At 74.7% G+C, this 56,450-nt stretch carries 51 protein-coding genes (1 of these 51 running past the window's edge); 37 read left to right on the top strand and 14 right to left on the bottom strand.

Annotation, left to right across the window (positions count from 1 at the left end; translation table 11 throughout):
- The 8 genes in view from glmS to ACERUJ_RS05245 are tightly spaced (at most 22 nt apart) and all read left to right on the top strand, a layout consistent with a single transcriptional unit that may run on beyond the window.
- Nucleotides 1–232 carry the final stretch of a glutamine--fructose-6-phosphate transaminase (isomerizing) gene (gene glmS / locus ACERUJ_RS05280; protein WP_370247412.1) on the top strand. Its footprint begins 1,616 nt before the window's first position, so the window shows 232 of its 1,848 coding nt (coding positions 1,617–1,848); its start codon lies beyond the left edge, outside the window; the stop codon is at nt 230–232.
- Nucleotides 233–254: 22 nt separating this feature from the next.
- The gene (locus ACERUJ_RS05275; protein ID WP_370247411.1) at nt 255–608 is read left to right on the top strand and encodes a holo-ACP synthase; all 354 of its coding nucleotides are present in this window, start codon (nt 255–257) and stop codon (nt 606–608) included.
- On the top strand, nt 605–2,077 hold the full coding sequence (locus tag ACERUJ_RS05270) for a bifunctional ADP-dependent NAD(P)H-hydrate dehydratase/NAD(P)H-hydrate epimerase (protein ID WP_370247410.1): 1,473 nt from the start codon (nt 605–607) through the stop codon (nt 2,075–2,077). Before ACERUJ_RS05275 ends, ACERUJ_RS05270 begins: the two co-directional genes overlap by 4 nt.
- The gene (gene alr / locus ACERUJ_RS05265) at nt 2,074–3,267 is read left to right on the top strand and encodes an alanine racemase (protein ID WP_370247409.1); all 1,194 of its coding nucleotides are present in this window, start codon (nt 2,074–2,076) and stop codon (nt 3,265–3,267) included. Before ACERUJ_RS05270 ends, alr begins: the two co-directional genes overlap by 4 nt.
- Nucleotides 3,264–4,418, top strand: coding sequence for an alpha/beta fold hydrolase (locus ACERUJ_RS05260; protein ID WP_370247408.1), 1,155 nt, complete (start codon nt 3,264–3,266; stop codon nt 4,416–4,418). Before alr ends, ACERUJ_RS05260 begins: the two co-directional genes overlap by 4 nt.
- On the top strand, nt 4,415–5,425 hold the full coding sequence (tsaE, locus tag ACERUJ_RS05255; protein ID WP_370247407.1) for a tRNA (adenosine(37)-N6)-threonylcarbamoyltransferase complex ATPase subunit type 1 TsaE: 1,011 nt from the start codon (nt 4,415–4,417) through the stop codon (nt 5,423–5,425). The genes ACERUJ_RS05260 and tsaE overlap by 4 nt, the downstream gene beginning before the upstream one ends.
- 11 nt (nt 5,426–5,436) lie before the next feature.
- A complete protein-coding gene (gene tsaB, locus ACERUJ_RS05250) occupies nt 5,437–6,075 on the top strand; it encodes a tRNA (adenosine(37)-N6)-threonylcarbamoyltransferase complex dimerization subunit type 1 TsaB (protein WP_370247406.1) in 639 nt (212 codons plus the stop codon).
- Entirely contained in the window at nt 6,072–6,566 is a 495-nt protein-coding gene (locus tag ACERUJ_RS05245; protein WP_370247405.1) for a GNAT family N-acetyltransferase, read from the top strand. Before tsaB ends, ACERUJ_RS05245 begins: the two co-directional genes overlap by 4 nt.
- Before the next feature lie 3 nt (nt 6,567–6,569).
- On the opposite strand, the gene ACERUJ_RS05240 is transcribed toward ACERUJ_RS05245, so the two are convergent.
- Together ACERUJ_RS05240 and ACERUJ_RS05235 are read right to left on the bottom strand one after the other, a co-directional pair.
- Complete coding sequence (locus tag ACERUJ_RS05240) at nt 6,570–7,904, bottom strand: hypothetical protein (protein WP_370247404.1); 1,335 nt, start codon at nt 7,902–7,904, stop codon at nt 6,570–6,572.
- Nucleotides 7,904–8,359 carry a hypothetical protein gene (locus ACERUJ_RS05235; RefSeq protein WP_370247403.1) on the bottom strand — a complete coding sequence of 152 codons (456 nt, stop codon included), beginning with the start codon at nt 8,357–8,359 and terminating at the stop codon, nt 7,904–7,906. Before ACERUJ_RS05235 ends, ACERUJ_RS05240 begins: the two co-directional genes overlap by 1 nt.
- Before the next feature lie 117 nt (nt 8,360–8,476).
- Here ACERUJ_RS05235 and ACERUJ_RS05230 point away from each other — a divergent pair, with 117 nt between their 5' ends.
- A complete protein-coding gene (locus ACERUJ_RS05230) occupies nt 8,477–9,193 on the top strand; it encodes a hypothetical protein (protein ID WP_370247402.1) in 717 nt (238 codons plus the stop codon).
- Between the two features lie 22 nt (nt 9,194–9,215).
- On the opposite strand, the gene ACERUJ_RS05225 is transcribed toward ACERUJ_RS05230, so the two are convergent.
- From ACERUJ_RS05225 to ACERUJ_RS05215, 3 genes are all read right to left on the bottom strand, one after another.
- Nucleotides 9,216–10,430: a hypothetical protein gene (locus ACERUJ_RS05225; protein ID WP_370247401.1), complete on the bottom strand. Its 1,215-nt coding sequence runs from the start codon at nt 10,428–10,430 to the stop codon at nt 9,216–9,218.
- Nucleotides 10,427–11,008: a SigE family RNA polymerase sigma factor gene (locus ACERUJ_RS05220; protein WP_370247400.1), complete on the bottom strand. Its 582-nt coding sequence runs from the start codon at nt 11,006–11,008 to the stop codon at nt 10,427–10,429. Before ACERUJ_RS05220 ends, ACERUJ_RS05225 begins: the two co-directional genes overlap by 4 nt.
- A 337-nt stretch (nt 11,009–11,345) precedes the next feature.
- Nucleotides 11,346–12,227, bottom strand: coding sequence for a hypothetical protein (locus ACERUJ_RS05215; protein ID WP_370247399.1), 882 nt, complete (start codon nt 12,225–12,227; stop codon nt 11,346–11,348).
- A 145-nt stretch (nt 12,228–12,372) separates the two neighbouring features.
- Here ACERUJ_RS05215 and ACERUJ_RS05210 point away from each other — a divergent pair, with 145 nt between their 5' ends.
- The 3 genes from ACERUJ_RS05210 to ACERUJ_RS05200 all read left to right on the top strand — a co-directional run bounded on the left by ACERUJ_RS05210 (nt 12,373) and on the right by ACERUJ_RS05200 (nt 15,106).
- The gene (locus ACERUJ_RS05210; protein WP_370247398.1) at nt 12,373–13,473 is read left to right on the top strand and encodes an S-(hydroxymethyl)mycothiol dehydrogenase; all 1,101 of its coding nucleotides are present in this window, start codon (nt 12,373–12,375) and stop codon (nt 13,471–13,473) included.
- A 20-nt stretch (nt 13,474–13,493) separates the two neighbouring features.
- Nucleotides 13,494–14,096 carry an MBL fold metallo-hydrolase gene (locus tag ACERUJ_RS05205; RefSeq protein WP_370247397.1) on the top strand — a complete coding sequence of 201 codons (603 nt, stop codon included), beginning with the start codon at nt 13,494–13,496 and terminating at the stop codon, nt 14,094–14,096.
- Nucleotides 14,097–14,161: 65 nt separating this feature from the next.
- A complete protein-coding gene (locus ACERUJ_RS05200; protein WP_370247396.1) occupies nt 14,162–15,106 on the top strand; it encodes an SMP-30/gluconolactonase/LRE family protein in 945 nt (314 codons plus the stop codon).
- Nucleotides 15,107–15,122: 16 nt separating this feature from the next.
- Here ACERUJ_RS05200 and ACERUJ_RS05195 read toward each other — a convergent pair whose 3' ends face one another.
- The gene (locus tag ACERUJ_RS05195; protein ID WP_370247395.1) at nt 15,123–16,283 is read right to left on the bottom strand and encodes an intradiol ring-cleavage dioxygenase; all 1,161 of its coding nucleotides are present in this window, start codon (nt 16,281–16,283) and stop codon (nt 15,123–15,125) included.
- A gap of 86 nt (nt 16,284–16,369) precedes the next feature.
- Nucleotides 16,370–17,551 (bottom strand): methyltransferase domain-containing protein, encoded by a 1,182-nt coding sequence (locus ACERUJ_RS05190; RefSeq protein WP_370247394.1) that lies wholly within the window; start codon nt 17,549–17,551, stop codon nt 16,370–16,372.
- 61 nt (nt 17,552–17,612) lie between these two features.
- On the opposite strand from ACERUJ_RS05190, the gene ACERUJ_RS05185 reads away from it, so the two are divergent.
- The 8 genes from ACERUJ_RS05185 to guaB all read left to right on the top strand — a co-directional run bounded on the left by ACERUJ_RS05185 (nt 17,613) and on the right by guaB (nt 26,124).
- Complete coding sequence (locus ACERUJ_RS05185; protein ID WP_372715302.1) at nt 17,613–18,731, top strand: hypothetical protein; 1,119 nt, start codon at nt 17,613–17,615, stop codon at nt 18,729–18,731.
- Complete coding sequence (locus ACERUJ_RS05180) at nt 18,728–19,798, top strand: hypothetical protein (protein ID WP_370247391.1); 1,071 nt, start codon at nt 18,728–18,730, stop codon at nt 19,796–19,798. Before ACERUJ_RS05185 ends, ACERUJ_RS05180 begins: the two co-directional genes overlap by 4 nt.
- A gap of 187 nt (nt 19,799–19,985) precedes the next feature.
- Nucleotides 19,986–20,279: a co-chaperone GroES gene (gene groES, locus ACERUJ_RS05175; RefSeq protein WP_370247431.1), complete on the top strand. Its 294-nt coding sequence runs from the start codon at nt 19,986–19,988 to the stop codon at nt 20,277–20,279.
- Nucleotides 20,280–20,590: 311 nt separating this feature from the next.
- Entirely contained in the window at nt 20,591–22,210 is a 1,620-nt protein-coding gene (gene groL, locus ACERUJ_RS05170; RefSeq protein WP_370247390.1) for a chaperonin GroEL, read from the top strand.
- A gap of 212 nt (nt 22,211–22,422) precedes the next feature.
- Nucleotides 22,423–22,962: a hypothetical protein gene (locus ACERUJ_RS05165; RefSeq protein WP_370247389.1), complete on the top strand. Its 540-nt coding sequence runs from the start codon at nt 22,423–22,425 to the stop codon at nt 22,960–22,962.
- Nucleotides 22,962–23,570: a hypothetical protein gene (locus ACERUJ_RS05160; RefSeq protein ID WP_370247388.1), complete on the top strand. Its 609-nt coding sequence runs from the start codon at nt 22,962–22,964 to the stop codon at nt 23,568–23,570. Before ACERUJ_RS05165 ends, ACERUJ_RS05160 begins: the two co-directional genes overlap by 1 nt.
- A 90-nt stretch (nt 23,571–23,660) precedes the next feature.
- Entirely contained in the window at nt 23,661–24,542 is an 882-nt protein-coding gene (locus ACERUJ_RS05155; RefSeq protein WP_370247387.1) for a GNAT family N-acetyltransferase, read from the top strand.
- 79 nt (nt 24,543–24,621) lie between these two features.
- Complete coding sequence (gene guaB, locus ACERUJ_RS05150) at nt 24,622–26,124, top strand: IMP dehydrogenase (RefSeq protein ID WP_370247386.1); 1,503 nt, start codon at nt 24,622–24,624, stop codon at nt 26,122–26,124.
- Here the strand turns inward: guaB and ACERUJ_RS05145 are convergent.
- Nucleotides 26,109–27,458, bottom strand: coding sequence for a hypothetical protein (locus ACERUJ_RS05145; protein WP_370247385.1), 1,350 nt, complete (start codon nt 27,456–27,458; stop codon nt 26,109–26,111). The two genes, guaB and ACERUJ_RS05145, sit on opposite strands and share 16 nt — an antisense overlap.
- Complete coding sequence (locus ACERUJ_RS05140; RefSeq protein WP_370247384.1) at nt 27,455–28,093, bottom strand: SigE family RNA polymerase sigma factor; 639 nt, start codon at nt 28,091–28,093, stop codon at nt 27,455–27,457. The genes ACERUJ_RS05145 and ACERUJ_RS05140 overlap by 4 nt, the downstream gene beginning before the upstream one ends.
- 88 nt (nt 28,094–28,181) lie before the next feature.
- On the opposite strand from ACERUJ_RS05140, the gene ACERUJ_RS05135 reads away from it, so the two are divergent.
- Together ACERUJ_RS05135 and ACERUJ_RS05130 are read left to right on the top strand one after the other, a co-directional pair.
- On the top strand, nt 28,182–29,291 hold the full coding sequence (locus ACERUJ_RS05135; protein ID WP_370247383.1) for a GuaB3 family IMP dehydrogenase-related protein: 1,110 nt from the start codon (nt 28,182–28,184) through the stop codon (nt 29,289–29,291).
- On the top strand, nt 29,285–30,259 hold the full coding sequence (locus tag ACERUJ_RS05130; RefSeq protein WP_370247381.1) for a DMT family transporter: 975 nt from the start codon (nt 29,285–29,287) through the stop codon (nt 30,257–30,259). Before ACERUJ_RS05135 ends, ACERUJ_RS05130 begins: the two co-directional genes overlap by 7 nt.
- On the opposite strand, the gene ACERUJ_RS05125 is transcribed toward ACERUJ_RS05130, so the two are convergent.
- Both ACERUJ_RS05125 and ACERUJ_RS05120 read right to left on the bottom strand, forming a co-directional pair.
- A complete protein-coding gene (locus tag ACERUJ_RS05125) occupies nt 30,219–31,409 on the bottom strand; it encodes a CapA family protein (protein ID WP_370247380.1) in 1,191 nt (396 codons plus the stop codon). The two genes, ACERUJ_RS05130 and ACERUJ_RS05125, sit on opposite strands and share 41 nt — an antisense overlap.
- Nucleotides 31,410–31,491: 82 nt before the next feature.
- Nucleotides 31,492–32,406: an NAD(P)H-dependent flavin oxidoreductase gene (locus ACERUJ_RS05120; RefSeq protein WP_370247379.1), complete on the bottom strand. Its 915-nt coding sequence runs from the start codon at nt 32,404–32,406 to the stop codon at nt 31,492–31,494.
- 108 nt (nt 32,407–32,514) lie between these two features.
- Here ACERUJ_RS05120 and ACERUJ_RS05115 point away from each other — a divergent pair, with 108 nt between their 5' ends.
- From ACERUJ_RS05115 to ACERUJ_RS05105, 3 genes are all read left to right on the top strand, one after another.
- Nucleotides 32,515–33,192 (top strand): TetR/AcrR family transcriptional regulator, encoded by a 678-nt coding sequence (locus ACERUJ_RS05115; RefSeq protein WP_370247378.1) that lies wholly within the window; start codon nt 32,515–32,517, stop codon nt 33,190–33,192.
- A gap of 43 nt (nt 33,193–33,235) precedes the next feature.
- On the top strand, nt 33,236–34,834 hold the full coding sequence (locus ACERUJ_RS05110; RefSeq protein WP_370247377.1) for a M28 family peptidase: 1,599 nt from the start codon (nt 33,236–33,238) through the stop codon (nt 34,832–34,834).
- Between the two features lie 90 nt (nt 34,835–34,924).
- Nucleotides 34,925–36,655: a glycerol-3-phosphate dehydrogenase/oxidase gene (locus ACERUJ_RS05105; RefSeq protein WP_370247376.1), complete on the top strand. Its 1,731-nt coding sequence runs from the start codon at nt 34,925–34,927 to the stop codon at nt 36,653–36,655.
- A 126-nt stretch (nt 36,656–36,781) separates the two neighbouring features.
- Here ACERUJ_RS05105 and ACERUJ_RS05100 read toward each other — a convergent pair whose 3' ends face one another.
- Together ACERUJ_RS05100 and ACERUJ_RS05095 are read right to left on the bottom strand one after the other, a co-directional pair.
- Nucleotides 36,782–38,440, bottom strand: a complete 1,659-nt coding sequence (locus tag ACERUJ_RS05100) for an acyl-CoA dehydrogenase family protein (protein WP_370247374.1) — start codon at nt 38,438–38,440, stop codon at nt 36,782–36,784.
- Complete coding sequence (locus ACERUJ_RS05095; RefSeq protein ID WP_370247373.1) at nt 38,437–39,057, bottom strand: TetR/AcrR family transcriptional regulator; 621 nt, start codon at nt 39,055–39,057, stop codon at nt 38,437–38,439. Before ACERUJ_RS05095 ends, ACERUJ_RS05100 begins: the two co-directional genes overlap by 4 nt.
- A gap of 82 nt (nt 39,058–39,139) precedes the next feature.
- Here ACERUJ_RS05095 and ACERUJ_RS05090 point away from each other — a divergent pair, with 82 nt between their 5' ends.
- The 11 genes from ACERUJ_RS05090 (at nt 39,140) to ACERUJ_RS05040 (ending at nt 52,683) form a co-directional block, all read left to right on the top strand.
- Nucleotides 39,140–39,985, top strand: coding sequence for a hypothetical protein (locus tag ACERUJ_RS05090; RefSeq protein ID WP_370247372.1), 846 nt, complete (start codon nt 39,140–39,142; stop codon nt 39,983–39,985).
- Complete coding sequence (locus ACERUJ_RS05085; RefSeq protein WP_370247371.1) at nt 39,982–40,362, top strand: PaaI family thioesterase; 381 nt, start codon at nt 39,982–39,984, stop codon at nt 40,360–40,362. The genes ACERUJ_RS05090 and ACERUJ_RS05085 overlap by 4 nt, the downstream gene beginning before the upstream one ends.
- Nucleotides 40,363–40,499: 137 nt before the next feature.
- Entirely contained in the window at nt 40,500–41,654 is a 1,155-nt protein-coding gene (locus ACERUJ_RS05080; protein WP_370247370.1) for a phosphotransferase family protein, read from the top strand.
- Nucleotide 41,655: 1 nt separating this feature from the next.
- Nucleotides 41,656–42,768, top strand: a complete 1,113-nt coding sequence (locus tag ACERUJ_RS05075) for a hypothetical protein (protein ID WP_370247369.1) — start codon at nt 41,656–41,658, stop codon at nt 42,766–42,768.
- A 22-nt stretch (nt 42,769–42,790) separates the two neighbouring features.
- On the top strand, nt 42,791–44,029 hold the full coding sequence (locus ACERUJ_RS05070) for a cytochrome P450 (protein WP_370247368.1): 1,239 nt from the start codon (nt 42,791–42,793) through the stop codon (nt 44,027–44,029).
- Between the two features lie 49 nt (nt 44,030–44,078).
- The gene (locus ACERUJ_RS05065) at nt 44,079–45,563 is read left to right on the top strand and encodes an aldehyde dehydrogenase (RefSeq protein ID WP_370247367.1); all 1,485 of its coding nucleotides are present in this window, start codon (nt 44,079–44,081) and stop codon (nt 45,561–45,563) included.
- A gap of 181 nt (nt 45,564–45,744) precedes the next feature.
- Complete coding sequence (locus ACERUJ_RS05060; RefSeq protein WP_370247366.1) at nt 45,745–47,379, top strand: succinic semialdehyde dehydrogenase; 1,635 nt, start codon at nt 45,745–45,747, stop codon at nt 47,377–47,379.
- A 2-nt stretch (nt 47,380–47,381) separates the two neighbouring features.
- Nucleotides 47,382–49,106, top strand: coding sequence for a GMC oxidoreductase (locus tag ACERUJ_RS05055; protein ID WP_370247365.1), 1,725 nt, complete (start codon nt 47,382–47,384; stop codon nt 49,104–49,106).
- Nucleotides 49,107–50,090: 984 nt separating this feature from the next.
- A complete protein-coding gene (guaA, locus tag ACERUJ_RS05050; RefSeq protein WP_370247364.1) occupies nt 50,091–51,656 on the top strand; it encodes a glutamine-hydrolyzing GMP synthase in 1,566 nt (521 codons plus the stop codon).
- An 8-nt stretch (nt 51,657–51,664) separates the two neighbouring features.
- A complete protein-coding gene (locus ACERUJ_RS05045; RefSeq protein WP_370247363.1) occupies nt 51,665–52,255 on the top strand; it encodes a 1-acyl-sn-glycerol-3-phosphate acyltransferase in 591 nt (196 codons plus the stop codon).
- Nucleotides 52,255–52,683: a rhodanese-like domain-containing protein gene (locus ACERUJ_RS05040; protein ID WP_370247362.1), complete on the top strand. Its 429-nt coding sequence runs from the start codon at nt 52,255–52,257 to the stop codon at nt 52,681–52,683. Before ACERUJ_RS05045 ends, ACERUJ_RS05040 begins: the two co-directional genes overlap by 1 nt.
- Here the strand turns inward: ACERUJ_RS05040 and ACERUJ_RS05035 are convergent.
- On the bottom strand, nt 52,631–55,228 hold the full coding sequence (locus ACERUJ_RS05035; protein ID WP_370247361.1) for an NB-ARC domain-containing protein: 2,598 nt from the start codon (nt 55,226–55,228) through the stop codon (nt 52,631–52,633). The two genes, ACERUJ_RS05040 and ACERUJ_RS05035, sit on opposite strands and share 53 nt — an antisense overlap.
- Nucleotides 55,229–55,262: 34 nt before the next feature.
- On the opposite strand from ACERUJ_RS05035, the gene ACERUJ_RS05030 reads away from it, so the two are divergent.
- Nucleotides 55,263–56,396, top strand: a complete 1,134-nt coding sequence (locus ACERUJ_RS05030; protein WP_370247360.1) for a calcium-binding protein — start codon at nt 55,263–55,265, stop codon at nt 56,394–56,396.
- The last annotated feature ends 54 nt before the right edge of the window (nt 56,397–56,450 follow it).

The raw sequence follows: 56,450 nt of genomic DNA, 5'->3' as shown, positions 1-56,450 counted from the left end.
CATCCAGGAGGTGCGCGCCCGGGGCGCCCGCACCATCTGCCTCGCCGAGGCCGACGACACCGCGGTGGAGCCCTACGCCGACGAGTTGATCCGGCTGCCCAAGGTGCCGGTGCTGCTGCAGCCGCTCGTGGCGGTCGTGCCCCTGCAGCTGTTCGCCTGCGAGCTCGCCACCCTGCTCGGCCACGACGTCGACCAGCCGCGCAACCTCGCCAAGTCCGTCACCGTCGAGTAGTCGGCCCCGGCGAGGCGCCCCCGTGGCCGTGATCGGCGTCGGAATCGACGTCTGCGACATCGCGCGGTTCACCCGCTCCCTGGAACGCACCCCGGGCCTGCGCGAGCGGCTGTTCACCCCCGCCGAGGCGGTGCGGACCGCGTCGTCGCTGGCGGCACGGTTCGCGGCCAAGGAGGCCTTGGCCAAGGCGCTCGGCGCCCCGGGCGACCTGCACTGGCACGACGCCGAGGTCGTGGTGGCCGCCTCGGGGCAGCCCTCGCTGGTGCTGCGCGGCACGGTGCTGGCCCGCGCCGAGGAGCTCGGCGTCGTCCACACCCACGTCTCGCTCTCCCACGACGCCGGGATCGCCTCGGCGGTCGTGGTGGTGGAGTCGTGAGCGCTCCCGCGACCGGGCCCGGCGCGGGGACTGCCGCCTATGCCGTGGCCGACATCCGCGCGGCGGAGGCGACGGCGATGGCCGCCCTGCCGGAGGGCGCACTGATGCTGCGCGCCGCCCACGGCCTGGCCGGGGTGGTCGGCGACCTGCTCCGCGCGCGTGCCGGCCGACTCGTCGGGGGCCGCGTGCTGCTGCTGGCGGGTTCGGGCGACAACGGCGGCGACGCGCTGCACGCCGGTGCCGTGCTCGCGCGCCGCGGCGTGCAGGTGCACGCCCTCGTGCTGGGGGACCGGCCGCACCCGGGCGGTCTGGCGGCGTGCGAGGCCGCCGGCGGTCGTGTCGTGACCGCGCCCCACGGCCGCTACGACCTCGTGGTCGACGGCATCGTCGGCATCGGCGGGCGGCCGGGCCTGCGCCCCGACGCGGTCGCCGCGCTCGGGGCCGTCGCCGGCACCCCGGTCGTGGCCGTCGACGTGCCCAGCGGTGTCGGGGTCGACGACGGCACCCTGGCCGGCGACCACGTCCGGGCCGCCGACACCGTGACCTTCGGTCCGCTGCGGGTGGCGCACCTGGTCGATCCCGCCGCCGCGGCCACCGGCCGGGTGCACGTCGTCTCGCTCGGGCCCGAGGTCGACGCCGCCCTGGCGGCGGGCCCCCCGCCGGTCGCGGTCGCGCTCACCGCCGCCGACGTGGCGGCGCTCGTGCCACGCCCCGACCCGGTGGCCCACAAGTACACCCGCGGCGTCGTCGGCGTGCGCGCCGGCTCCGCGACCTACCCCGGCGCGGGGCTGCTCGCCGTCGCCGGCGCCAGCTGCGGCCTGGCCGGCATGGTGCGCCACGTCGGCGCACCCGAGGTGCTCGCCCTGGTGCACCGGCGCTACCCCGAGGTGGTCGGCGCGGGCCGGGTGCAGGCGTGGGTGGTGGGTTCCGGCGGCGGCGCCGAAGCCGCCGACCACCTCGCCGCCGCCGTCGCGGATCACGTGCCGGTGGTGGCCGACGCCGACGCCCTCCCCGCTGCCTGGGAGCGCGCCACCGCGGATCCGGCGGCGGTCGGCTCCCGGCTGGTGCTCACCCCCCACGCCGGCGAGCTCGCCGCCCTCGTGGGCGTGACGCGCGCCGAGGTCGAGGCCCGGCCCTGGCACCACGTGCACGCCGCGGTCGGGGCCAGCGGCGCCGTCGTCCTGCTCAAGGGGCGCCGCACCCTGGTCGCCGCCCCGGGCCTCCCGACCCGGGTCACGACCTCCGGCACCCCCTGGCTCGCCACCGCGGGGGCGGGCGACGTGCTGGCCGGGGTGATCGGCGCGCTGCTCGCCGCCGGACTCGCTCCCGCCGACGCCGCCGCCGTCGGATCGTGGTGGCACGGGGTCGCCGCCACCCGGGCTGCACGGCGCGGCCCGATCCGCGCCCTCGACGTGGCCGAGCACCTCCCGAGCAGCCTGGCGGCGGTCCTGCCAGACTGGCGTCCATGACCGGGACGACGACGCCGCGGGACGCCGCCGGCGCGCTGCTGCGTCCCGAGATCGTGGTGGATCTCGACGCGATCGCCCACAACGTGCGGCTGCTGGGCGCCCACACCGGCCGGCCCGTGATGGCGGTGGTCAAGGCCGACGGCTACGGCCACGGCATGCTGCCGGTCGCGCGGGCCGCGCGCGCCGCGGGCGCCGCCTGGCTGGGCGTCGCCACCACCGACGAGGCCAGGGCGCTGCGCGCGGCGGGCGACACCGGGCCCCTGCTGTGCTGGTTGCTCACCCCCGGTGAGGACCTCAGCGACCTGGTGCGCGACGGCGTCGACGTCACGGCCGGCACGCGCGCCTCGCTCACCGCCCTGACGGCCGCGGCCCAGCGGGCCGGCCGGGCGGCACGGGTGCAGCTCAAGATCGACACCGGCCTGCGTCGCAACGGCGCCCTTCCGCAGGACTGGCCCGCGCTGGTGGCCGCCACGGCAGCGGCGGTCGCCGCGGGCACGGTCGAGCTCACCGGTGTGTGGTCGCACCTGGCGTGCGCCGACGAGCCGGCCCACCCCGCCAACGCCGCGCAGCGGGCGGCGTTCGCCGACGCCCTCGCCGTGGTCGCCGAGCACGGCCTCGATCCGGGGCTGCGGCACCTCGCGAACTCCGCGGCCAGCGTGCTCGACCCCGCCAGCCACCACGACCTCGTGCGCTGCGGGATCGCGGTGTACGGCCTGGACCCGGCACCGGAGGTGCCCCACGGCCTCCCGCTGCGCCCCGCCCTGACCCTGCGGGCCCCGCTCGTGCTGGTCAAGCCGCGGGCCGCGGGGGAGTCGGTCTCCTACGGCCACACCTGGACGGCCCCGGCCGGCACCACCGTGGGGCTCGTGCCGGTCGGCTACGGCGAGGGCGTGCCCCGCGCGGCCAGCGGCGTCGTGGAGGTGCAGGTGGCCGGACGACGTCGTGCGCTGCGGGGCCGGGTGTGCATGGACCAGGTCGTCGTCGACCTCGGGGGCGACGCCCCGCCCGTCGGGGCCGAGGTCGTGCTGTTCGGGCCGCCCGCACCCGACGGCTCGCGACCCACGGTGCAGGAGTGGGCACAGGCCTGCGGCACCATCAACTACGAGATCGTCACCCGCCTCGGGGGCCGCCTGACCCGGCGGTACGTCGGCCACGACCCGGGCCGATCAGCACAGGAGGGGACCGCGTGAGCGGGGGGAGCAGGCGCCGCTGGGTGCTCGGAGGTCTCGGGGGAGCGCTCGGCGTCGCGGCGGCCGGCACGGCCATCGGGGTGCTGCGCGAACGGCGTCAGCTCGATCGCGCGCCGGGCGACCAGGTCGCCTTCGGCACGCTGCGCTCGCCCGCCCTCACCGTCGTCGCCGACGACGGCGTGCCGCTGCACGTCGAGATCGACGAGGTCGACCGCGACGGCGCGTCCGGGGCCGCCGGTGCGACCTCCGCGGCCGCGCGGGTGGCGGCGGTGCGCGAGCGGCTCGCTCCCCGCGCCCGCCCCGGACGGCGACGGGGCGCCGAGGCGCCGCCCACGATCGTCTTCGTGCACGGCTACTGCCTCACCCTGGACTCCTGGCACTTCCAGCGCGCGGCCTACCGCGGACTGCTGCGCACGGTGTTCTACGACCAGCGCTCCCACGGCCGGTCGGGACGCTCGGACCGCGAGCACGCCACGATCGACCAGCTGGGCCGCGACCTCGCGCGCGTGATCGAGACCGCCGCGCCGGAGGGCCCCGTCGTGCTGGTGGGGCACTCGATGGGCGGGATGAGCATCATCGCCCTCGCCGAGCAGCAGCCCGAGCTGTTCGGCGACCGGGTGGTCGGGGTCGCCCTGCTCTCCACGACCGCCGGCGGCCTGGACCCGGCGCGCATCCTGCTGCCGGTGCTGCCCGTGCGGCTCACCGGCGGCGTCACCCGCAGCACGGTGGCGGCGCTGAACCGCGGCTCGGGCCTGGTCGACCTCGCGCGGCGCGCCGGGCGCCAGGTGCTGGAGGCCGCGACGCACCACTTCGCCTTCGGCGGCGACGTACCGGTCAGCTACGTGCAGGCCGTCGACGACATGCTGGCCGCCACGCCGTTCGAGGTCGTGGCCGACTTCTTCCCCGCCTTCCACCGCCTCGACAAGTTCGACTCCCTGGCCGCTCTCGGGGCGGTGCCGGTGGTGATCCTGTGCGGCACCCGCGACCGCCTGACCGCCCTGGGTCACTCCCGCAAGCTGCGCACCCGCATCCCCGGGGCCCGGCTCGTGGAGTGCCTCGACGCCGGCCACATGATCCCGCTGGAGCGGCACGAGCAGGTCAACGCCGAGCTCGACCAGCTGCTGGCCCGCGCCCTCGGCGGTGCCTCGTGACGCCGGCCGCCTCCGGTCCGGGCGGCACCGGGGCGGTGAGCGTGCGCCGCGTCGGTCCCGAGTCGGCCGGGCTCGTGCTCGACCTGATCCGCGAGGCGTTCGCCAACCGGCCGGTGCTCGACCCGCCCGCCGACGCCCTCACCGACACCCGCGACTCCATCAGCACCCGGCTCGCCCTCGGCGGCGGACTGGTCGCCCGCGTGGACGGCGAGCCGGTGGGCTGCCTGCTCCTGGAGGCCGTCGGCGACACGATGTGGCTGCGCCGCTTCGGGGTGCTCCCCGCGGCCCGGGGCCGCGGCGTCGCGCCCGCGATGGTGCAGGCCGCCGAGGAGGCCTCCGGGGGACGGTCCTGGCTCAAGGTCGTGGCGCGCGAGGAGCTGCCCGCCACGGTCGCGTTCTGGCAGCGCCGGGGCTTCGTGCGCACCGACTCCCGGCGTCCCTACGTCGAGCTCACCCGCCGCACTCCGCTGCTGGAGACCGTCACCAGCGCCGAGGCGATGCGCGCGCTGGGCGAGCGGGTGGCCGCCGACCTGCGGGCCGGCGACGTCCTGGTGCTCAGCGGCGACCTCGGCGCGGGGAAGACGACGTTCACCCAGGGCCTGGCCCGCGGCCTCGGTGTCGCGGGGGCCGTGACGTCCCCGACGTTCGTGATCGCGCGCGAGCACGAGGCGCGGGGCGAGGGCCCGGGCCTGGTGCACGTCGACGCCTACCGCCTCGGTGGCAGCGCCGAGCTGGACGACCTCGACCTCGACGCCTCGCTCGAGGACGTCGTCACCGTCGTCGAGTGGGGCGAGGGCCTGGCGGAGGGCCTGGCCGAGTCGCGCATGGAGATCCGCATCCGCCGGCTCGGCACGCCGGCGGCCCCGGACGTCGGGCAGGAGGACGGGGAGGACGCGGAGGTCGGCGACGTCGACGAGCCCCGCCTCGTGGAGATCCGCCGGCTCGGGGAGCGCTGGGTGCGCGACCTGCTCACCCGCCCGCCCGCGCCCCGCCGCCCGGACCGCTAACCTCGGTCCTCGTGCTGCTCGCCTTCGACACCGCCTCCCCGACCGTCAGCGTCGCCCTGCTGGAGGGCGAGGAGGTCCTGGCCGAGCTCGTCTCCGAGCAGGCGATGCGGCACGGCGAGCAGCTCGCCCCCCTGATCGAGGCCGCGCTGCACGCGGCGGGTGCCACGCGGCTGGACCTCACCGCCGTCGCGGTGGGCGTCGGACCGGGCCCCTACACCGGGCTGCGGGTCGGCCTGGTCACCGCCACCACGCTCGGGGCCGTGCTCGACGTCCCCGTCTACGGCGTGTGCTCCCTCGACGCGCTCGCGGTGCAGGCGGTGGACGAGGGTCGGGTGGACGTGCCGTTCCTCGTCGCCACCGACGCCCGGCGCAAGGAGGTCTTCCTCGCCGGCTACGACGCCGACGGCGTGCGGCTCAGCGGTCCCGTGGTCGATCGTCCCGCCGTGCTCGCCACCGACGTGCCGGTGGTGGGGGAGGGCGGGTCGCTCTACCCCGAGGCGTTCCCCGACGCGCGGTCCCCGCTGCGGCCCTCCGCGGCCCACCTCGGCCGCGCGGTGGCGGGGGAGCGGGTCGAGCTGGTCGACCCCGAGCCGTGGTACCTGCGGCGCCCCGACGCCGAGGTGCCCGGCGCCCCGAAGCCGGTCTCGTGAGCGACGTCCGAGCGCTCGGGCCCGCGGTGCCCGGGGCCGACGCCGACGCCGACGCCGCACTCGATGCCCTGGTCGCCCTGGAGCAGGAGTGCTTCGGCGACGACGCGTGGTCGCGGGCCGCGCTCGCCGACGCCGTTGCGGGGACGGGCGGCACGACCCTGCTCGTGACGGGCGAGCCGGTCGTCGGCTACGCGGTGCTGAGCGTCGCCGGCGACATCGCCGACCTGCAGCGCATCGCGGTCGCGCCCCGGCGTCGCCGCCTCGGCCTGGCCGGGGACCTGCTCGCCGAGGTCGTGGCCCGCGCAGGCGCCGCGCGGGCCGACCGGCTCCTGCTCGAGGTGCGGGCCGACAACCGCGGCGCGCTGGCGTTCTACGCCGCCGCCGGCTTCGTGGAGATCGACCGCCGGGAGCGCTACTACCGCGACGGGGCGACCGCGGTGGTCATGCGCCGTGGCCTGGGCCGGGGCTGCGGCGGTCGCGCGCCGGCCTGAGGCTCAGCCCAGCACCTCCGGCGCCCCCTCGTCGTCCACCCAGTCGCGACCGTCGTCGACGAGATCGCGGTCCTCGAGGCGCTCGTCGTCCTCGCGCCGGCGACCGCCGCGGCCCGCGGCCCCGCCTGCGCCGGCACCGCCGCGACCACCGGCACGGGCGCCGGCCCGACCGCCCGATCCGGCGCCGCGGCCGCCGGAGCGCCCGCCCGAACCGGCGGCGGCCGCGCCCCGGCCCGCGGCACGGGTGCCGCTCGTGCCGGTGCCGCTGACGCCGGAGCCGCCGCGGGCACCGAGGGTGCCCGACCCGGCCGTGCGACTGCTGCTGCCGATCGCCCGCGCCGGGGTGGTGCCGCCCGCGGAGGAGACGCCGCCGGGCAGGACGCTGTTGCCCCTCAGCCCGGCCACGACGCCGGCGCCGGTGGCGGCCGCTCCGGCACCGCCCACGATGGCGCCGGTGCTGCCGAGGCCGGAGGGCGGTACCGCGCCCGTGCCTCCGGTGGACACCGGGACGCCCGAGGGCGGCACCGTGCCGGGCTGCCCGCCCGGAGTCGGGAACTGCGGGGTCCCGGTGGGCGGCTGGGGGGTCGGAGCGGTCGGCTCACCCGGGCCGCCCGGGCAGCCGATGGTGGGCGTGGGCGTGATCGGCGCGACCGGGATCGTCGGGGGGCGCGGCGGCTCGGTCGGGTAGGTCGGCGGCACCGGCGGGCGTCCTCCCACCGGACCCTCGGGGCGTCCGCCGGGAAGCCGGCCACCGGTCCCGCCGGTCCCACCGGTCCCGCCCGGACCGCCGTCGGTGGGCTCGACCGGGTCGGGTTCGCCGTGGATGCGCTTCATCAGCACGACCTGGTCCTGCATGGTCTCGTCGAGCTTGTCGGCCCACTGCTGCGAGATCCGCTCGCGCGTGGCCAGCGTCGACTCGTAGGACTTGACCTGGTTGTCGTGCCGGATCCGGTCCTGCTCGCTGTCGGGCGTGGCCGGGCCGACCGGGGCGCGGTAGGGCCCGGGATGACTCGGCATCGGGTGCTGGGTGTCGAGCTCGGTGAGGGCGTTCTGCGCCTTCTCCAGCAGATCGGCGACCTCCAGGATCGAGGTGGCCACGACGCGCACCTCCAAGGACCGGTCGACCATGCGCGCGGACGACGTGCGCAGCGACTGGCCCAGCGCCGGCCCGGTCTGCCCGCCGATCGTCTCGTCCTTGGCCGCGAGCGTCTCGAGGTCCCGCGAGACCTGCTCGAGCGCCGAGGCGGTGGTGCGCAGCCGGCTGACCCGGCTGCTGAGCGTGCCCGGTGCCGCGCCCTGCACCGCGGCCCGGAAGCGACTCTCCTGCGGCCCGCCCATCAGGACCCGCTCCCCGCGCCGTCGGCCGGTGTCGGCACGGTGCACTGGTCGAGGTCGCCGTCGGTGATGCTCGCCGGTGCGGCGCACGCCTCCGCGGCCGGGATCGTGACCGCTGGCGCGTTCTCGGTGCGGGCCCGGGTGGCGTCGTGGCGCGCCGCGGCGTCGTCGTCGGTGGCGACGACGTCCTCGCGGAAGCGCCGCACGTTGTCGCCGTAGCCGCGCACGCCGGTGCTCATCTGCGTCAGCGCGCGGTTCATGTGCTCGCCCACGATCCCCGCGTGGTGGCGCAGCTGCGCGGCGGCCGCCGACGCGCCGAGCGGCAGCCCGGCGGTGTCGGCATCGAGATCGGCGAGCAGGCTCGCCATCCGGTCCAGCGTGCGCTCCATGGCGCGCAGCTCCTCGGGGTCGACCCTGAGGTCGCCCCCGGACCCTGCTCCGTCCGTCGGTCGGTTCATGCGGCTCTCGCCCTCCTCCAGGTCGGTGTACCCGTGCACCACGGCTGCCCATGCCCGACTGCGGCGCGGCCAAACCCGTCCGGTGTCGGCGACTCGCGCACGGGGTAGGACGGGTTCATGCGCGCCCTCTCGTCCGTCCCCGCCCGCCCGACCCGCCGACGGCACCCGGCCCGGGCGGCGGCTTCCGTGCTTGCGGTGGCCGTGCTGCTCTCCGGCTGCGGCGGCGAGGAGGGGTCCGCCGATCCGCCGGCACCCGCCACCGACGGCTCCACCGCGGCCGCACCGGGCACCCCGACCGACCCGACCACCGATCCGACCGCGGACCCGACGGACGACCCGGCCGAGGAGACCACGGGCGTGGCACCCGCGACCGGTCCCGAGGCCCGCGCCCGCAACCGGGTGTTCCCCGAGTGGACCGTCAGTGCGCGGTTCCCGGCCGGCTGGCGCGAGGTGAAGGACCGCTCGCTCACGGCCCTCGGTGTGGCGTCGTGGCGGGAGCCCGCCGGCGCTCCCGACCACGAGCTCAGCCTGTTCCCGCCGTCGAGCTACGACGACCCACCCACCACGGCGGCCCTGGCCCGCTACGTCGCCGAGGTGAGCGACGCGGAGACGACCGCGCTGGAGCCCCTCGACGTCGCCGGGACCCCGGTGACGCTCGTCTCCCTCGACTACAGCTCCTCCGGAGGGAACACCGGACGGTCGTGGATCGCGATCTACCTCGCCGACGACGGGGTCGTCGAGCTGGGGTCGACCGCCGACGAGGAGGGCGTCACCGAGCAGGAGCAGCGCGAGGTCATGACCTCGGTGCTCCTGACGGCCTCGCCCGCGCCCTGATCGGCGCGGGCGACCGCCCTGCTCAGTCCTGCAGCGCGAACGGGGCGTCGGTGCCGCCGGCCGTGCCGGCCGCGGGGCCGGCGAGCACCTCGACGCTGCCGTCGAGGGCGAGCCGCTCCACCTGCCACGCCGCCCCGACGACGTCGCCGGTGAGCACCAGCAGGTGTTCGGCATCGCTCCACACGGCGTCGGCGACGAACCGGTCGCCGTCGGGGTCGTAGCGGGTGACCTCCGCGCCCGTCCGGTCGAGCACCGTCAGCGCCGCGGCGCCGGGGCCGTCGGTCTCGATGCCGACGGCGCTGACGTGGGCGCCGTCGGGGGCGATCCGCTCGAGGCGGTGCTCGCAGTCGAGCAGGACGGTCGCGTCGGGTGAGCCCTCGGGCGCGGCCAGGTCGAGCCACCGCCCGCAGTAGGCGTTCGGGTCGTCGGGGGAGATGACGACGCCGGTGGCGAGGTCGCCCTCGACGTCGGTGTAGCCGAGCAGTCCGGCCGCGGGCGATTCGGGGCCGACCTCGGTCAGCGACCCGTCCACGAAGTAGCGCAGGGCGCCGGTGGAGCCGTCGGTGATCGCGAGGGCCGCGGCGTCGCCGGGGAGCACGACGTCGAGGCTGGAGTAGGCCGGCACGGTGCCGAGGATCGTGGTGGCGGCACCGTCCCCGGTCACCCGGAACTCCTGCACGGTGCGGCCCTCGGGGCCGGTCTGGAAGAGGATCCGGTCGCGGTCGGAGTCCAGCACGAACGGTCCGGCGGCCTCGATGCCACCCTCGAACAGGTCGGTCGCGACCCCGTCCGGCGGGGTGATCGCGATCAGCCGCGTGCCGTCGTCGCGGCTACGGGCGGTGATGAGGTAGCCGTCCAGCTCGACCGCCTGGTCGAACCCGGCGCCGGGCGCGCCCGGGAGCGCGCGGGTGGTGCCATCGGCCCGGTGCAGCACGTCGCCGGTGAGGTAGGTGGCGCCGGTCGTCGGGACCGTCGCGGCGGGGTCGGGCGCGGCGGTGCGCTCGCCCGACTGCAGGGCGAGCAGGGCCACCGGCACCACGGCCGCCGCGGCGAGGGTGCCGACGGCCGCCGCCACCGTGGCGCGACGACGGCGTCGGATCGCCCCGGCGCGACCCCGCACGGCGTCCAGTCCGAGCGGGTCGGACCCGGTGGTGCCGCGCAGGCGCTCGGCCTCGGCGGCCCGGTCGTGCAGGGTGTCGAGCAGGCGCTGCTCCAGCGGGGTGGGGTCGGTGCTCATCGCTCCTCCTCGGAACGGGTGGTGGCCGGGGGCCGGGGGTCGTGGTGGGCCGGCACGCGGTCGCGCAGCGCCGCGAGGGCGCGGCTGCACTGGGACTTCACGGTGCCGACGGAGATGCCGAGCTCGGCCGCCGTCTCGGCCTCGGTGAGCTGCTCGTAGTAGCGCAGGACCACGACGGCGCGCGCCCGCGGCGGCAGCGTGTGCACGGCGGCCCAGAGGTCGGCGCCGAGGCCGTCGTCGTAGCGGTCGTGGTAGCCCTCGGTGTCGGGCAGCCGGTCGGTGCTGTGCTCCCGGCGCCGCCACGCCCGGCGCCACCACGAGGTCGTCTCGTTGACCATGATGCGGCGCACGTAGGGGTCGAGCTGGCCGTGGTCGCGCACCCGGTCCCAGGCCAGGTAGAGCTTGGCCAGGCTGGTCTGCACGATGTCCTCGGCCAGGTGGGCGTCGCCGGTGAGCAGGTAGGCGGTGCGCAGCAGTGCGGCTCGTCGGGCGTGGAGGTAGGCGCTGAACTCCTCGTCGCGCGATCCGCCGCCCGCCCGGGCGAGCGGCGCGGAGGCGGAGTCGGGCGCACCGGACATGGGGTCAGTCTGGCCCACGGCGGTCGGTGGGGGCGGGGAACCCGAGGCGTTCTCGGGCAGGTCGGTGGTGGTCACACCCTCTCCACGCCGCCGGGGCCCGGATGGTTGCAATCGGGGTCGTTTGTCGGGTGCGCGCGTCTCGTGACGCTCGCTGGCGCTCGCTCCTCGACGACCGTCGGGTCCACGTTCGTCGAGGAGGCGCCCCGGCGCCGTCACGAGACGCGGTGAGGTCGGGGTCGGTGGCGAGGGGCGCTCGCTCCTCGACGACCGTCGGGTCCACGTTCGTCGAGGAGGCGCCCCGGCGCCGTCGCGAGACGCGGTGAGGTGGGGGGCGGCGTCAGGTGCGGCGCTGGGCCAGCCAGAACCGCTGGCGGGTGTGGGCGTCGTCGGTGGTGCGCAGGGAGCAGGAGGAGCAGTACTGCCGGCCCGGCGCCTCGAGGGGGAAGCGGGCGTACCAGTCGCGCAGCAGCGGGTCGCCGATGCGGGTGGCGTCGAACGGGGCGGTGGGGGTGGTGAAGGCCAGGCAGCAGCCGCCGCGCCGCCCCACGACGTCGCCGAGCCCGTTCTCCGGCCCGTCCTCCGGCCCCTCCCCGACCACTTCCACCTCGGGTGTCCGGGGCCAGGGACGCCCGGGCCCGTCGACGGCGGCGCGCAGGCGTGCGCGGGCCGCCTCGTCCAGGCGGAGCCCGGGCTGCAGCAGCACCCCGCCCACGAGCGCGTCGGCGACCTCCTGCCACAGCCCGCTCGCCGAGATCCGCACGTGGCCCGCGATCGCCTCCACCACCGGACGGCACTGCTGCACCAGCGCGGTGACGGCGTCCTCCACCACGTCGGTCCCCGGCGCGGCCGTGCCGGGGGCGCCCCACCAGGGGTGGGTGGCGGCCACCCGGACGTCGGCGGGACCGGCCGCGTGGGGCACGACGCCGTCGCTCCACCCGCCGGGGTGCCGCAGCAGCCCGGTGTCGCCGGACACGACCAGCGCGGCGTCGGCGATCGCGAGGGTGCGCCCCACCACCTCGGCCAGGGCGCCGGCGGTCCAGGCCGTCACGAACCGCGCCCCGGCCCCCGGGTGCGAGCCATGGGCACGCAGCCGGTCGACGTCGGCGAGCACGGGGCCGGGGGAGTCACGGACCGTGCGCCACGGGACCAGCCGGGCGGTCGACCGGGCGGGCAGCCACCGCTCCCAGAAGGCGGCAGGGTGCGGGGGGAGCGGCGGCATGGTGCGCCCAGCCTGCCATTGCCGCCGCCCCGCAGCGGGCCGGTGTCCGCCACGACTGCACAGGTGGTGAAACCGGGGCCGTCGCAGTGGTAGGAGTGACGCGGGGCACGTACCCGAGCGGGCCCACGACGGAGGAGAGAACGTCATGCAGCAGGTCAAGGCCGTGGTCGCGAAGGCCAAGGGCGCGCCGGTCGAGCTGGTCACCATCAACGTGCCCGACCCCGGGCCGGGCGAGGCGGTGGTGAAGATCCAGGCCTGCGGGGTGTGCCACACCGACCTGCACTACCGCGAGGGCGGGATCAACGACGACTTCCCGTTCCTGCTGGGCCACGAGGCCAGCGGTGTGGTGGAGGCCGTGGGCCCCGACGTCACCGCGGTCGCGCCCGGCGACTTCGTGATCCTCAACTGGCGCGCCGTGTGCGGCCAGTGCCGCTCCTGCAAGCGCGGGGAGCCGCAGATCTGCTTCAACACCCACAACGCCACCCAGAAGATGACGCTGGAGGACGGCACCGAGCTCTCGCCGGCACTCGGGATCGGCGCGTTCGCGGAGAAGACCCTGGTGGCGGCCGGCCAGTGCACCAAGGTCGACCCGGAGGCGCGCCCGGCGGCCGTCGGCCTGCTCGGCTGCGGGGTGATGGCCGGCCTCGGCGCGGCCATCAACACCGGCGGCGCCACCCGGGGTCGCTCGGTGGCCGTGATCGGCTGCGGCGGCGTCGGCGTGGCCGCGATCGCCGGTGCGGCGCTGGCCGGATCGAGCCCGATCATCGCCGTCGACATCGACGCCGCCAAGCTCGAGGCCGCCACGAAGCTCGGCGCCACCCACACCATCGACTCCAGCAAGGTCGACCCGGTGGAGGAGATCAAGCGGATCTGTGCCGAGACCTACGACGGCGCCGAGGGTGCCGACGTCGTGGTGGAGGCCGTGGGCCGCCCCGAGACCTACCGGCAGGCGTTCTACGCCCGTGACCTCGCCGGCACCGTCGTCCTGGTGGGCGTGCCCACCCCGGACATGACGGTGCCCGAGATCCCGCTGATCGACGTGTTCGGTCGCGGCGGGTCGCTGAAGTCCAGCTGGTACGGCGACTGCCTGCCCGACCGCGACTTCCCGATGCTCGTCGACCTCTACCGCCAGGGCCGCCTCGACCTCGACGCGTTCGTCACCGAGGAGATCGGCATCGACGGCGTGGAGGCGGCGTTCGAGAAGATGCACCACGGCGGCGTGCTGCGCTCGGTGGTCGTGCTGTGACGGCGTCCGGGTCCGCCCGGGTGGACCACGCGGTCTCCTCGGGCACCTTCTCCCTCGACGGCCAGACCTTCGAGGTGGACAACAACATCTGGGTGGTGGGCGACGACGCCGAGTGCGTGGTGATCGACGCTCCGCACAGCGTGGACGACATCCTCGCGGTGGTGGGCGGGCGCACCGTGAAGGCGATCGTGCTCACCCACGCCCACGACGACCACTGCCGCGTCGCGCCCGCGCTGCGCGAGGTCACCCACGCCCCGATCCTGCTGCACCCCGACGACCGGCCGCTGTGGGAGCTCACCCACACCGAGCACCTCTGGGACGTCGACCTGAGCGACGGCCAGGTCATCGAGGTCGGCGGCACCCGGCTCGAGGTGCTCCACACCCCCGGCCACGCCCCCGGCGCGGTCTGCCTCTCCGCCCCGGACCTGGGCTGCGTCTTCACCGGCGACACCCTGTTCCACGGCGGCCCCGGCGCCACCGGCCGCTCCTTCAGCGACCGGCCCACCATCGAGGCCTCCATCCGCGCCCGGCTCTTCGCGCTGCCCGACGACACCGTCGTGCACACCGGCCACGGCGACGACACCACGATCGGTGCGGAGGCAGCAGGCCTGGGGCGCGGCTGAGGCGCGCAGCAGGACGAGGGCGGGGGTGGTGCGTGACGCACCGCCCCCGCCCTCGTTGCTCCGGCGTGCCCCGACGTCTCCGCCTCCGCCTCCTGTTCGTCCCGCTGCTCGCCGCGGGCGCCGCCGCCGTCCCGGTCGGGCCCGGTCCGCTTCTCGCGCCGGCGACGGCCGTCGGGGAGTGCACGGCCTGGTCCGCGACGCCGATCGCCTCCGGGCTCGGCACGCTGGAGAACCTGTCCTTCGACCGGCGCGGGGCCATGCTGGTGTCCAGCTCCGAGCGCACCGGCGGCGGGTCGGTGCTGCGCGTGGCGCCGTCGGGGGAGGTCACGACCCTGCTCGACGACGTCGTCTCGCCCGGCGGACAGGTGGTGCGGGGCCGCACGCTCTACGTCACCACGGGCAACGCCGCCGCCAGCGGGATCCTGGGGCGCGCCGACGGCACGCTGCTGGCCGTCGACCTGCGCCCCGCGGCCCGCGGTCGCGCCCGCACCGTGGCCGAGGGTCTGACGATGCCCAACGGCCTGATCCGCCTCCCGGGCGGTGACTTCGTGGTGAGCCGCGACCTCGGCGCCACGACGTCGATGACCCGCCTGCGACGCGACGGCACCCGCACGCCGCTGGCGCCCTCGGTGACCTCGACCAACGGCATGGTGCTGGACCGCACGGGGCGCTTCCTGTTCGTGGTCTCGACCTTCACCCCGACCACGACGGTGAGCCGGGTGGACCTGCGCCGTCCCGACGCCGCACCGCGGGTGTTCACCGTGCCCGGCCTCGGCCCGCTCAACGCGGCCGACGAGATCACGCGCCGCGGCGACGACCTCTACCTCACCCTCAACGCCGCGGGCCGCGTGGTGCGCCTCGACCCCGCCACCGGCGAGACCTGCGTGATCGCCGAGGGCCTGGCCTTCGCCTCCTCGCTGCGCTTCGGTGCCGGTCCCGGCTGGCGGGCCCGCAGCCTGTACGTCACCGGCTTCACCGGCACCATCACGCGGCTCGACCCGCCCGCCTGACGGCTGCGGGTACGCCTCAGGCCGGCACGCGCACCCGGCGCCGGGTGTAGGACACGTGGCCGGCGCTGTCGGCCACGCCGACGACGACCCGCGCCGCTCCGGGGTCCACCGCGCGCGGGACCCGCAGTCGCAGCGTGGAGCGACCGGCTCCCAGCCATCCGGTGCGGCGGCTCACCAGCGCGACGTCGTCGCGCACGAGGCGGATCTGTGCGGCCACCCGCTCGTCGCGGTCGAGGTCGACCTGCAGCACACGGCGCCGGCCGCGGCGCACCACCGCGACGCCGACGACGCTCGCCGCCACCGCGGTGTCCGTCGTGCCGGTGTCGGTCGGCTCGTCGGTCGGCTCGTCGGTCGGGTCGTCAGTGGGGTCGTCAGTGGGGTCGTCGGTGGGCGTGCCCGTCGAGGCGCCGTCGCCGAAGTCCAGGTTCACGGTGAAGGCGGCGGTGTAGCCGGTGCCGGTCGATCCGCTGACCGGCGCCAGCAGCACGGCGTCGTAGATCGAGTCGGTCGCGTTCGTCGTGCGGGTGCCGGACTTCTGGTACGCGCTGGTGGCGACCACCTCGGCGTTCGCCGACTCGGCGAAGAAGATCTGGGAGGTGAAGTTCACCGTCGAACCGTCGGACAGCGACGTCCGCACGCGGAAGTGGAGGTGGATCGTGCGGCTGACGTACCAACCGGGATAGATCGTGGTGAAGGTGACCTGGCCGTTCTCGTCGCTCACCTGGTACCCGCGCAGCCAGTCGACGCCGATGTTGTTCGGGTTGCCCTGGCCGGAGACGTCGGAGTACGCCCCCTGCGCGTTGGCGTGCCACAGGTCGACATACGCGCCCTGCTGCGGGCTGCACGCGCCGCTGGCGTCGAGCAGGGTGATCGTGAGGGTGAGCGGGATGCCCGGCTGCACGGCGCCGGTCACGCTGTCGGCGCGGATGTCGCGGCGCTGGAGCCGCTCGTCGACCCAGAACGGGCCCTGGGTCTCCTCCGGGGTCAGGGTCGCGCAGCCCGAGCTCGTGGTCAGCGCCCGGACTGCGGACGGCGAGGCGGCGCGGGCGAGACCGGAGAGCGCGGGCAGTGCGAGCGCGCCGAGCGAGGCGGCGGTGGTGAGGCCGGTGGCGCGCAGCACCGCCCGACGGGTGGGCACGGTCCGGGACGCGGGCCCGTGCGGGGTGGGGGTGGTCATGGGCGGCAGCCTGTCGGGCCCCGCTGTGAGCAGGCTGTGGGCGGGCTGGGACCAGCGTGTCGTCGGTCCCGGCGCCGGGGCCGCGCTCAGACCGGCTGGACGAGCAGGGCCGTGCCCTCGCCGGCCACCCGGGTGAGCACCAGCGTCGCCGGCACCGACCCGCGCAGCCCGAGCCGCTTGCGCAGCTGCTCGGGCACGACGTCCACCCCGCGCTTCTTGATGGTCAGGGTGCCGATGTCGCGCTCCTTCAACGCCGCCTTGAGCGCCTTCTCGCGGTAGGGCAGCTCCTCCAGCACGCGGTAGCCGCGGGCGAAGGGGGAGCGGAAGGCGGCGTCGGAGGTGACGTAGGCGATCTTCGGGTCGAGCAGGGCGCCCTGCACGCCGGCGGCGACGGCGGTGACCAGACCGGCGCGGATCACCGCACCGTCGGGCTCGTAGAGGAAGCCGCCGACGGCGCGGGTGCCGATCTCCTCACGGCCGGGGTCGTCCTCGTCGGTGAGCGTGGCCAGGCCGCCGTCGCCGATCACCGTCGCGCGGCGCCGCACGGTGGTCAGCCGCCCGCTCCACAGCGCGGCCTCCTTCACCTCGCCGTGATCGCTGACCCACTCGCCCTCGACGTCGTCGGGGATCAGGTCGTGGGGGACGCCCGGGGCCACCTTCACGCACGCGTCGCGGCGCAGCAGCGTCTCCACGAACGACCACGGCGGTGTCCAGTCCTCGGCCTGCCACGTGCGTCCGGCGGCCCCGCGTCGGGCGGGGTCGGCGAAGGCGACGTCGAAACCGGAGGTGTCGAGCTCCACCGCGTCGGCCACCATCACCGCCCCCGGCAGGTCGAGGGCCGCCAGGTTGGCCCGGGCCAGGGCCACGCGCACCGGGTCGAGGTCGACCCCGGCCACGACGAGACCGGCCTCGGCGGCGGCGATGAGGTCGCCCCCGAGCCCGCAGCCCAGGTCGACCAGCGACCCGCCCCCGAAGGCGCGCAGCCGCGCCGCCCGGTGCCGGGCCACGCTCAGCCGCGTCGCCTGCTCGAGCGCGTCGCGGGTGAAGTACATCCGCGCTGCGTCGTCGCCGAACTTCGCCACGGCGTGCGCCCGCAGCTCGACCTGGCTCAGCGCAGTCGCGATCTGGGAGGGATCGGCCTGCACCGCGCGGCGCAGTCGCTGCTGCACCGCGAGCGGGTCCCCGCCCTGCGCCACCGCCGCCTCGGCCTCGGCGAGCACGTGCCGGCCCTCGTCGGTGAGCAGCCACTCCAGGCTCGCCAGATCCATGACGCGATCCTCCCAAGCAGTCCGCGGTTTCGACCTCGCGGGGCGGTGGAAACAGCCGGGGGTGCTGACCTCCCTGCCCACCGGTCCCGCTCCGGCCCGCCGCCGACTCCTGCGGACCGTCGGTCTCGGTCTCACCGCCCCCGCCTTCCTCACCGGTTGCGGACTGCTCGGCTCCGACGCCGAGGAGCGCGCCGTCGGCACGTTCGTGGACAACGTCGTCGACCCCGGCGGTCAGGCCGTCGTGGTGCGGCTGCCCACGGCCGAGGTCGTGATGACGATCGGGGCACCGCGTCGGGAGATCACGACGCCCGAGGGTGTGCTCGGGGTGCCCGACGGTGCGGCGTGGATCGGTATCGGGTGGCAGACCGACACCCGAGCAGCACCGGAGGCGATGCGCGCCGACGGGTCCGGCCCGTACCCGCGGGCGCACGTCGAGCTCGAGATCGAGGACCGCACCTACGACCTCGACGAGGTGCTCCTCACCGACTCCGGGGTCGCGGCCCTGGGCGACGACGACCTCGCCCCGATCACGGGCCTGGGCGGGGTCTACCTCGCTGCGGCCGACGCGGGCAGCGACCTCGACGTCGAGTTGGGCCGGACCGACTGGCGGCTCACGGTGGAGTTCGACGGTGAGACCCAGGAGTTCACGGCACTGAACCCGTTCGCCGACGTCAGCGCGTCCAGCCCGGCCGCGACGCTCTACCGCGACAGCGACCGGCAGGCGCAGACCGAGCGCGAGTGCGGCCGCCCGGTGGTCACCGGTGCGGCCGCGGACCGGACCAGCCTCGGTCTCGCCCCGCCGACCTGTCGACTGACCTCAGCGACGGTGCCCTGGCTGCGCGGGCGCGGGTGGGTGAGCGACGTCGACGGCGGCTGGTTCAGCGCCCGGCTCTACCTCAGCCTTGCGAGCGGCGCACGCGTCGGAAGGTCGCTGTGCGGGTCCTACGCCCGCGACGTCGACCTGAGCGCCGCCGTCACTGCCACCCTCGACGGCGTTCCGGTGGAGCTGCAGCCCCTCGACGGCGAGCCGGTCACCGGACCCACCGGTACGTCGACCGTCGTGGCCCCGACCTCCGCGGACGGTCCGGGAACGCTCACGATCGAGACCGTCCAGCGCGGCGACGACGACGATCCGGGCTGCCCTGCGCAGCTGTCGTTGCGCTGGGAGGTCGCGCTGTGACGCGCTCCGTCCCCACCCGGCCCACCGTGGCGGCGGTGGCGGCGATGCTGCTGATCGGCGCTGCGCTGGCCGGCTGCACGGGTGAGGAGGCCGTGCCCACGGAGGCGATCGGCACCGTCCTGCCCGCCCTCGGGGCACCGGAGGGCGACCCGCTCGACGTACGGGTGCCCACCGGGCGGCTGATCGTCACGATCGGCCAGCCCCAGGAGTCGGTCCCGACCGTCGACCGCCGCGTCGGGGTAGAGGGCGACGGCGCCTGGATCGGCGTCAGCTGGCAGAGCGACACCCAGGGGATGCCGCGGGTGATGCGCAGCGGCGAGGGCGAGTTCCCGCTCGCCCATCTCACCCTGGTGGCGGGGGAGGAGCGCTCTCCGCTGGACGACGTCGCCCTGGTCGATGTCACGGGTGAGCCCCTCGAGGCCGGGTCGGAGCAGGCGACCGGTCCGCTCGGCGTCGACGGCGGTGCCTGGATCGCCGTGGCGGGTGCGCGACCGGGCGGCGTGGTCGCCGACCTCGCCCTGGAGGTCGAGTTCGACGGCGTCACCCAGCGGTTCGACCCCGCCGCCCGCGAGGCGGTCCCCGCCGCCGGGACCGTCGCGCAGTCGCTCTACGGGCAGCCCGACGCGCTGGCCCAGGCCCCGCGCGCCTGCGCTGCCGCGCAGGTGCCGGGTGCCGCCGGCCGCGGGGTGCGGCTCGCTCCCGAGGACGCCTCGTGCGGCCTGGCTGTGGCCCGGGCGCCGTGGCTGGTCGACCGCGGCTGGGTGAGCGACCCCGCGCAGCGGTGGCTCGTGGTCGACACCACGGTCTTCCCCGCGCCGGTGGTGAGCGTGGGAGAGCGCGACTGCGGGGTCTACGACCTCACCGACCTGCGGGCCAGCCTCGAGGGGCGCCCCCTGATCCTGGTCTCACGGGACACCGACCCGGGGCGCGTGCGACTGGTCGCCGAGGTCGAGGGCGAGGGTGAGCGGACGCTGCTGCTCACTGCGCAGCAGGAGTTGCGGTCGGGTGGCGCGCCGGACGGGGCGTGCCCGACCTCGCTGCCCCTGCGCTGGAGCGCCGTCGTCTGAGCGGGCGGTCCCGGGGTCGGGGGACGGGGGCCTTGCTGGCACTCATGGGGCATGAGTGCTAGTTTCTGATTGGCACTCTCGACCCGAGGGTGCCAACGGTCCTGCCGGTGCGACCCCCGCGACGGCGCACCACCGCGGACCACCCTGCACGTACAAGCCCCTATCCGTGAAGTGGAAGGTCGATCCAGTGTCGGTCAACATCAAGCCTCTCGAGGACCGCATCGTCGTCAAGCCGCTCGACGCCGAGCAGACCACGGCCTCGGGCCTGGTCATCCCGGACACCGCCAAGGAGAAGCCCCAGGAGGGCGAGGTCCTCGCGCTGGGCCCCGGTCGCGTCGACGACAACGGCAACCGCGTCCCCCTCGACGTCGCGGTCGGCGACAAGGTCATCTTCAGCAAGTACGGCGGCACCGAGGTCAAGTACGGCGGCCAGGAGTACCTCATCCTCTCCGCCCGCGACGTCCTCGCCGTCGTCTCCTGACGCACTCCGCATCCCGGCTGGGAGCGTTGCGGCCGCTCGACGACCGCTCCGCCTCCAAGGTCGCCTTCGCGGCCGCGCCTTCCCAGCCGGGCGCGGAGCACGTCAGGACCTGAGAGTGCCGAGCGCGATGCGCCCGGTGCACCAGGACCGGAGAGTGCCGGTCGGGAGTCGACCGGCACCTCACACCTGACACCCCGACTGGCAGGGCACCGCACCGCGGGGCCCTGCCAGTCCGGCGTCCGCCCCGTGGTGGGCGCGCCGCCACCCGCACGTCCCGAGACACCCACACCTTCTGCAGGGAGTAACCCCTCATGCCCAAGATCCTGGAGTTCGACGAGAACGCCCGCCGCGCCCTCGAGCGCGGCGTCGATGCGCTCGCCAACGCCGTCAAGGTGACCCTCGGCCCCAAGGGCCGCTACGTCGTGCTCGACAAGAAGTGGGGCGCCCCCACGATCACCAACGACGGCGTCACCGTCGCCCGTGAGATCGAGCTGGACGACCCCTTCGAGAACCTCGGTGCGCAGCTCACCAAGGAGGTCGCCACCAAGACCAACGACGTCGCCGGCGACGGCACCACCACCGCCACCGTGCTCGCCCAGGCGATGGTGCACGCCGGTCTGCGGGCCGTGGCCGCCGGTGCGAACCCGATGGGCCTCAAGCGGGGCATGGACGCCGCCGCCGAGGCCGTCGGCACCGCCCTGCGCGAGGCCGCCCGCGAGGTCGAGACCAAGGCCGACATGGCCTCGGTCGCCACGATCTCCAGCCGCGACGCCCACATCGGCGACCTGCTGGCCGACGCCTTCGACAAGGTCGGCAAGGACGGCGTGATCACGGTCGAGGAGTCCAACACCATGGGCACCGAGCTGGAGTTCACCGAGGGCATGCAGTTCGACAAGGGCTACATCAGCCAGTACTTCGTGACCGACCCCGAGCGGATGGAGGCCGTCCTCGACGACCCCTACATCCTGCTGCACCAGGGCAAGATCTCGGCGATCGCCGACCTGCTGCCCCTCCTGGAGAAGGTCATCGCCGCCGGCAAGCCGCTGTTCATCCTCGCCGAGGACGTCGAGGGCGAGGCGCTCTCGACCCTGGTGGTCAACAAGATCCGCGGCACCTTCAACGCCGTCGCGGTGAAGAGCCCCGCCTTCGGTGACCGTCGCAAGGCCATGATGCAGGACATCGCCGTGCTCACCGGCGGCACCGTGGTGGCCCCCGAGGTCGGCCTCAAGCTCGACCAGGTCGGCCTCGACGTGCTGGGCACCGCCCGCCGCGTCGTCGTCACCAAGGACAACACCACCATCGTCGACGGTGCGGGGAACTCCGCCGCGGTCGAGGGCCGGGTCAACCAGATCAAGGCCGAGATCGAGAACACCGACTCCGACTGGGACCGCGAGAAGCTGCAGGAGCGCCTCGCGAAGCTGGCCGGCGGCGTGTGCGTGATCAAGGTCGGCGCCGCCACCGAGGTGGAGCTGAAGGAGAAGAAGCACCGCATCGAGGACGCCGTCTCCGCCACCCGTGCGGCCATCGAGGAGGGCATCGTCGCCGGCGGCGGCTCGGCCCTCATCCACGCCGTGTCGGTGCTCGAGGACGACCTCGGCCTCACCGGTGACGAGGCCGTGGGCGTGCGCGTGGTGCGCAAGGCCGCCGACGAGCCGCTGCGCTGGATCGCCGAGAACGGCGGCGAGAACGGCTACGTCGTGACCACCAAGGTGCGCGACCTCGGCGTCGGCCAGGGCTACAACGCCGCCACCGGCGAGTACGGCGACCTCGTCGCCCAGGGCGTCCTCGACCCGGTCAAGGTCACCCGCTCGGCGCTGATCAACGCCACCTCGATCGCCGCGATGCTGCTCACCACCGAGACGCTCGTCGTGGACAAGCCCGAGGAGGAGGAGCCCGCCGCGGCCGGTCACGGTCATGGCCACGGCCACTGATCCACCTCCCCACGACGCCCCCGTCGGGACCCTCGGGTCCCGGCGGGGGCGTCGCGCATCCGGGCCGTGTCCCGTGCTGCGTCCCGGGGGTCCGCGCGCCGCGGTGAGGGGGTACCCCCACGGGTTCCGCGGATTCGGCTGCCGGCCGCTCGGTCGCGCGCTACCGTCAGGTCGGGGGGACCCGTCATCGGGTCGGAGGGGAAGGAACAACCATGGTGCGCGCGCGCTCGATCGCCGCGGACGTCCCGGAGAAGGACGGCGTCCCGCGAGCCGTGTCGGTGCTGCTCGTCCTGCTCCTGGCCGGACTGCTGCTGGCGGTCACCGTGCAGGTCCAGGACCGGCGCGACGACGCTCCCGCTCCCATGCGCGCCTCCGCCACCGAGGCCGACCAGGCCATCCGGGCGGCCCGCGAGGTCACCCTCGCCTACTTCACGCTGCGGCACGCGCGCGCTGCGGGCGACGTCGCGCGGCTGCGGCAACTCAGCAGCCCGACCTTCCGTGCCTCCTACGACGACCGCGTGAACGGTCTGGTCCGCCGGGTGCGCACCCTCGACCTCGACCTCACCGCCCGGGTGCCCACCGGCGGCGTCGGCCTGGAGTACCTCACCGCGCGCTCGGCCCAGGTCCTGGTGGCCGTCGACGTCACCACCACCTCCGCCGCCGGCGCGCGCACCGCGCCCTACCGCATGCGGGTCGTGCTGCAGCGGCTCGAGGACGGCTGGTACCTCGACGACCTCGCCGAGGTGGCCTGATGAGCACCCGCGTCGACGACGGCATCGAGTCGCTGCACCAGCCCAACGTCGTCACCCGGCTGCGGAGCCGGCCGCAGGGCTGGGAGCCGCCGTACGTCGTGCTGCTGGGCCTGTTGGTGATCCTGCTCTCGGCGCTGTGCCTGTGGCTCGGTGTGTCCCGGGAGCAGCCGCCCGGCACGCTCACCGTCACCAGCGGTGACACCGCGCGCGAGGCCGCCGTCACCCTGCCGGGCGACTCCGGTGAGGCGGTCGCTGCCGCGGCCGCGGTGCTGCCCTCGGTGCTCGCCGTCGACTACCGCGACCTCGACGGCGGGGTGCGGCGCGCCCAGGCGACGATGACCCCCGGCTACGCCCGCACCTACGCCACCCTGGTGGAGCAGCGGATCCGGCCCGCGGCCCTGGTGCGGCGGCAGGTCACCACCGCGAGCGTGCGCGGCGCGGGGCTCGCCCGGGTCCTCACCTCCGAGCGCATCGAGGTGCTCGCCTTCGTCGACCTCACCGAGGTCGCCCCCTCCGCCGACGCGGGGGAGGTGCGTCCCAGCCGGGTGCTGGTCACCATGGCGCGCCGCAACGGCGTGTGGAAGCTCGACGACCTGATCCTCCTCTGAGGGCGGGTCGCCGCCGGGCGCCCGGGTCAATTAGCACCGGTGAAACACCGGTGTCCACGACCCGCAACAGGTGGAGGTGAGGCTCGAGCCATGCTCTGGAGACTGCGCGCCACCCTGCCCGACCGGCCCGGGGCGCTCGCGGTGCTGGCGCAGGAGTGCGGCCGGGCCGGGGTGAACATCGTCGCCCTGCAGGTCTTCCCCGGCGCCGGCAGCGTCACCGACGAGCTCGTGCTCGAGGCCCCCGAGGGCTGGCGGGCCGAGGAGCTCGCCGCCCTGGTCGAGCGTGCCGGCGGGGAGTCCGCCCACGCCCGACCCTGCGGGGAGCAGGCGCGCGAGGACCAGCCCACGCGCTACGTCGCGGCCGCCCGCGCGGTCCTGGCGGCCCCCACCTCCTTCCCCGAGATCGTGGCCACCCTCTTCGACGCCGACGTCGTGCCCACCGCCGCCCACCAGGACGTGATGGAGCTCGTCGTCGGCGAGGTCGAGGTGCAGATCCGGCGCGAAGCACCGTTCACCGCGATCGAGCGGGCCCGCGGCGAGGCGATGGCGGCGCTGGTCAGCGACGTCCTGGGGCGGGAGCGCCCGGCCTTCGCCCCGAGCGGGGACCGGCGCCTCGGCACCGGCGCCACCCCGGCCTACGTCACCGACGGGCCGGTGATCACCGCGCTGGCCGACGGCGTCGCCATCGGGCGCGCGGTCCTCGGTGAGCCCGAGGCCGCCGACCCCGCCACCCGGCCGGTCGAGCTGGCGGTCGAGGTCAGCTGGCAGCGCCGGGGTGTCGGCACGCGGCTGCTCGGGGAGGCCGTGCGCGCCGCACGGGCGGCCGGTGCCCACGAGATCGTGCTGGCCACCAGCAGCGACAACCGTGCCGTGATGCCGATGGTGATGGCGGCCGGGCTGCGCGGTCGGATCCGGATGGCCGGCGACCGGCTCACCGTGCGCATCGCCGTCGTGGAGGCCCGCCGACGCTGAGCCGGCCCGCGGCGGCCGCGCGCCGCAGATCACGTCCACCAGGTGCTCGCGCCGGCGAGGCGCACCCTAGACTGAGGCGGTGGAGGTTCCCGACAAGTTCGCCGCCCTCGGTCTCACCTACGACGACGTGCTCCTCCTGCCGGGGTACTCCGATCTCGCGCCCAGCGACATCGACACCACCACCCGGCTCACCCGGGAGCTCTCGATCCGCGTGCCGCTGGTGAGTGCGGCCATGGACACCGTCACCGAGTCGCGCATGGCCATCGCCATGGCGCGCCAGGGCGGGTTGGGCGTGCTGCACCGCAACCTCTCGATCGCCGACCAGGCCTACCAGGTCGACCTGGTCAAGCGCACCCAGACCGGCATCATCACCAACCCGGTGACCATCACCCCGGACCGCACCCTGGAGGACCTGGACCGCATCTGCGGCGAGTACCGGGTCTCCGGCCTGCCCGTGGTCGACGCCGACGACCGGCTGCTCGGCATCATCACCAACCGCGACCTGCGCTTCACCCCCGTCGCGGAGTGGGCCACCACCAAGGTCGAGGAGGTGATGACGCCCATGCCGCTCATCACCGGCCCGGTCGGCATCTCGCGGGAGGAGGCGACCGTGCTGCTGCGCAAGCACAAGCGCGAGCGGCTCCCGCTGGTCGACGACCAGGGCCGCTTGGGCGGGCTGATCACCGTCAAGGACTTCGTGAAGTCCGAGCAGTTCCCGCTCGCCTCCCACGACGCCCAGGGCCGCCTCATGGTCGGTGCCGCCATCGGCTACTTCGGCGACGCCTGGGAGCGTGCCACCACCCTGATCGAGGCCGGCGTCGACGTGCTCGTCGCCGACACCGCCCACGGCAACGTCGCGATGCTGCTCGACATGGTGCGCCGGCTCAAGACCGATCCCGCCACCCGCCACGTGCAGGTGATCGGCGGCAACGTGGCCACCCGTGAGGGCGCCCAGTCCTTCGTCGACGCCGGCGCCGACGCCGTGAAGGTCGGCGTCGGACCCGGCTCGATCTGCACCACCCGCGTGGTCACCGGCGTCGGTGTGCCGCAGGTGACGGCCGTCTACGAGGCCTCCCTGGCGTGCAAGCCGGCCGGGGTGCCGGTGATCGCCGACGGCGGCATGAAGCACTCCGGTGAGATCGCCAAGGCCCTGGTGGCCGGTGCCGACGCGGTGATGGTCGGCTCGCTGCTGGCCGGCTGCGAGGAGTCGCCCGGCGAGCTGGTGTTCGTCAACGGCAAGCAGTTCAAGGCCTACCGCGGCATGGGCTCGCTGGGGGCGATGTCGAGCCGGGGCCGCAAGTCCTACTCCAAGGACCGCTACTTCCAGGCCGAGGTCGCCAGCGACGACAAGATCGTGCCCGAGGGCATCGAGGGCCAGGTGGCCTACCGCGGCCCGCTGGCCGCGGTGGCCCACCAGCTCATCGGCGGCCTGAACCAGTCGATGTTCTACGTCGGGGCCCGCACCATCCCGGAGCTGCAGGACAAGGGCCGGTTCATCCGCATCACCGCCGCCTCGCTCAAGGAGAGCCACCCCCACGGGGTGCAGATGACCGTCGAGGCGCCGAACTACAGCGGCTCCTGAGAGGGCCGGTAGACCAGGACGAGTGCCTCGCCGGCGCCGGGTCCGGTCAGCGTGATGCGGTAGGTCTCCCCGCTCAGCATCGTCCCGACGGTGCCGAGACTGCCGCTGAAGGCGGACCCTGTCTGCGTCAGCCCCAGGGTGTCGCTGGGTGAGGTCAGCGTGATCGTCACGTCGCGTCCGCCGTTGGCCGGGCCGCGAGGTTCGACACCGCGCAGCGGCAGGTTCGCGAGCCGGACGAGCCGGTCGTCGCCGGTCACGGCGGGGGTGGCGAGGTCGGGGTCGGTCCGCACGTCGTTCGCGGTCAGGATCCGGTCCAGCACCCATCGGCGTCCACCGTCGAGGATCTCGCGTGCCATCGGGCCCATGGTCGTCTCGACCTCGGGTCCGGGTCGGTAGAGGGCGAGGCCCAGGGTCACGTCGGGCGCACCCGGGCTGGCGGAGACGGTCACCGGCGGGCCGTTGCGGGTGCGGGAGACGACGATGCCGACGGTGGTGCCCGCGGGCAGCGTGTCGACCCGGGCCGAGTCCCGGGCGGCGTCCAGGTCGCCCTCGGGGCCACAGGTGCTCCACACGCGCGGCTCCCCGTCGATCTCCTCACGCACCCAGAGCCCGTCGAGCGCGGTCGCGCACGTGCTCATCGTCCACACCGGCCCGGCGGTCGCGGTGGTCAGGCTCAGCGCCGCGGGTCGGCCGGGCCGGGCGAACACGGCGCGTTCCAGCACGCGGCCGTCGCTCGTCTGGCGGAAGGTCGTGCCACCGGGCCCGACCAGACCCGGTCCCAGGTCGGTGGTGGGAACGTAGGTGGCGACACCCACGCGGACGTCGGTGTCCTGCGACGAGGTGACGTCCACGCGGTCACCGTTCGTCTCCGCGGCCGGCGTGAGGCCGTCCGAGTGGGCGCGGGCGAGGAGGTCGCCACCGGTGCTCAGCGTCACGTAGCCTTCGTCGAGGCCGGCCACCACGAGCGCCCGCAGCGCCGGCCGGGCGTCGGCGCCACGCGCGCGCACGGTCTGCTCCCGGCCGAGGCCGACGTCGGTGAGCGAGGCGAGGTCGTAGCGCATGCCCTCGATCCGGATCGACTCGGGCACGTCGATCCCGAACAGTGACGCCGCGGGCGCAGGGTCCGGGCGGGCGTCGCCGGTGCTGAGCCACCAGCCTCCTCCTCCGCCGATGGCCAGGGCGAGGACGGAGCCCACGGCCGTCGCGCGCCGGCGACGCGCCCTGCGGATCCGTCGGTGCACGCTGTGGAGTCGGGCAGCCGTGCCGACCTCGTCGTGCAGGTCGTGGCGGTGCTCGTGCAGGGTGCGGCGCAGGTCGTCGAGGTCGTGGCTCATGTCATGGTCTCCGGGTGGTGGTCGTGTGCCGCAGCGAGCGAGGGGTCGATGCGCAGGGCGGCGAGGGCCTTGGAGGTCTGGCTCTTCACGGTCCCCGTGGAGACCCCGAGGACCGCTGCGGTCTCCTGCACGGTGAGGTCCTCGACGAAGCGGAGGACCAGGGTGGCGCGCTGACGGCGGGGGAGTCGGCCCAGCGCGGTCCAGAGATCGTGGCGGTGCGCGACAGCCTGGTCCGCGGCGGGCGCGGTCAGGCTCTGCTCGGGGAGGTCGCCCTGCGGCATCTCCCCGTTCCACCGGCGCCGCCACCAGCTGGTGTACGTCGTCACGAGCGTGCGGCGCACGTAGGGCTCGGGGTCGCCGTCGATGCGCGACCAGGCCGACCAGCACTTGGCGAGTGAGGTCTGCAGCAGGTCCTCCGCCCGGCCGTGGTCGCGGGTGAGGAGGTAGGCGGTGCGGAGCAGGGCGCTGGAGCGGGCGGCGACGAACTCGTCGAAGGCGATCCCGGAGCCGGTTCCGGCGCCCCTCGCGGCGCCGCGGGAGCCGGTACGGGGCGCGGGACGGGTGGGCAGCGCGGGGTCGGGCTCCCCGAGAACTGGGCGGCCCGGTGGGCCGGCGTCCCCGATCATGGCGGTCATACTCCCTCCTACGCGCTGGAGGGTCGTGGAGGTTGCCCGCGTCTCGCGGGTTGTCGGGACTGTCGGTGTTCCTCGATAGAGTCCTCCGGTGAGCGAGATCCAGATCGGCCAGGCCAAGCGGGCCCGCCGCGCGTACTCCTTCGACGACATCGCGATCGTGCCCTCCCGGCGCACCCGCGACCCCGAGGAGGTCAGCACGGTCTGGCAGATCGACGCCTACCGCTTCGACATCCCCGTGCTCGCCGCACCGATGGACTCGGTGATGTCGCCGGAGACCGCGATCACCCTGGGCCGGTTCGGCGGGCTGGGCGTGCTCAACCTCGAGGGCCTGTGGACCCGGTACGAGGACCCCACCGGCCTGCTCGAGGAGGTCGCCGGCCTGGAGGGCGCCGAGGCCACCCGCCGGATGCAGCAGATCTACACCGAGCCGGTCAAGGCCGAGCTGATCACCGAGCGCGTGCGCCAGATCCGCGACGCCGGCGTCACCGTCGCCGGCTCGCTGTCGCCGCAGCGCACCCAGGAGTTCGCCAAGACCGTCGTCGACGCCGGGGTCGACATGTTCGTGATCCGCGGCACCACCGTCAGCGCCGAGCACGTGTCGGGCCAGGCCGAGCCGCTGAACCTCAAGGAGTTCATCTACGAGCTCGACGTCCCCGTCATCGTCGGCGGCTGCGCCACCCACCAGGCCGCGCTGCACCTGATGCGCACCGGCGCGGCGGGCGTGCTCGTCGGCTTCGGCGGGGGAGCCGCCCACACCACCCGCACCGTGCTCGGCGTCGCGGTGCCCATGGCAAGCGCCGTGGCCGACGTCGCCGCAGCCCGGCGCGACTACCTCGACGAGTCCGGCGGCCGCTACGTGCACGTCATCGCCGACGGCTCGATCGGCACCTCCGGCGACCTCGCCAAGGCGATCGCCTGCGGCGCCGACGCCGTGATGGTGGGCTCGCCCTTCGCCCGCGCCACCGACGCCCCCGGCCTGGGCTTCCACTGGGGCGCCGAGGCCCACCACGGCGACCTCCCGCGCGGCCAGCGGGTGCAGTTCGAGCAGGTCGGCACCCTCGAGCAGATCCTGTTCGGCCCCTCGCACGTGGCCGACGGCACGATGAACCTCATCGGCGCGCTGCGGCGCTCCATGGCCACCACCGGCTACACCGAGCTCAAGGAGTTCCAGCGCGTGGAGGTCGTCACCGGGTGCTGAACGCCGGGGGCCCCCGGGCCGACCGGCCCGGCTGGGGGCTCGCCCAGGTCTGTCTCGCCGGCGTGCTGTGGGGCACCGGGGGGCTCGCCGTCGAGGTCGTGCGCGACCACGCGCCGCTGAGCCCGCTCACGATCAGCGCGTGGCGGGTGGGGATCGCCGCGCTCGTGCTCGCCGCGGCGGCCCTGCTCCTGCGCCGCGGCCCGGCGGTGCGCGACCTCATGCGGACCCGGCCCGCCCTGGTCGTCACCGTCGGCGGCCTCACCGCGCTCTACCAGGCGCTGTACTTCGCCGGCGTGGTCGCGGTGGGGGTGAGCGTGTCCACCGTGGTGAGCCTCGGGGTCGCGCCCGTGCTGCTGGCGGTCCGCGACGCCGTCGTGGCCCGTCGGGTGCCCACGCCGGCGGCCGTCGTGCCGGTCGTCGCAGCCCTCACCGGGCTGGTGCTCGTGAGCGTGGCCGGCGGTGGTGCCAGCACCGGCAGCCACCCCGTCCTCGGGGTCGTGGCCTCCCTCGGCTCCGGCACCGCCTACGCCCTCGCCACGGTGCTCGGGGAGCGCGCCGCCCAGGACGCCGACCCGCTGGTGCTCACCTGCGCCACCACCACGGTCGGGGCGGCCGGGATGGTGCCGGTCGCGCTGCTGGTCGCCCTCGTCGCCGGCGATCCGGTGGCCACCGGCGACCCCGCAGCCCTGCTCACCCTGCTCTACCTCGGCGCGGCCACCTTCGCCCTGGCCTACGCCCTGCTCTACGCCGGACTGCGCACCACCAGCAGCAGCGCCGCCGTGCTCGCGAGCCTCCTCGAGCCGGTGACGGCGGCGCTGGCCGCCGCCGTCGTGCTCGACGAGCGGCTCGGCGTGCTCGGGGTGCTCGGGGTCGTGGCGGTGCTGGGGGCGGTGGCGAGTCTCGCCCGGCGTCCGTCCGCGCAGACCGCTACCGCAGCCGCAGACCCGGTGCCGCCCCCAGCGCCGTGACGTCGGCGCGCACCGCCTGTGCCCCGGCCGAGGAGGGCGGCAGGCGTCGCACCCGGATCGGGGTGCCGGCGCCGCCGACGTTCCAGCCCACCGCGCTGTACTCCGCCCCGGTGACCTCGAACCCGCCGCCGCTCCCGGCGGGCTGCTCGGTGAAGGTGAAGCGCACGACCACGCCGCGGTAGGCGTCGCTGCGCCACGTCTCGTGCTGGGCCACGAGGTTGCCCATCCCGTAGGCCACCCAGGTGCCGTTCACCCGCGTGATCGGCTGCACCACGTGCGCGTGCTCGCCGAGCACGAGGTCGACGTCGGGCGAGCGGGTCAGCCGCGCGACCAGCGCCTGCTGGGTGGCGGTGGGGGTGCTCACGTACTCGGCGTCGCCGTGGAGGTGCACCACCACGATGTCCGCCCCGGCCGCCCGCGCCCGACGGGCCTGGGCCAGCAGGTTCTCCGCGTCCCACAGCGACACCGACCACGCCCGGCCCTCGGGGAGCGGCAGACCGTTGGTGCCGTAGGTGCCGGCCACGATCCCGACGCGCACGCCGTCGTCGGTGGTGAGGAGCACCGGACGCCGCCGCGCGGCCGCGGTCGGGAAGGTGCCGACGGGGGCGATGCCCTGCGCCCGCAGCATCCGGTGGGTGCGCACCAGGCCCTCGAACCCGTCGTCGAGGGAGTGGTTGGAGGCCGTGGTGCAGGCGTCGAAGCCCATCGAGGCCAGCCAGGGCGCGACCGCCGGTGGCGCGGCGAAGAGGGGGTAGCTGCGCGGCGCGGCCCCCGGGGCGGCGAACGGCACCTCCTCGTGGCACAGCGCCAGGTCGGCGTCGGCGAACCAGGACCGCACGCCGGCGAACATCGGGTCGAAGTCGTAGCCGTCGGTGCCACGGCCCGTGCGGGCGGCGTCGGTCTGCGCGGCCTGCCACACGGTGTTGTGCCACAGCAGGTCCCCGCCCATCGTGAGCGTCAGCGTGCGCGGAGGGTCCGGTGTGCGCGGCGGCGCGGCACTCGGGGCGGCTGCGGGCACCGGATCGGCCACCGCGGTCGGCGCCGGCACGCCGCCCCGCCCACCCGCGCCCCCCACAGCGATCACCACCGGCAGCACCGCCCCCACCGCGGCGAGGCAGGCGACGGTGAGGAGCAGGCGGGGTCGGGGCATGCAGGGGAGACGCGCCGCACGGCCCCGTGGTTGTCACGGACCGCGGGCGGGGCTCGCGCGAGGCGCCGAGCGGGCGGAGTGGTCAGCCCAGCCGGGAGCGTCCGGCGTCGAGCGCGCCCTGGACGCCGTCCCAGATGCCGCGCACCAGCTCGGCCACCGGCACGACGTCGTCGATGCGCGCGGCCACCTGCCCGGTGTTGGCGACGCTGGCCTCCATGTCGCCGCCGAAGTAGAGCTCGTGGATGCCGTCGAGCAGGCGGCCCTCCCGCTCCCCGGCCAGCACCTGGGCGCCGAAGTTGTTGCGCAGCACCCGCATCGTGGGGTTGCCCGGCACCGAGAGCAGCACGGTGGCGTCGTCGCCGGCCGCGGTGATGGCCTGCTTGAACGCCGGGTGCACCCCGGCCTCCTCGGTGGCCAGCATCCGGGTGCCGAGCTGCGCGCCCTCCGCGCCGAGCACGAAGGCCGCGGCCACCGAGGCGGCGTCGCACAGGCCGCCGGCCGCGACGACGGGCAGATCCACGGCGCCGCACACCAGCGGCAGCAGCACGAGGGTGGAGGCGCCGCCCGCGCTCTTGAAGCCGCCGCCCTCCACGCCCTCCACGACCAGCCCGTCGACCCCGGCGTCGGCCGCCTTCTGCGCGGCCCGCAGCGATCCGACCACGTGCAGCACGGTGATGCCGGCGTCGTGGAGGCGGTCGGTGAACAGGGCGGGGTCGCCGGCGGAGGTGGTGACCACCGGCACCCGGGCCTCGGCGAGCACGTCGACGATCGAGGGGTCCTTCTTCCAGCCCTGGATCATCAGGTTGGCGCCGAACGGCTTGGCGGTGAGCTCGCGCATCCGCAGCAGGTCGGCGCGGCCCTCGGGGGAGAGCGTCTCCACGATCCCGAGCCCCCCGGCCTCCGAGACCGCCGCGGCCAGCGGCGCGCGGGCGATGAAGGTCATCGGGGCCTGGATGATCGGGATCTCGACGTCGAGCAGCTGCTGCAGGCGGGTCACGCCGCCACCCTACGAGCCGACCACGTCGACCCGTGCCGACCCGCGCTGCCCCGCACCCGGAGGCGACCCCTAGGCTCACCGCAACCGGAGCGGCAGGAGGCGGTGCGGATGGACGAGCGGGAACCCGACGCCGTCACCGACGGCGCCTTCTTCCACGTCCCGGCGGCGCTGCCGCGCGGCCGCCACGGCCTGAGCCGCGAGGAGGTGCTGGCGGCGCAGCGCGAGCGGGCGATGATCGCGGTCACCGAGCTGCTGGCCGCGCACGGCGTCGACGGCATCGGCGTGCGGGACGTCGCCAAGCGGGCCGGGCTCTCCCTCAGCGCCTTCTACGCGATCTTCGCCGACAAGCAGGAGTGCGTGTTCGCCGCCTACGACCGCTTCATCGGCGTGCTGCTCACCCGGCTGGTGGAGGTGCGGGCCGAGGGGCGCTCGTGGGAGGAGTACGTGCACGACGTCGTCGCGGCCTACTTCGACACCCTGGCCGCCGATCTCGTGGTGGCCCGGGCCTTCCAGGTGGCGATGGACGCCCTGGGTGCGCCGGCGCGGGCCCGCCGGCGGGAGTCGCTCACCGCGATGGCCGACCTGCTGCAGGCCAAGCACCGCGACTGGGACGCCGACGCCGCGGCGGCGCTGCCCGCCTCGGCCTACCTGGCCGGGGTCTACGGCGTGCGGCAGCTGGCCTCCGACACCCTCGACGATCCCGCCGGGCGGCCGTTGGCCGAGATCGCCGCGGAGGCCACGGCGTGGGTGGCACTGCTCTACGGCGCGGCTGGCCAATCAAAGTAACGACTGTTACTTTACGGGTGATCGTCGTCACCCAGGAGGTCTCGTGACCCGCTCCCCGCTCCGCCCCGCCGTCGCCCGCGGGCGCCGCACCCTGCTCGCCTGCGCCACCGGCGGCGTCGTCGCGCTGGCCGGCCTGCTCGGCGTCCCCGGCGACGCCGCGCCCGCGGACCGCCCCGCGCCCGACCGGGTCGCCTCCGCCCGCGCGGCCGCGCCCCTGGCGAGTCGCGGCCAGATGATGCGCACCGTGCGCGACCTGGTCGACATGGCCCCGCGCGCCACCGGCACGCCCGGCGGGAAGCGGGCGGCGGCCTACGTCGCCCGCCGGCTGCGCGAGGCCGGGATGGACGAGGTCTGGATCGAGCGGACGACGTCGTACTCCTGGAAGGCCTCGGGCGACAGCCTGCGCGTGGCGGGACAGGAGATCGACCAGCACCCCATCGGCTTCTCCTTCATCAAGGGCCCGACGGGCACCGGCGTGCGCACGCTGGGCCGCGCCGGCCTCGACGCCCCGGTGGTCGACCTCGGCGGCGACCCGCTGCGCGCCCTGCGCGAGATCGACGTGCGCGGCAAGATCGTGATGGTCGACCTGAAGTTCCTCACCCCGCTGGCCGCGCTCTCGCCGCTCATCGAGTTCATCCACGACCCGCAGGGCGAGATCCTCGACGCCCAGACCCTGCTGACGCCCAACCCCTACATCACGAGCCTGCCGTACACCATCGATGCGCTGCAGGCCGCCGGTGCCGCCGGGATGATCGGCGTGCTCGCCGACTACTTCGAGTCCAACAAGTACTTCAACGAGTACTACCGCCGTTCGCCCATGACCATCCCCGGCATGTGGGTCACGAAGAAGGAGGCCGTCCGGCTGCGCCGGCTCCTGCGCCGCGACCCCACCGCCACGATGCGGCTCACGACGACCCGCCGCGCCGTCGTGGCCCGCCAGCCCATCGGCATCCTGCGGGGGAGCAGCCGCCAGACGGTGATGGTGCAGTCCCACCACGACTCCCTCGGCCCGGGCGCGGTGGAGGACGCCACCGGTGTGGCGCAGGTGCTCGCGCTGGCCGAGCACTACGGCGCGCAGGTCGCGCGTGGCGCACGCCCCACCAAGACCCTGATGTTCACCACGATGGACAGCCACTTCACCGGCTACCAGTCGCACATGCACTTCGTGGACGAGTACGTCGAGAACCCGCGCTCGCCTTACCGGATCGCGGCCAACGTCACGATCGAGCACATCGCGAAGAAGGGCCGCATCGGTCCCGACGGGCAGCTGCAGCTGCTGGACGAGGTCGAGCCGCGCGGGTTCTTCGAGAACCTGGCGCCGGCCGGGAAGGCGATGATGATCGACACGATCCTGCGCCACGACCTGCGGGCCACGACCATGCTCAACGGCACCCTGATGCAGGCCGCGGGCGGCATCCCCACCGACGCCTCCTTCACCCTCGCCGCCGGCGTGCCGACCATCAGCCTCATCGCGGGGCCGATCTACCTCTACGACGAGCTCGACGACCTCGACGCCGTCGCGCAGGGGGAGATGGTCCCGATCCTGCGTGCCCACCGCGACTTCATCGACTGGCTCGACCGCACCCCCGCCGGCCGCATCGGTCTCCCCACCCCCGGCGCCCTGCTCGACGTCGCCCCCTGACCGGCCCACCTGACCCCGCCCCGCCGGCGGCCCCGGACGGGGTGCGGCGTTCGACATCCGGGTGACATCCGGCCCTGTCAGGATGGAGTCATGAGCGACGGAGCCCTCAGCCCGCAGGCCCGCGACGACGCCCTGGCCGCGATGACCGGCCTGGCCGGCGAGGCCGAGCTCGACGTGCTCGTGGTGGGGGGCGGCGTGGTGGGCACCGGCGTCGCGCTCGACGCCGTCACCCGCGGGTTGAGCACCGGCCTGCTCGAGCAGCGCGACCTCGCCTCCGGCACCTCCTCGCGCTCCTCCAAGCTGATCCACGGCGGCCTGCGCTACCTCGAGATGCTCGACTTCGGTCTGGTGCGCGAGGCGCTGCAGGAGCGCGGGCTGCTGCTCACCCGGCTGGCCCCGCACCTGGTGCGGCCCGTGCCGTTCCTCTACCCCCTCACCCGGCGGTTCTGGGAGCGGCCCTACGTCGGCGCCGGCCTGGCGCTCTACGACGGCATGGCGATGGCCTCGCGCTACGACATGGGCGTGCCGCGCCACCGCCACCTCTCGCGGCGCTCGGTGGCCCGGATCGCCCCCGACTTCAAGTCCGACAAGCTCGCTGGCGCCATCCAGTACTACGACTGCCAGGTCGACGACGCCCGCCTGGTGATCGCCACCGCCCGCACCGCCGCCCGTCACGGCGCCCACGTGGCGACCCGGGTGAAGGTCACCGGGTTCCTGCGCGAGGGCGAGCGCGTCGTCGGCGTCACCGCGCGCGACCTCGAGCGCGGCGTCGACCTGCAGGTGCGGGCGCGGGTGGTCATCAACGCCGCGGGCGTCTGGACCGACGAGATCCAGGCGATGGTCGGGGGTCGCGGCGCGCTGCACGTGCAGGCCTCCAAGGGCGTGCACCTGGTGGTGCCGCGCGACCGCATCCGTTCCGAGGCCGGGTTCATCGTGCGCACCGCCACCTCGGTGCTCTTCGTGATCCCGTGGGGCCGGCACTGGATCATCGGCACCACCGACACCCCCTGGGACCTCGACAAGGCCCACCCGGCGGCCTCGCGCGCCGACATCGACTACGTCCTGGCCCAGGTGAACCAGATCCTGCGCGAGCCGCTGGACCACGAGGACGTCGAGGGTGTCTACGCCGGCCTGCGCCCGCTGCTGTCGGGGGAGTCGGAGCCGACGTCGCGGATCTCGCGCGAGCACACCGTCGTCACCCCGGTCTCGGGGCTGGTGATGATCGCGGGCGGCAAGTACACGACCTACCGCGTGATGGCCCAGGACGCCGTCGACGCCGCCGCCCACTCCCTGCGCACCCTCGGCGGGGTCGCGGTGCGCGACTCCATCACCGACCGGGTGCCGCTGCTGGGCGCCGACGGCTTCGAGACCCGCTCCAACCAGCGGGTCCTGCTCGCCCGCCGCTCGGGTCTGCACGTCGCGCGCATCGACCACCTGCTCGGCCGCTACGGCGGCCAGATCGACGACATCCTCGACCTCATCGCGCGCCGCCGCGTGCTGGCCCTCCCGGTGCCCGGCGCGGAGGACTACCTCGCCGCCGAGATCGTCTACGGCGTCACCCACGAGGGCGCCCGCCACCTCGACGACATGCTCGTGCGCCGCACCCGCATCTCGATCGAGACCTTCGACCGCGGCGTCGGCGCGGCTCCCGAGGTGGCCCGGCTGATGGCGGCCGAGCTCGGCTGGGACGACGCGCGGGTGGCCGACGAGGTCGACCACTACCGCCGTCGGGTCGAGGCCGAGCGTCAGTCGCAGCTCAAGCTCACCGACCAGGAGGCCGACGAGGCCCGGGTCGCCGTCCCCGACATCGTGGAGGCCTGAGCCCCCGGTGCGGGGGAGCGACGGTTTGCTCGGCCGGCCGAGCAAACTGTCGCGAAGCGGCGGGCGGCACGGCGTGTCGTGACGGTTTGCTCGGCCCAGTTGCCCTTGCCTGGCGGGCCGAGTCGCTCAGCCGACGTCGACGGCGGCCCGCTCCAGGATCGCGGCGAGGTCGAGGCCCGGGGGCAGGGTGCCGAGCGCCCCGCCCCAGTCGCGGCCCAGCCGGCTGGCGCAGAACGCGTCGGCGACGGCGGCGGGGGCGTGGCGCACGAGGAGTGAGCCCTGCAGCACCAGGGCCAGCTGCTCCACGATCCGGCGGGCGCGCAGCTCCAGCTCGGCGGAGTCGGAGAGCTCCTTCTTGACCATCGCGACGGCGTCGTCGAGGCGGTGGTCGGCGCCGGCCGCGAGCTCGACCTCGGTGAAGAACGCCTCCACCGACGCCGGCTCCCGGCCCATCGCGCGCAGCGCGTCGAGGGCGGCGACGTTGCCCGATCCCTCCCAGATGGAGAGCAGCGGCAGCTCCCGGTAGACCTTCGCCAGCCCGTGCTCCTCGGTGTAGCCGTTGCCGCCGAGGCACTCCATCGCCTCCGCGGCGTGGGCCGGACCCCGCTTGCACACCCAGTACTTGCTCACCGCGAGCGCGAGCCGTCGGAACGACGCCTCCGCCTCGTCGCCGTGCACGGCACGGTCGGTGGCGCCGGCCAGCCGCATCGCGACGGTGGTGGCGGCCTCGGACTCCACGACGAGGTCGGCCAGCACCTGCCGCATCAGCGGCTGGTCGTGCAGCGTGCGGCCGAACGCGCTGCGGTGGCGGGCGTGGTGCACGGCGGTGATCGTGCCCAGCCGCATGCCCGACGCGGTGCCCAGGGTGCAGTCGAGCCGGGTCATGTTCACCATCTCCACGATGGTGCGTACCCCGCGACCCTCCTCGCCCACGAGCCAGGCGTGCGCGCCGGCGTACTCGATCTCGCTGGAGGCGTTGGACTTGTTGCCCAGCTTGTCCTTGAGCCGCATCACGACCATCGGGTTGAGGCTGCCGTCGGGCAGCACCCGCGGCACGAGGAAGCACGACAGGCCGCCGGGCGCCTGGGCCAGCGCCAGGAACAGGTCGCTCATCGGGGCGGAGGTGAACCACTTGTGCCCGGTGAGCCGGTAGCTGCCGTCGGGCTGCGGCTCGGCCCGGGTGGAGTTGGCCCGGACGTCGGAGCCGCCCTGCTTCTCGGTCATCGACATGCCGGCGATCAGGCCGGCCTTGCCCCGCGGCGGCGCGAGCACGGGGTCGTAGGCGCGCGAGGTGAGCCCGGGCTCGTAGGCGGCGGCCAGCTCGGGGGCCGCGCGCAGCGCGGGCACCACGGCGTAGGTCATCGAGATCGGGCAGCCGTGGCCGGCATCGACGTTCCAGGCCAGGAACTTCGCGGCCCGCGCCACGTGCGCCCCGGGCCGGTCGTCGGCCCACGGCGCGCCGTGCAGGCCCGCGCCGACCGCGGTCTCCATCAGCCGGTGGTAGGCCGGGTCGTACTCGACGGCGTCGATGCGGTGGCCGTAGCGGTCGTGGGTGTGCAGCCGCGGCGGGTGCTGCTCGGCGCGGCGTCCCCACTCATGCGCCTCGGCGCTCCCGGCCAGCCGACCCAGCTCGTGCAGCTCCGGCAGCGCCCAGGACGCGCCCTCGCGCTCGACGGCGGCGAGCAGGGCCGGGTCCTGCGCGGTGTCGTGGCCCACCAGGGGCGGCACCTGGTTCACGACGTCGTGCGTCGCGGCGGGTCGGGTGGCGTGCGGGAACGCGGTCATCGAGGGCCTCCCAGGGCGCGGGTGACGAGATCGGTGAGGGCCGGCACGACGGTGCCGGCCGGGTCGGGGGACAACGGGCGCGGTGCGTCCGGGTGCGTGGCGAGCACGAGCGCCTCGGCGAGGGCGCCGACCAGGGCCGCGGCGGTGACGTCGGGGTCCTGCGGCGGCAGCTCGCCCGTGGCGATCCCGGCGGTCACGACGTCGGCCACGATCGCGCGGTACGCCGCGCGGTAGCGCAACCGCTCCCGCTCGACGGCGGGGTCCACCGGCTCGGCGATGAGGGCGTAGGCCAGCCGGGGGGAGCGCAGCGCCCGCTGACCGAAGGCGGTGGTGAGGGCGGCGACGCGCGCGGTGGCGGTGCCGGGGGCCGCGGCCGCCGCGGTGACGGCGTCGACCTCGCGCTGGGTGGCGGCGCGGAAGACCTCCACCAGCAGGGTCGTCTTGTCGGGCACGTGGCGGTAGACGGTGCCGGTGGCGACGCCGGCGCGGGCGGCGACGGCGGCGACGGTGCAGCCGGCCCAGCCCTGCTCGGCCACGAGCGCGTGGGCGGCCGCGAGCACCCGCGCCCGGGCGCCGTCGAGGCGCTGCTGGACGGCAGCGGTGCGTCGGTAGGCCACCCAAGAACTGAACCACGATTCACTTCATGCGGCAAGGGGTGATCCCCGGGATCGTCGGTGCCAGGGCCTATCGTCTGGAGCCATGCGCGAGGACCACCGGCCGATGACGCCGGCCGAGGAGCTCTCCGAGCTCGTCACCGCCGACGCCATGAGCCACCTCGACGCCGATGCCACCGGCCCCCGCCCGCTCGAGGCGGCGCGGGTCGACCTGCTGCTCACGGCCCTGCCGGGCAGCGGTCGCGGCCTCACCGCCCGCGTGGCGCTGCACCGCGCCGCCCTCGACTCCGCCTCCGACGCCCGCTACCGCGAGCTGCACCGGGCCGCGGCCGCCTACTGGCGCGGGCGCCTGGAGGCCGCCACGGAGGAGCTCGAGATGCTGCTGGGCCTGCTCGTCGAGCAGCTGCCCGACCTCGACCCCACGGTGCTCTCCCGCTTCGAGACCCTCACCGCCCGGGTGGGCGGGGAGGAGACCTGGCTGGGCGACGGGCGGCTGATGGTGCTGCTGCGCGGCGTCGAGGACCCCGAGGCGCGGCGGCTGGCCGCCGAGGTCGCCGTCCGGCTCTCGCTGGAGGCCGACGACGCCGTGCGCGGCGAGGTGCCCGAGGCGCTCGTGCTCGATGCGTTGAGCGAGGTCGCCGAGACCTGGCGGGTGCTGGGCGACGTGCCCCGCTGTAACGGCGCGGTCGACCAGGCGTTGCGTCACGCGATCTCCTGGCGCCAGTCGCGCTTCCTCATCGACTACGCCCTGGAGGCCGCGCGCATCCCCGGCATCACCATCGCCCCCGACGTCCTGGCGCAGGTCGAGGACGTCGTGGAGATCCTCATGGACGACCCCGACATCGCCGAGCAGGTGATCGCCGAGCTGTTCGCCGACGACTCCACCGCTCCGGGCGGCGCGCCGGGAGCCGCCCCCGAGGCCGGCGCATGAGGACCTCCACGCCCGGCCCCTTCGCCCAGCTGTTGGGCTTCGAGCTCGTGCACGCCGACGCCGAGGGCGCGGAGATGTCGGCGCTCCCGCGGTCCGAGCACTGCAACGGCGGCGGCATCCTGCACGGCGGCTACCTCTCCGCCCTGCTCGACTCCGCCACCGGCTGGGCCGTGCACGGCGCCCTCGAACCCGGCCAGCTCGCCCCCCACGTGCACCTCGACGTCCAGTACCTGCGCGCCGGCCGCCCCGACGAGCCCCTGCGTGCCACCGCCCGCTGCCTGCGCCGCGGGCGCACCATCCTCGCCGCCGAGGCCGAGATCACCCAGGGTGGCCGGCTGCTCGCCAAGGCCACCAGCACCCACGCCGTCCTGCGTTGAGTGGGGGTGCTGTCTCCCGTCGTCACCAGCGGAATGCACCGGTTCGGCGGAGAAGTCGACCATTTCGCTGGTGACGACGGAAGGGCCGTGAGCCCCCGACCATTGACACTAGAACGTGTTCTAGCGACGATCGGGGCGTGACGCAGACCACACCCCCCGAGGACATGCGGATGCAGCGGTCGAGCCGCGACGCCGCCACCGTGCCGGCGCAGCTGGAGGGGTGGCTCACCGGGCTGCTGCCCGAGGGGGCGGCCCCGCGCGTCACGCTGCACTCCGGGATCGACGCCAACGGCATGAGCAGCGAGACGCTGGTGCTCGACGTCGACTGGACCGACCCTCAGGCCGGCGCGCAGCGCGGGGAGTACGTCGCCCGCGTGGCGCCCGCGGCCGGGGACCTGCCGGTCTTCCCCCGCTACGACCTCGGCGAGCAGTACGAGGCGATCCGGATGGTGGGGGAGCGCAGCGGGGTGCCGGTGCCGGGGCTGAGCTTCCTCGAGCCCACCGGGGAGGTGCTCGGCACGCCGTTCTTCCTCATGGAGCGCATCGACGGCGTCATCCCGCCCGACGTGCTGCCCTACAACTTCGGCGGCAACTGGCTGGCCGACGCCACCGTCGCGCAGCAGCGGGCGCTGCAGGACGCCACCGTGGCCACGATCGCCGAGCTGCACGGCATCGCCGACCCCGTGACCACCTTCGGGTTCCTCGACCCCGCCCACCACGGCCACGACGGCCTGAGCCTGTTGGCCCGCAACGTCGCCCGGACCCGCGCCTGGTACGACTACGCCGTCGCCGACCTCGGCCGCTCCCCGCTGGTGGAGCGCGGCCTGGCCTGGCTGGAGGCCAATATCCCCACCGGCCCCGGCGCCCGCGACGAGGACGCCGTGCTGTGCTGGGGCGACTCACGCATCGGCAACATGATCTACCGCGACTTCGCCCCCGTGGCGGTGCTCGACTGGGAGATGGCCGCCATCGGGCCGCGCGCGCTGGACCTGTCCTGGCTGTGCTTCGCCCACCAGGTCTTCGAGTCGATCGCCTCGCTGATGGAGCTGCCGGGGATGCCCGACTTCCTCACCGAGGCCGACGTCGTGGCCACCTACGAGCGGCTCACCGGCGTCGAGGTCGGCGACCTCACCTGGTACCACGTCTACAACGGACTGCAGTGGTGCATCGTGTTCATGCGCACCGGCGCCCGCCAGATCCACTTCGGCGAGATCGAACGGCCCGACGACATCGAGGCGCTGTTCCACTGCAAGCCGCTCGTGGAGCGGATCCTGGCCCAGGCGGGTGCCTGAGATGGTCTCGCCGCTGGACGAGTTCCCGATCCACCAGGCGCCGCTGCCGGCGATGTGGCCGGCCTCGAGCGACCGCAACTTCTACGACCGCAACTACTTCAACGCCCACGATCGCACCGGCGACCTGTTCCTCATCACCGGCCTGGGCTACTACCCCAACCTCGGCACGAAGGACGCCTACCTGCTGCTGGCCCGCGACGGCAAGCACACCGCGGTGCACCTCTCCGACCGCTGCGACGACGACCGCCTGAACCAGCACGTCGGGCCCTACTCGGTGGAGGTGATCGAGCCGCTGCAGCGCCTCCGGATCCGCCTGGAGGAGACCGAGGGTGTCAGCGCCGACCTCACCTGGACCGGCTCGTTCCCGGTGCTGCAGGAGCAGCCCCACGTCATGCGCTCCGGGGCCCGGGTCACCCTCGACGCCCAGCGCTTCGCGCAGGTCGGCACCTGGGAGGGCCACGTCGTCGTCGACGGCGAGCGCATCGAGGTCACCCCCGACGTCTGGGTCGGCACCCGCGACCGGTCCTGGGGCATCCGCCCGGTCGGCGAGGCGGAGCCCGCCGGGGCGCCGTCGGACCCGCCGTTCGACGGCATGTGGTGGCTCTACGTGCCCATGCGCTTCGAGGAGTTCGCGCTCGTCGTGATCCTGCAGGAGCAGCCCGACGGCTACCGCAGCCTCAACGACTGCCACCGCGTGTGGCCCGACGGCCGGGTGGAGCAGCTCGGCTGGCCGCAGGTGCGCATCCGCTACGCCCCCGGCACCCGCACCCCGACCGGCGCCACGCTGACCTGCATCACCGCCGACGGCCGCACGCTGGAGGTGGAGGTCGCCTCGCTCCTGGCGGCCCCGTTGCACGTCGGCGCCGGGTACGGCGGCGACCCCGACTGGACCCACGGCCAGTGGAAGGGCGAGGGGTTCGCCGAACGCGTCACCTACGACCTCGCCGACCCCGCCGTGCAGGGCCGCTTCATGTTCGGCTGCGTCGACCACGTCGGTCGCGCCGTGCTCACCGAGGACGGCCGCACCCACGAGGGGTGGGGCCTGTTCGAGCACTTCTGCATCGGCCGCCACGACCCCACCGGCTTCGGCGACTGGTTCGCCGTCGCCCCCTGACACCCCTTCCGGAAGGACCCCGATGACCGCCCCGGTGCTCGATCTCACCGACCCCGACCTCAACCTCGCCGGCATCCCGCACGCGGAGTTCGCCCGCCTGCGCACCGCCGCCCCCGTGCAGTGGATCGAGCAGACGCCGGAGGCCCGCGCGGGGTTTCTCGGCACCGGCTACTGGGCGGTGACCCGCCACGCCGACGTCGCCACCGTGTCGAAGAACTCCAGCGTCTTCTCCAGCGCCGAGAACGGGGCGCTGATCCGGCTCGGGCCCGACGCCACCCGCGCCAACGTCGAGCTGACCCGGGTGGTGATCCTCAACCAGGACGCCCCCGAGCACACCCAGACCCGGCGCATCGTCTCGCGCGGGTTCACCCCGCGCGCGATCGAGGCGCTGACCGACGTGATGCGCGAGCGCGCCCAGCGCATCGTGAAGGAGGCGGTGGCCCGCTCCCGCGCCGAGGACGGCATCGACTTCGTCACCGAGGTCGCGGCCGCCCTGCCGCTGGAGGCGATCGCCGACCTGCTCGGGGTGCCGCAGGAGGACCGGGAGAAGCTGTTCTCCTGGAGCAACCAGATGACCGGCAACGAGGACCCCGACTACGCCGGAGACCCCGAGGCCGCCTCCACCGAGGTGCTGATGTACAGCCTTGCCATGGCCGCCGAGCGCAAGGCGAACCCGCGCGACGACATCGTCACCACCCTCGTGCAGGCCGACAAGGACGGCCGCGGCCTGACCGACGACGAGTTCGGCTTCTTCGTCATCGCCCTGGCGGTGGCCGGCAACGAGACCACCCGCAACGCCATCAGCCACGGCATGGACGCCCTGCTCGACCACCCCGAACAGTGGCAGCGCTGGGTGCGGCACCGCAGCCCCGAGCTGGCCGCCACGATGGTGGACGAGGTCATCCGCTGGGGCACCCCGGTCACCTCCTTCCAGCGCACCGCCGTGCAGGACGTCGAGCTGGGCGGCGCGCAGATCCGGGCCGGCGACCGCGTGGGCCTCTTCTACGGCAGCGCCAACTTCGACGACGCCGTGTTCGCCGACCCCCACGCCTTCGACATCACCCGCAGCCCCAACCCGCACCTGGCCTTCGGGGGCCACGGCGCGCACTACTGCATCGGCGCCAACCTCGCGCGCCTGGAGATCCGGCTGCTCTTCGAGGCCCTCGCCGAGCACGCCCCCGAGCCGGTGAAGCTCGGCGAGCCGCAGCGGCTGCGCTCGGGCTGGCTCAACGGCATCAAGCACCTGCCCGTCCGACTCTGACGCCCCACCCGACCACCCGCCCGATCCGATCCACGCCAGGAGCCCTGCGATGACCCAGCTGCGCGACCCCCACGACACCACCGGCCTGGACCGTGACGCGTTCTTCATCGGCGGCGGCTGGACGGCCCCGGCCACCGACCAGGTGATCGAGGTGGTCTCCCCGCACACCGAGCAGGTGATCGCCCGGGTTCCCGAGGGCACCCCGGCCGACATCGACGCCGCGGTGGCCGCGGCGCGGCGGGCCTTCGACGAGGGTCCCTGGCCGCGGATGACGCCGGCGGAGCGGATCGCGGTGATCGAGGCGTTCTCGGGGCTCTACGCCGGGGCGATGGTCGAGATGGCGGGGCTCATCACCCTGGAGATGGGGTCGCCGACCAGCTTCGCGAACCTCGCGCAGAGCCCGGCGCCGTGGATGCAGATCGAGGCGTTCCTGGCGATCGCGCGGGAGTTCGGCTGGGAGGAGACCCGGCCCGGTGCGCTGGGGGCGCCGGTGGTGGTGCGCCGTGAGCCGGTCGGCGTCGTCGCGGCGATCCCGCCGTGGAACGTCCCGCAGTTCACGATCATGTCCAAGGTGGTGCCGGCGCTGCTGGCGGGCTGCACGGTGGTGGTGAAGCCGGCCCCGGAGACCCCGCTGGACGCCTACCTGATGGCCGAGCTCCTGCAGCAGGCCGGGGTGCCCGAGGGTGTGGTCAACATCGTGCCGGGCGGCCGGGAGACCGGTGCGCACCTGGTGGCCCACCCCGGCATCGACAAGGTGGCCTTCACCGGGTCCACCGCCGCCGGTCGGGCGATCGCCTCGGTGTGCGGGCAGCAGCTCAAGCGGGTCAGCCTGGAGTTGGGTGGCAAGTCCGCGGCGATCCTGCTCGACGACGTCGACCTCGCCCACGCCGTCGAGGGCATCAAGTTCACGGGCCTGATGAACTCCGGGCAGGCCTGTGTGGCGCAGACCCGGATCCTGGCCCCGCGCTCGCGCTACGCCGAGGTCGTGGACGCCCTGGCGACCGCCGTGTCCGGGATGGCGGTGGGCGACCCCACCGACCCGGCCACCGAGATCGGTCCGATGGTGGCCCAGCGCCAGCAGGAGCGGGTGTCGTCCTACATCGCCCTCGGGGAGTCCGAGGGGGCGCGGATCGTCACCGGCGGCCTCGGGATGCCGAGCGGCCTGGACCACGGCTGGTACGTGCGGCCCACCGTGTTCGCCGACGTCGACACCCGGATGCGGATCGCGCAGGAGGAGATCTTCGGCCCGGTGCTCTCCGTCATCGCCTACGACGGGGTGGAGGAGGCCGTGCGGATCGCGAACGACTCCGAGTACGGCCTGGCCGGCACCGTCTGGACCGCCGACCAGGCGGCCGGGCTCGACGTCGCGCGCCGGGTGCGGGCGGGCACCTACGGCGTGAACACCTACACGATGGACTTCGCCGCGCCCTTCGGCGGCTTCAAGGCCTCCGGCCTGGGCCGGGAGTTCGGGCCCGAGGGGCTGGGGCAGTACACCGAGCTGAAGTCGGTCTACCTGGAGACCCCCGCGGGCTGAGCGGGACCCCGGCGGCCCACCCGGACGGGTGGGCCGCGTCCGTCCCAGAAGTTCAAGACAGCGTGTCCAGAGCATTTGTAAGATCACGTCTGTGCAGTTGACACCGTGTGCGCCTGTGTCAACCGACACTTTTGCTACCGGGCGGTATCGGAACGAGACGCCGATCACTACGATTCCGCACATGACGTCGCAGACACCCGACGGTCAGTCCGAGCCCGGCGGCGCCCCGCTCGTCGACGGTCCGGCCGACCCCGAGCACGACCCTCGCGCGGCCTACCGGCTCGAGCCGGACTACGTCGCCTCGCTCACCGAGCGCATCGTCTCGACGTCGGGGGAGACCGTCGCGGTCTACAGCCCGCTCGACGGTGCCCCCCTGGCCCACATCCCGCAGTCCAGCGACGACGACGTCGCCGAGGCGTTCGCCCGCGCGCGGGCCGCCCAGGCGCGGTGGGCCCGGACCCCGATCGAGATGCGGGCCGCGGCGCTGCTGCGCCTGCACGACCTGGTGCTCGACCGCCAGGACGAGATCATCGACCTCACCGTGCTGGAGTCGGGCAAGGCCCGCAAGCACGCCTTCGACGAGCCGATCCACATCGCGCTCACCGCGCGCTACTACGCCCGCACCGCCGAGCAGCACCTGGAGACCCGCCGCACGTCCGGCGTCATGCCCGTGCTGACCCGCGTCGAGGTGAACCGGGTGCCCAAGGGCGTCGTCGGCATCATCTCGCCCTGGAACTACCCGTTCACGATGGCGCTGTGCGACGGCATCCCGGCCCTGCTGGCCGGCAACGCGGTGGTCACCAAGCCGGACTCCCAGACGATGCTCACCGCGCTGTACGGCGCGCAGCTGCTGGAGGAGGCCGGCATCCCGCGCGACCTGTGGCAGGTCGTGTCCGGGCCCGGGCGTCGGATCGGCGGCGGCATCATCGGCCGCGCCGACTACATCTGCTTCACCGGCTCCACCGCCACCGGCAAGGTGATCGCCCAGCAGTGCGCCGAGCGGCTCATCGGCTGCTCGCTCGAGCTCGGCGGCAAGAACCCGATCCTCATCCTGCGCGACGCCGACGTCGAGAAGGCCGCCGAGGGTGCCGTGCGCGGCTCGTTCTCCAACGCCGGCCAGCTGTGCGTCTCCATGGAGCGGATGTTCGTGGCCGACCAGGTCTACGACCGGTTCGTCGAGCGCTTCGTGGCCCGCACCAAGGCGATGACCCTGGGGGCGAGCCTGGACTGGGGCAACGACATGGGCTCGCTGATCTCGGCCGACCAGCTCGCCACCGTCGTCGCCCACGTCGACGACGCCGTCGCCAAGGGTGCGCGCGTGCTCGCCGGCGGCCGGGCCCGTCCCGATCTCGGCCCCTACGTCTACGAGCCCACGATCCTGGAGGGCGTCACGCCCGACATGACGTGCTTCGGCGAGGAGACCTTCGGCCCGGTCGTGTCGCTCTACCGCTTCCACGACGAGGCCGAGGCCGTGGCCCGCGCCAACGACGGCGAGTACGGCCTCAACGCCTCGATCTACAGCCGCGACGGCCGTCGGGCCCGCGCCCTGGCCGCGCAGATCAAGTGCGGCACCGTGAACATCAACGAGGCCTTCGGGGCCACGTTCGCCAGCATCGACTCCCCGATGGGCGGCATGCGCGAGTCGGGCATGGGCCGCCGGCAGGGGAGCGAGGGCATCCACCGCTACACCGAGTCGCAGTCGGTCGCCACGCAGCGCGGCCTCACGCTCGGGCCGGCGTTCGGGATGTCGGATGAGACCTACGCGAAGGTGATGACCGCCTCGCTGCGACTGATGAACAAGATCGGAAGGGCCTGAGCATGGCTGACCAGCAGTTCGACTTCGACGTCCTCGTCATCGGGTCCGGCTTCGGTGGCTCGGTCACGGCGCTGCGCCTGACCGAGAAGGGCTACCGCGTCGGCGTGCTCGAGGCGGGCGCCCGCTTCGAGGACCAGGACTTCTCCAAGGGCACCTTCGACCTCACCCGCTACCTGTGGGCCCCCGCGCTGGGCTGCTACGGCATCCAGCGCGTCGACGCCGTGCGCGACACCCTGATCGTGGCCGGCGCGGGCGTGGGCGGTGGATCGCTGGTCTACGCCAACACCCTCTACGAGCCGCTGCCGGCGTTCTACCAGGACCCGCAGTGGTCGCACATCACCGACTGGCGCGAGGAGCTCGCGCCCTACTACGACCAGGCCAAGCGGATGCTCGGCGTGGTCGAGAACCCGGTGCGCACCCCCGCCGACGACGTCATGGAGAAGGTCGCGGCCGACATGGGCGTGGGTGAGACCTTCCACCCCACGCCGGTCGGCGTGTTCTTCGGCGGCCCCGGCCAGCAGCCGGGCGAGAAGGTCGAGGACCCGTTCTTCGGCGGTGAGGGCCCGGCCCGCAACACCTGCACCAACTGCGGTGAGTGCATGTCGGGCTGCCGGCACAACGCCAAGAACACCCTGGTGAAGAACTACCTCTACCTGGCGGAGAAGAACGGTGCCACGGTGCTGCCGCTCACCACCGTCACCCAGATCGACCCGCGCGAGGGCGGCGGCTTCGACGTGCGCGTGAAGTACACCAAGGCCAAGCGCGCCACTGCCAAGAACACCCGCGTGCTCACCGCCGAGCACGTCGTGATGGCGGCCGCCTCGCTCGGCACCCAGAAGCTGCTGCACCGGATGAAGGACGAGGGCCACCTGCCCCGCATCTCCGACCGGCTGGGCCACCTCTCGCGCACGAACTCGGAGTCGATCCTGGGCGCGATCGCGCCGAAGTCGAACACCACCGACTACTCCTACGGCGTGGCGATCACCTCCAGCTTCCACCCCGACGAGCACACCCACATCGAGCCGTGCCGCTACGGCAAGGGCCACAACGCGATGGCGCTGATGCAGACCGTGCTCACCGACGGCTCGCTGCCCGGCAAGCGGTGGCAGCAGTGGCTCAAGGAGCTGTGGAAGCAGCGCACCAACGTGGCCGACCTCTACGACCTCAAGCACTGGTCGGAGCGCACCGTCATCGCGCTGGTCATGCAGTCGCTGGACAACTCGATCACCACCTACGGCACCAAGTCGAAGTTCCTGCCGTGGCGGATGACCTCCAAGCAGGGTCACGGTTCCCCGAACCCGACCTACATCCCCGAGGCCAACGAGGCGGTCAACAAGATCGCCGAGCACCTCGGCGGCGGCACCCCCGGCGGCAACATCGGCGAGCCGTTCAACATGCCGCTCACCGCGCACTTCATCGGTGGCTGCACGATCGGCGACTCGCCCGAGACCGGCGTCATCGACCCCTACCAGCGCGTGTACGGCTACCCGGGGCTGCACGTCGCCGACGGCTCGGCCATCACCGCCAACCTCGGCGTGAACCCCTCGCTCACCATCACCGCCCAGGCGGAGCGGGCCATGTCCTTCTGGCCCAACAAGGGCGAGGCCGACCCGCGCCCCGAGCTCGGTGCCGCCTACGAGCGGATCAGCCCGGTCGCCCCGGCCAAGCCGGCCGTGCCCGGCGCCGCCCCCGGCGCCCTGCGCCTGCCGATCGTCGGCGTGTCCTGATCCGACCGATCCCTGCGGGGGCCGCTCACCGATCGCGGTGGGCGGCCCCTGCTGCATGAGGCGCATCCCCTTGGATCGGGGCAGCACGTTCAGGCGGCACCCGGGGTGGTCTGTCGGGTGCGGGCGTCTCGTGACGCTCGCTGGGGCTCGCGCCTCGACGACCGTGCCGTGCCCCACGACGCCCATGCCGTCCTCCCACGTTCGTCGAGGAGGCGCCCCGGCGCCGTCACGAGACGCAGCGAGTCGGGAGTCGGCACCGGCCCGAGGTGGTCCCTCGGGTGCGGGCGTCTCGTGACGCTCGCCGGGGCTCGCTCCTCGACGACCGTGCCGTCCCCCCGCGGAATGTGCAGTCAGCGCCTCGGACCCCACGGCCGGCGGCTGCGCCTCCCGCAGGCGACGACGCCCGACGCGTCCCCCGCGTTCGTCGAGGAGGCGCCCCGGGGCCGTCACGAGCCGCGGCGAGCCCGCAGTCGGCACTGGCCCGAGGAGGCTTGTCGGGTGCGGGCGTCTCGTGACGCTCGCCGGGGCTCGCTCCTCGACGACCGTGCCGTGCCCGACGACTCCCGACAGGGCGGCAGCGGGTACCTGCGGTCCTCTCGTCGCCGACGCCAGTGGTCGGCGCCGATCCGTCCTCGCCGAGCGTGCCGCTCCCTGCGCCACCGCCTCCGCGCCGCGCGGGGATGTGACCGGGGGTCCACGAAATTTCTCGGTGAGCGCCGTAACCCGCCCGATGGGGCGTCGTTGAGCCTCTCGAAGCCGGTAGTGATTTGCTCCCTCCCGAAGGGCCGGCTTCAGTCCAGGCACTGTGTTCACAGTCGCGTGGACACTCAGGGCCCCGCCACCCTCCCTCCCCGGCGGGGCCCTGTCTCCGTTTTCGGCCCCGCCCGCCGGCTGTCCGGGGCCCGCGACCGCGTCGGGCGGGGCGGTGGCGCCTCGATACGATGCCGACGTGCCACGCCGGTGGTGCGGGAGCGAGGGGTGTCGATGACGCAGGCGAGCGAGCACGACCTGGTGCTGGTGGTCGACTTCGGGGCGCAGTACGCGCAGCTGATCGCCCGCCGGGTGCGCGAGGCGCGGGTCTACTCCGAGATCGTGCCCCACCACCTGCCCGTCGCCGAGATGCTGGCCCGCAAGCCCGCCGCGATCATCCTGTCCGGCGGCCCGTCGTCGGTGTACGAGGACGGCGCCCCGCGGCTCGACCCGGCCCTGCTCGAGGCCGGGGTACCGGTGTTCGGCATGTGCTACGGCTTCCAGCTGATGGCACAGGGCCTGGGCGGCGAGGTCGCCGCCACCGGCGCCCGCGAGTACGGCCGCACCCCGGTGCAGGTCACCGCGCCGGGCACGCTGCTCCACGACGTCCCGGCCGAGCACTCGGTGTGGATGTCGCACGGCGACTCCGTCGTCGCGGCACCCGCGGGCTTCGACGTGCTCGCCGCCACCGCGGTGACCCCCGTGGCCGCGTTCGAGAGCCTCGAGCGCCGGATGGCGGGCGTGCAGTGGCACCCCGAGGTGCTGCACTCCGAGCACGGCCAGGAGGTGCTGGAGCACTTCCTGCACGACATCGCCGGGTGCCGCCAGACCTGGACGATGCTCAACATCGTCGAGGAGCAGGTCGAGCACATCCGCGCCCAGGTGGGCGAGGGTCGGGCGATCTGCGCGCTCTCGGGCGGCGTCGACTCCGCCGTGGCCGCCGCGATCGTGCAGCGCGCGATCGGCGACCGGCTCACCTGCGTGTACGTCGACCACGGGATGATGCGCCAGGGCGAGACCGAGCAGGTGCGCCACGACTTCGAGGAGGTCTTCGACGTCCTCGACGTCGTCGACGCCTCCGGCCAGTTCCTCGACGCCCTCGCCGGGGTGACCGACCCCGAGGAGAAGCGCAAGATCATCGGCCGCGAGTTCATCCGCACCTTCGAGGCCGCCCAGGTGCGGGTGTTCGGGGAGGCCGGGCCCGGCGAGACCGCGTTCCTGGTGCAGGGCACCCTCTACCCCGACGTCGTGGAGTCCGGCGGCGGTGCCGGCACCTCCAACATCAAGTCCCACCACAACGTCGGCGGCCTGCCCGACGACCTCGCCTTCGAGCTGATCGAGCCGCTGCGCACCCTGTTCAAGGACGAGGTCCGCGCCGTCGGCGAGCAGCTGGGCCTGCCGTCCTCGATGGTGTGGCGCCAGCCGTTCCCGGGCCCCGGTCTGGGCATCCGGATCATCGGCGAGGTCACGCGCGAGCGCCTCGACATCCTGCGCCGCGCCGACGCCATCGCCCGCGAGGAGCTGACCCGTGCCGGCCTCGACCGCGACATCTGGCAGATGCCGGTCGTGCTGCTGGCCGACGTGCGCTCGGTCGGGGTGCAGGGCGACGGCCGCACCTACGGCCACCCCGTCGTGCTGCGCCCGGTCACCTCCGAGGACGCCATGACCGCAGACTGGGCGCGCCTGCCGTTCGACCTGCTCGAGCGGATCTCGACCCGCATCACCAACGAGGTGGCCGAGGTCAACCGCGTGACCCTCGACGTCACGAGCAAGCCCCCGGGCACCATCGAGTGGGAGTGAGTGCGTCGATGAGCCTGGGAGTGCGTCTGCGCCGCGCGATCGCCCGGCTGCTGCTGCGGCTGTTCCGCTGGCGGACGTCGGGGGAGGTGCCGCGCTCGGCGATCCTGGTCGGGGCGCCCCACACCTCCAACTGGGACTGGGTGCTCACCCAGCTGCTGGCCTGGGACAGCGGCGTCACGATCCGGCTGCTCGTGAAGGAGTCGCTGTTCGTCGGCCCGCTGGGCTGGATCCTCAAGGCCACCGGCGCGGTGTCACTGGACCGCGACAACCCCGGTGCCACGATCAAGGCGCTCGTCGCCGCCTCCTCCACCGCCGACTCCTTCCTGCTCGGCCTGGCCGCCGAGGGCACCCGCAGCAAGGGCGAGTACTGGAAGTCGGGCTTCTACCGGATCGCCCAGCAGACCGGCCTCCCCATCACCCTCGCGTTCCTCGACGCCCCCTCACGTACGGTGGGATGGGGGCCGACGTTCCACCCCGGCGAGGACCTCGTGGCCGACATGGACATGGTGCGGTCCTTCTACGCCGGGATCACCGGCATCCGACCCGAGGGCGCGACCGTGCCCCGGTTGCGCGAGGAGGAGAAGGGCGGGTTCCGCTGATGACCGGACGACGACAGGCGGTGGCGCTGCTGGTGCTGGCGGCCCTGCTCGGTGTCGGCCTCGCGGTCGGCGCGGCCTCCATCGGCACCAACGACCCAGCGCCGACGACGTCGGGAACCGGCAGCACCGTGGTCGACACCGTCACCGCGGTGAACGCGATCCAGGCGGGGGCGGTCCTGCTCGACGTCCGCACGCCGGAGGAGTACGAGGCCGGTCACATCGCGGGGGCGATCAACCTCGACATCGAGGCCCCCGACGCCGACGCCCGGCTCGCCGAGCTCGACCCCGACGCGCGCTACGTCGTGTACTGCCGCAGCGGGAACCGCTCCACCATCGCGGCCCAGCGGATGATCGACCTCGGCATCACCGACGTCGTCAACGGCGGGAGCTTCGACGCCCTGGCCCTGGAGGCCCTGCCGATCGAGTGAGGTCCTCGGCCCGGGTGCGCCAGTGCGCGGCCCGGGGCGCGCCGACCCGCTCCCACAGCTCGGCTGCGGCGTGCCACGCGGTCACCGCCGTCTCGGGGTCGCCGGCGTCGAGCGCGAGCTCGCCCAGGACCTGCCAGGCCTCGGCGGTCGCCATCGGGTTGTCGAGCTCGATCGCGAGGTCGCGCGCAGCGACGGCTGATCCCACGGCCTGCTCGGCGTCGCCCTGCGCCCGGTGGGCGAGCGCGGCGTAGGTGTGGGCCAGCACCACCAGCTGGAGGTCGCCCTGGGCCTCGCTGCGCGGGACCGAGGCCGCGATGAGGTCCAGCGCCTCCTGGGGGCGCCCCAGGCCGGCCAGCGCGCCGGCGCGCAGCACGGCGGGGTAGGCGGGCATCTCGTCCTCGGCCGGCAGCAGGGCCAGCGCCTCCTCGGCGCGGTCGAGATCGGCCAGCGCGCGGGCGTGCTCGCCGTCGGCGATCAGCTCCTCGGCGCCGTAGAGCAGGTGCCACATCCGGGGTTGGGGCTCGGCGAGCAGGACGGCGGCGTCGGCCTCGATCGCGGCGATCCGCGCCCGTGCCTCCGCCTCGCGGCCCAGGATCCGCAGGCAGTGGATCTCGGTCCACCAGCGGTCGATGCGTGGCGCGACCGCCTCCTCGGGCAGCAGCGCGAGCGCCTCGCGGGTGTGGGTGAGGGCGTCGGCCATGCGTCCGGAGAACCGTTCGACCAGCGACAGCGAGCCGAGCACGGCCAGCTCCGCCTCGGGCGGGAGCCCGAGGTCGCGGTAGGCGCGCAGGGCCAGCTCCAGGTGACCCCGGCTCTCCACCGAGCGCTGCAGCCACACGAACAGCGAGCCCCGGTGGTGCCGGGCCCGGGCCAGCGCCCCGCGATCGCCGAGCGTCTCGGCGGCCTGCACCGCGAGGCCGTGCAGGTGCTGTCCCTCGACCAGGCGCCACTGCCCGTGCAGCCACGGGTGCAGGCCGTCGGCGAGGTCGATCAGGGTGCGCGGGCGCGTCTCGGCCACGGCCCGCGCCAGCGCCAGGACGTCAGGGGTCGTCGCCTCCAGCCATCCGGCGGCCTCGCGCGGCGCGGGGGAGGGCTGGGGCGCGACGGTGTCGGGACGCGGGTACCACGGGTCAGTCGCGAGCGCCGCCACCGCCGAGCACGCCCAGACCCGGCCCACCAGGTGGGCGCACAGCCGGTCCAGGGCCTCCTCGCGCACCCGCGGCGGGTCCTCCTCGCGGGCCGCGGCGACCACGTGGGTCCGCACGACGTCGTGCAGGCCGTACCGCACCGGGCCGTGCTCGCCGCCGCGCAGCGGGACGACGAGGTGGTGGCGGCGCAGCTCGGCCACCAGGGGCTCGAGGTCCGCGGGCTCGAGGTCCACGGACGCGGCCCAGCTCGCCAGGTCCAGGGCGGCACACGGCTGGTCGGCCAGCCGTCGCAGCGCCCACCGCGCGGCCGGGCCGAGCCGGTGGTAGGCCGCCCCGACGATCTCGGTGAGGGGGTCCTCGGCCAGCCGCTCGCGCCGTCGTTCGCGCTGCAGGTCGGCGTGGTCGCGCAGGGTCCACTCCGGTCGCGTCGCGACCCGCGCCCCGACCAGGTGCAGCGCCAGGGGGATGCCCTCGGCGGAGTCGACCAGGGCGGTCGCCGCGGCCGGGTCGGTGGCCGCCACGTCCGTGCCGACGAGGCGGGCGAACAGGGCGTGCGCAGCGGCGCCGGACAGCGGTGGCAGCGCCACCCGGGCCACGGGCGCCACCGGCAGGCCGGGCAGGTCCTGGCGCGCCGTCAGCAGCACCGCCGAGCCCCGCAGCGTGGGGAGCGCCCGCGGCAGCAGGGCGGCCACCTGGGCGGTGTCGGCGACGTTGTCGAGCACCACGACCCGCGGCTCGGCGCGCAGCCGGGTCTCCAGCATCCGGCGCCGCTCGACGGCCCCGGTGGGCACCACCCCGACGCCGAGCGCGGTGAGCAGGGCGGTGGCCGCCGTATCGGCGTCCACCGGTGCGTGCGAGGGATCGTGACCGCGCAGCTCGATCACCACGGTCGGCGCGAGACCGCCCGCGGACCGCAACGACTCGGCGGCCGCCAGCACGAGTGCGGTCTTGCCGATGCCCCCGAGACCGTGCACCACGACGGGGCCGCGCGGCGCCCCCTCGAGGACGGCGGCCAGCGCGTCCTCGCGTCCGATGAGCCGCAGGTCGCGCGGGCCGGTGCCGGCGCGCAACCGGGCTCCGGTCCGCACCGGTGCGGCGGCCTCGCCCGACAGTGCCGCGAGCTCCTGCAGGTCCCGGTCGGTCGCCCCGAGCACCGTGGCGATGTCGAGGATCAGGCCGGCGTCGGGTCTGCGCCGCCCGGGCCGGAAGGCGTCGTAGACGGTGGTGCGACCCGGGCGCCCGGCGTCCTCCGGGCGCGCGCTGCGCAGCCGGCCCACGCGCGCCGCGATCTCGCCGAAGGAGGGTGATCCCGCGCGGGTCCGGAGCCCGGCCAGCCGCTCGGCCACCGCGTCCGACGCAGGCGCCGCGGGTGCCGTGTCGTCCCCGGTCGATCCCACACGCGGACCCTAGCGACGGCGTACCCTTCGGTGCATGCGCGCCCCCCGACGTGTCGTCCCCGCCCTCGTCCTCAGCCTGGTCGTCCTCACTCCGCTCGCGGCGCAGGCCCGCACGATCAACGGCACGAACAAGAACGACAAGCTCACCGGCACCACGGTGGCCGACGTCATCTCGGGCCTGAACGGCAACGACACGATCCTCGCGCGCGGCGGCAACGACAAGGTCGTCGGCGGTCAGGGCAACGACCGGATCAACGGCGACGACGGCGACGACAACCTCGCCGGCAGCCTCGGCAACGACACCGTGTCGGGCGGGAACGGCAACGACCTCGTCGGCACCGCGGCGCCGAAGAAGGGCGCCCAGACCCCCGACGACGACATCGCCCTCGGCGGCGCCGGCGACGACCTGCTCACCACCGGCCCCGGCGCCGACACCCTCTCGGGCGGCACCGGGCGCGACCAGCTCAACGGCGACACCGGCCCCGACGTGCTGCGCGGCGGCGACGACGACGACTACCGCGCCGGCGGCAAGGGCTACAGCGGTCTCAACGGCGGCGACGGCGACGACAAGGTCTACGGCGAGGACGGCGACGACTGGCTGCAGGGCGGGCCCGACAACGACGTCGTCGACGGCGGTGAGGGCGACGACCACCCGGCCGGCGGCCCCGGCAACGACCGGGTGTTCGGCGGGCCCGGCCGCGACCACGTCGACGGCGACGAGGGCGACGACTTCATCGACGCCGGACCCGGCGACGACTTCTGCCAGGCCCCGGACCCGCGCTGCGCCACCGGTCGCTTCCCGGCCGAGGACGGTGCCGACGGCGCGTTCGGCTTCGACGTCACCGGCGACAGCGGCGACGACACGATCTACCCCGGTGACGGCATCGACCACGTGTTCGGCGAGGAGGGGGTCGACCTCATCGTCGCCGCCGCCGACGGCGACCGCGACCTGCTCAGCTGCAAGGGCCAGACCGGGCCGCTGGCCCCCGACGAGGGCACCCTGGTCTACGTCGGCGACATCGACCCCGACGAGGACGACTACCGGACCCGCGGCTGCACGGTGAAGTTCCTGACGATCGCCGAGTTCCAGCAGGACTACCCCAAGCTCCCGCTGCCCGGCGAGCTCGGCGTCGTGCGCACCTCCCGGTCGTTCTCCGGCCTCTTCTGACCGCCTCTGGGAGACGCCGGTGGCCGGTCGTCGAGGAGTGAGCGCCGGCGGGCG

Origin of the sequence: Nocardioides sp., from assembly GCF_964228225.1 — a bacterium.
Classification (GTDB): Bacteria; Actinomycetota; Actinomycetes; order Propionibacteriales; family Nocardioidaceae; genus Nocardioides.
The sequence above is the reverse complement of the archived record's forward strand: the minus strand, read 5'-3'. Positions and strand labels throughout refer to the sequence as shown.

What these genes read in the sequence shown, in the direction of transcription:
- ACERUJ_RS05100 (WP_370247374.1), bottom strand. Translation starts at nt 38,440, where the DNA reads ATGACCGCGTTCCCGCACGCCACCCGACCCGCCGCGACGCACGACGTC.
- ACERUJ_RS05195 (WP_370247395.1), bottom strand. Translation starts at nt 16,283, where the DNA reads ATGACCACCCCCACCCCGCACGGGCCCGCGTCCCGGACCGTGCCCACC.
- ACERUJ_RS05165 (WP_370247389.1), top strand. Translation starts at nt 22,423, where the DNA reads ATGGTGCGCGCGCGCTCGATCGCCGCGGACGTCCCGGAGAAGGACGGC.
- ACERUJ_RS05115 (WP_370247378.1), top strand. Translation starts at nt 32,515, where the DNA reads ATGGACGAGCGGGAACCCGACGCCGTCACCGACGGCGCCTTCTTCCAC.
- ACERUJ_RS05230 (WP_370247402.1), top strand. Translation starts at nt 8,477, where the DNA reads ATGCGCGCCCTCTCGTCCGTCCCCGCCCGCCCGACCCGCCGACGGCAC.
- ACERUJ_RS05160 (WP_370247388.1), top strand. Translation starts at nt 22,962, where the DNA reads ATGAGCACCCGCGTCGACGACGGCATCGAGTCGCTGCACCAGCCCAAC.
- ACERUJ_RS05075 (WP_370247369.1), top strand. Translation starts at nt 41,656, where the DNA reads ATGGTCTCGCCGCTGGACGAGTTCCCGATCCACCAGGCGCCGCTGCCG.
- ACERUJ_RS05065 (WP_370247367.1), top strand. Translation starts at nt 44,079, where the DNA reads ATGACCCAGCTGCGCGACCCCCACGACACCACCGGCCTGGACCGTGAC.
- ACERUJ_RS05240 (WP_370247404.1), bottom strand. Translation starts at nt 7,904, where the DNA reads ATGGGCGGGCCGCAGGAGAGTCGCTTCCGGGCCGCGGTGCAGGGCGCG.
- ACERUJ_RS05225 (WP_370247401.1), bottom strand. Translation starts at nt 10,430, where the DNA reads ATGAGCACCGACCCCACCCCGCTGGAGCAGCGCCTGCTCGACACCCTG.
- groL (WP_370247390.1), top strand. Translation starts at nt 20,591, where the DNA reads ATGCCCAAGATCCTGGAGTTCGACGAGAACGCCCGCCGCGCCCTCGAG.
- ACERUJ_RS05090 (WP_370247372.1), top strand. Translation starts at nt 39,140, where the DNA reads ATGCGCGAGGACCACCGGCCGATGACGCCGGCCGAGGAGCTCTCCGAG.
- ACERUJ_RS05140 (WP_370247384.1), bottom strand. Translation starts at nt 28,093, where the DNA reads ATGACCGCCATGATCGGGGACGCCGGCCCACCGGGCCGCCCAGTTCTC.
- guaA (WP_370247364.1), top strand. Translation starts at nt 50,091, where the DNA reads ATGACGCAGGCGAGCGAGCACGACCTGGTGCTGGTGGTCGACTTCGGG.
- alr (WP_370247409.1), top strand. Translation starts at nt 2,074, where the DNA reads ATGACCGGGACGACGACGCCGCGGGACGCCGCCGGCGCGCTGCTGCGT.
- ACERUJ_RS05210 (WP_370247398.1), top strand. Translation starts at nt 12,373, where the DNA reads ATGCAGCAGGTCAAGGCCGTGGTCGCGAAGGCCAAGGGCGCGCCGGTC.
- ACERUJ_RS05235 (WP_370247403.1), bottom strand. Translation starts at nt 8,359, where the DNA reads ATGAACCGACCGACGGACGGAGCAGGGTCCGGGGGCGACCTCAGGGTC.
- ACERUJ_RS05125 (WP_370247380.1), bottom strand. Translation starts at nt 31,409, where the DNA reads ATGCCCCGACCCCGCCTGCTCCTCACCGTCGCCTGCCTCGCCGCGGTG.
- ACERUJ_RS05055 (WP_370247365.1), top strand. Translation starts at nt 47,382, where the DNA reads ATGGCTGACCAGCAGTTCGACTTCGACGTCCTCGTCATCGGGTCCGGC.
- ACERUJ_RS05105 (WP_370247376.1), top strand. Translation starts at nt 34,925, where the DNA reads ATGAGCGACGGAGCCCTCAGCCCGCAGGCCCGCGACGACGCCCTGGCC.
- ACERUJ_RS05220 (WP_370247400.1), bottom strand. Translation starts at nt 11,008, where the DNA reads ATGTCCGGTGCGCCCGACTCCGCCTCCGCGCCGCTCGCCCGGGCGGGC.
- ACERUJ_RS05085 (WP_370247371.1), top strand. Translation starts at nt 39,982, where the DNA reads ATGAGGACCTCCACGCCCGGCCCCTTCGCCCAGCTGTTGGGCTTCGAG.
- ACERUJ_RS05145 (WP_370247385.1), bottom strand. Translation starts at nt 27,458, where the DNA reads ATGAGCCACGACCTCGACGACCTGCGCCGCACCCTGCACGAGCACCGC.
- ACERUJ_RS05190 (WP_370247394.1), bottom strand. Translation starts at nt 17,551, where the DNA reads ATGGATCTGGCGAGCCTGGAGTGGCTGCTCACCGACGAGGGCCGGCAC.
- ACERUJ_RS05040 (WP_370247362.1), top strand. Translation starts at nt 52,255, where the DNA reads ATGACCGGACGACGACAGGCGGTGGCGCTGCTGGTGCTGGCGGCCCTG.
- ACERUJ_RS05155 (WP_370247387.1), top strand. Translation starts at nt 23,661, where the DNA reads ATGCTCTGGAGACTGCGCGCCACCCTGCCCGACCGGCCCGGGGCGCTC.
- ACERUJ_RS05060 (WP_370247366.1), top strand. Translation starts at nt 45,745, where the DNA reads ATGACGTCGCAGACACCCGACGGTCAGTCCGAGCCCGGCGGCGCCCCG.
- ACERUJ_RS05070 (WP_370247368.1), top strand. Translation starts at nt 42,791, where the DNA reads ATGACCGCCCCGGTGCTCGATCTCACCGACCCCGACCTCAACCTCGCC.
- ACERUJ_RS05045 (WP_370247363.1), top strand. Translation starts at nt 51,665, where the DNA reads ATGAGCCTGGGAGTGCGTCTGCGCCGCGCGATCGCCCGGCTGCTGCTG.
- ACERUJ_RS05030 (WP_370247360.1), top strand. Translation starts at nt 55,263, where the DNA reads ATGCGCGCCCCCCGACGTGTCGTCCCCGCCCTCGTCCTCAGCCTGGTC.
- ACERUJ_RS05215 (WP_370247399.1), bottom strand. Translation starts at nt 12,227, where the DNA reads ATGCCGCCGCTCCCCCCGCACCCTGCCGCCTTCTGGGAGCGGTGGCTG.